49 protein-coding genes and 1 tRNA gene (2 of these 50 only partly in view) are annotated in these 57,671 nt (G+C 41.2%); 24 read left to right on the forward strand and 26 right to left on the reverse strand.

All coding sequences use genetic code 11. From position 1 onward, the window contains the following. The 4 genes from L6494_RS06065 to L6494_RS06080 form a co-directional block, all read left to right on the forward strand. Positions 1-908, forward strand: the 3' portion of a protein-coding gene (locus L6494_RS06065; protein ID WP_237992417.1) for a CPBP family intramembrane glutamic endopeptidase. It extends 685 nt beyond the left edge of the window; the window shows 908 of its 1,593 coding nt (coding positions 686-1,593); its start codon lies beyond the left edge, outside the window; it ends in the stop codon at positions 906-908. Between the two features lie 893 nt (positions 909-1,801). After that, the gene (locus L6494_RS06070; protein WP_237992419.1) at positions 1,802-2,077 is read left to right on the forward strand and encodes a TM2 domain-containing protein; all 276 of its coding nucleotides are present in this window, start codon (positions 1,802-1,804) and stop codon (positions 2,075-2,077) included. Positions 2,078-2,755: 678 nt separating this feature from the next. Continuing rightward, positions 2,756-5,281, forward strand: coding sequence for a heavy metal translocating P-type ATPase (locus tag L6494_RS06075; protein WP_237992422.1), 2,526 nt, complete (start codon positions 2,756-2,758; stop codon positions 5,279-5,281). Positions 5,282-5,672: 391 nt separating this feature from the next. Next, complete coding sequence (locus L6494_RS06080; protein ID WP_237992424.1) at positions 5,673-6,176, forward strand: FHA domain-containing protein; 504 nt, start codon at positions 5,673-5,675, stop codon at positions 6,174-6,176. A gap of 240 nt (positions 6,177-6,416) precedes the next feature. Here the strand turns inward: L6494_RS06080 and L6494_RS06085 are convergent, their stop codons facing one another. Then, positions 6,417-6,770 carry a hypothetical protein gene (locus L6494_RS06085; RefSeq protein WP_237992426.1) on the reverse strand — a complete coding sequence of 118 codons (354 nt, stop codon included), beginning with the start codon at positions 6,768-6,770 and terminating at the stop codon, positions 6,417-6,419. A 301-nt stretch (positions 6,771-7,071) separates the two neighbouring features. Here L6494_RS06085 and psb35 point away from each other — a divergent pair, with 301 nt between their 5' ends. Beyond that, the gene (psb35, locus tag L6494_RS06090) at positions 7,072-7,299 is read left to right on the forward strand and encodes a photosystem II assembly protein Psb35 (RefSeq protein ID WP_237992428.1); all 228 of its coding nucleotides are present in this window, start codon (positions 7,072-7,074) and stop codon (positions 7,297-7,299) included. A 67-nt stretch (positions 7,300-7,366) separates the two neighbouring features. On the opposite strand, the gene L6494_RS06095 is transcribed toward psb35, so the two are convergent. The 5 genes from L6494_RS06095 to L6494_RS06115 all read right to left on the reverse strand — a co-directional run bounded on the left by L6494_RS06095 (position 7,367) and on the right by L6494_RS06115 (position 12,181). Next, entirely contained in the window at positions 7,367-7,789 is a 423-nt protein-coding gene (locus tag L6494_RS06095; RefSeq protein WP_237992430.1) for a tellurite resistance TerB family protein, read from the reverse strand. Between the two features lie 57 nt (positions 7,790-7,846). Further along, entirely contained in the window at positions 7,847-9,196 is a 1,350-nt protein-coding gene (locus tag L6494_RS06100; protein WP_237992432.1) for a 16S rRNA (cytosine(967)-C(5))-methyltransferase, read from the reverse strand. A gap of 260 nt (positions 9,197-9,456) precedes the next feature. Next, entirely contained in the window at positions 9,457-10,902 is a 1,446-nt protein-coding gene (locus L6494_RS06105) for a glycoside hydrolase 100 family protein (protein WP_237992435.1), read from the reverse strand. A gap of 819 nt (positions 10,903-11,721) precedes the next feature. Next, entirely contained in the window at positions 11,722-11,946 is a 225-nt protein-coding gene (locus L6494_RS06110) for a hypothetical protein (protein WP_237992437.1), read from the reverse strand. 25 nt (positions 11,947-11,971) lie between these two features. Next, on the reverse strand, positions 11,972-12,181 hold the full coding sequence (locus L6494_RS06115; protein WP_237992439.1) for a hypothetical protein: 210 nt from the start codon (positions 12,179-12,181) through the stop codon (positions 11,972-11,974). Between the two features lie 237 nt (positions 12,182-12,418). Here L6494_RS06115 and L6494_RS06120 point away from each other — a divergent pair, with 237 nt between their 5' ends. Together L6494_RS06120 and L6494_RS06125 are read left to right on the forward strand one after the other, a co-directional pair. Next, a complete protein-coding gene (locus L6494_RS06120; protein WP_237992448.1) occupies positions 12,419-13,618 on the forward strand; it encodes a Coenzyme F420 hydrogenase/dehydrogenase, beta subunit C-terminal domain in 1,200 nt (399 codons plus the stop codon). 32 nt (positions 13,619-13,650) lie between these two features. After that, on the forward strand, positions 13,651-14,028 hold the full coding sequence (locus tag L6494_RS06125; RefSeq protein ID WP_237995855.1) for a GxxExxY protein: 378 nt from the start codon (positions 13,651-13,653) through the stop codon (positions 14,026-14,028). Between the two features lie 63 nt (positions 14,029-14,091). Here L6494_RS06125 and L6494_RS06130 read toward each other — a convergent pair whose 3' ends face one another. After that, complete coding sequence (locus L6494_RS06130; RefSeq protein ID WP_237992451.1) at positions 14,092-15,321, reverse strand: methionine gamma-lyase family protein; 1,230 nt, start codon at positions 15,319-15,321, stop codon at positions 14,092-14,094. A gap of 86 nt (positions 15,322-15,407) precedes the next feature. Here L6494_RS06130 and L6494_RS06135 point away from each other — a divergent pair, with 86 nt between their 5' ends. From L6494_RS06135 to L6494_RS06165, 7 genes are all read left to right on the forward strand, one after another. Next, the gene (locus L6494_RS06135) at positions 15,408-16,226 is read left to right on the forward strand and encodes an acyl-CoA desaturase (protein ID WP_237992453.1); all 819 of its coding nucleotides are present in this window, start codon (positions 15,408-15,410) and stop codon (positions 16,224-16,226) included. 221 nt (positions 16,227-16,447) lie between these two features. Then, positions 16,448-17,500 (forward strand): fatty acid desaturase, encoded by a 1,053-nt coding sequence (locus L6494_RS06140; protein WP_237992461.1) that lies wholly within the window; start codon positions 16,448-16,450, stop codon positions 17,498-17,500. Between the two features lie 204 nt (positions 17,501-17,704). Further along, positions 17,705-18,772, forward strand: a complete 1,068-nt coding sequence (locus L6494_RS06145; protein ID WP_237992471.1) for a fatty acid desaturase — start codon at positions 17,705-17,707, stop codon at positions 18,770-18,772. A gap of 177 nt (positions 18,773-18,949) precedes the next feature. After that, positions 18,950-19,504: a Uma2 family endonuclease gene (locus L6494_RS06150; protein WP_237992473.1), complete on the forward strand. Its 555-nt coding sequence runs from the start codon at positions 18,950-18,952 to the stop codon at positions 19,502-19,504. Between the two features lie 53 nt (positions 19,505-19,557). Next, a complete protein-coding gene (locus tag L6494_RS06155) occupies positions 19,558-20,172 on the forward strand; it encodes a Uma2 family endonuclease (protein ID WP_237995857.1) in 615 nt (204 codons plus the stop codon). Positions 20,173-20,319: 147 nt separating this feature from the next. Beyond that, entirely contained in the window at positions 20,320-22,860 is a 2,541-nt protein-coding gene (locus L6494_RS06160) for a GTPase (protein WP_237992482.1), read from the forward strand. Positions 22,861-23,156: 296 nt separating this feature from the next. Beyond that, positions 23,157-24,914, forward strand: coding sequence for a GTPase (locus tag L6494_RS06165; RefSeq protein ID WP_237992493.1), 1,758 nt, complete (start codon positions 23,157-23,159; stop codon positions 24,912-24,914). Between the two features lie 12 nt (positions 24,915-24,926). Here L6494_RS06165 and L6494_RS06170 read toward each other — a convergent pair whose 3' ends face one another. The 5 genes from L6494_RS06170 to psbZ form a co-directional block, all read right to left on the reverse strand. Continuing rightward, positions 24,927-26,192: a glutamate-5-semialdehyde dehydrogenase gene (locus tag L6494_RS06170; RefSeq protein ID WP_237992502.1), complete on the reverse strand. Its 1,266-nt coding sequence runs from the start codon at positions 26,190-26,192 to the stop codon at positions 24,927-24,929. A gap of 4 nt (positions 26,193-26,196) precedes the next feature. After that, positions 26,197-26,604: a hypothetical protein gene (locus L6494_RS06175; protein ID WP_237992504.1), complete on the reverse strand. Its 408-nt coding sequence runs from the start codon at positions 26,602-26,604 to the stop codon at positions 26,197-26,199. Between the two features lie 980 nt (positions 26,605-27,584). After that, a tRNA-Gly gene (locus L6494_RS06180) sits at positions 27,585-27,656 on the reverse strand. Positions 27,657-27,844: 188 nt separating this feature from the next. Further along, positions 27,845-28,423 (reverse strand): 6,7-dimethyl-8-ribityllumazine synthase, encoded by a 579-nt coding sequence (gene ribH / locus L6494_RS06185; protein ID WP_237992514.1) that lies wholly within the window; start codon positions 28,421-28,423, stop codon positions 27,845-27,847. Between the two features lie 179 nt (positions 28,424-28,602). After that, on the reverse strand, positions 28,603-28,791 hold the full coding sequence (psbZ, locus tag L6494_RS06190) for a photosystem II reaction center protein PsbZ (RefSeq protein ID WP_190710358.1): 189 nt from the start codon (positions 28,789-28,791) through the stop codon (positions 28,603-28,605). Between the two features lie 180 nt (positions 28,792-28,971). Between psbZ and L6494_RS06195 the strand changes: the two genes are divergently transcribed. Continuing rightward, positions 28,972-31,677 carry a CBS domain-containing protein gene (locus tag L6494_RS06195; RefSeq protein WP_237992523.1) on the forward strand — a complete coding sequence of 902 codons (2,706 nt, stop codon included), beginning with the start codon at positions 28,972-28,974 and terminating at the stop codon, positions 31,675-31,677. Positions 31,678-31,700: 23 nt separating this feature from the next. Continuing rightward, positions 31,701-32,285 (forward strand): Uma2 family endonuclease, encoded by a 585-nt coding sequence (locus L6494_RS06200; protein WP_237992525.1) that lies wholly within the window; start codon positions 31,701-31,703, stop codon positions 32,283-32,285. An 81-nt stretch (positions 32,286-32,366) separates the two neighbouring features. On the opposite strand, the gene L6494_RS06205 is transcribed toward L6494_RS06200, so the two are convergent. Next, positions 32,367-33,068 (reverse strand): Uma2 family endonuclease, encoded by a 702-nt coding sequence (locus tag L6494_RS06205; protein WP_237992527.1) that lies wholly within the window; start codon positions 33,066-33,068, stop codon positions 32,367-32,369. Between the two features lie 266 nt (positions 33,069-33,334). Between L6494_RS06205 and L6494_RS06210 the strand changes: the two genes are divergently transcribed. From L6494_RS06210 to L6494_RS06225, 4 genes are all read left to right on the forward strand, one after another. Next, complete coding sequence (locus tag L6494_RS06210; RefSeq protein WP_237992529.1) at positions 33,335-33,661, forward strand: DUF6825 family protein; 327 nt, start codon at positions 33,335-33,337, stop codon at positions 33,659-33,661. A gap of 122 nt (positions 33,662-33,783) precedes the next feature. Further along, positions 33,784-35,469 carry an ABC1 kinase family protein gene (locus L6494_RS06215; protein WP_237992531.1) on the forward strand — a complete coding sequence of 562 codons (1,686 nt, stop codon included), beginning with the start codon at positions 33,784-33,786 and terminating at the stop codon, positions 35,467-35,469. A gap of 18 nt (positions 35,470-35,487) precedes the next feature. Beyond that, positions 35,488-36,207: a Stp1/IreP family PP2C-type Ser/Thr phosphatase gene (locus tag L6494_RS06220; protein ID WP_237992540.1), complete on the forward strand. Its 720-nt coding sequence runs from the start codon at positions 35,488-35,490 to the stop codon at positions 36,205-36,207. A 772-nt stretch (positions 36,208-36,979) separates the two neighbouring features. Beyond that, positions 36,980-37,177, forward strand: a complete 198-nt coding sequence (locus L6494_RS06225) for an NblA/ycf18 family protein (protein WP_237992542.1) — start codon at positions 36,980-36,982, stop codon at positions 37,175-37,177. Between the two features lie 458 nt (positions 37,178-37,635). On the opposite strand, the gene L6494_RS06230 is transcribed toward L6494_RS06225, so the two are convergent. From L6494_RS06230 to mnmG, 4 genes are all read right to left on the reverse strand, one after another. Next, positions 37,636-39,195, reverse strand: coding sequence for a serine/threonine-protein kinase (locus tag L6494_RS06230; RefSeq protein ID WP_237992545.1), 1,560 nt, complete (start codon positions 39,193-39,195; stop codon positions 37,636-37,638). Positions 39,196-39,615: 420 nt separating this feature from the next. Next, positions 39,616-40,068 carry a hypothetical protein gene (locus L6494_RS06235; protein WP_237992547.1) on the reverse strand — a complete coding sequence of 151 codons (453 nt, stop codon included), beginning with the start codon at positions 40,066-40,068 and terminating at the stop codon, positions 39,616-39,618. 156 nt (positions 40,069-40,224) lie between these two features. Beyond that, a complete protein-coding gene (locus tag L6494_RS06240) occupies positions 40,225-41,544 on the reverse strand; it encodes a hypothetical protein (RefSeq protein ID WP_237992549.1) in 1,320 nt (439 codons plus the stop codon). Positions 41,545-41,771: 227 nt separating this feature from the next. Then, complete coding sequence (gene mnmG, locus L6494_RS06245; RefSeq protein ID WP_237992559.1) at positions 41,772-43,706, reverse strand: tRNA uridine-5-carboxymethylaminomethyl(34) synthesis enzyme MnmG; 1,935 nt, start codon at positions 43,704-43,706, stop codon at positions 41,772-41,774. A gap of 304 nt (positions 43,707-44,010) precedes the next feature. On the opposite strand from mnmG, the gene L6494_RS06250 reads away from it, so the two are divergent. Next, positions 44,011-44,853: a D-alanyl-D-alanine carboxypeptidase family protein gene (locus tag L6494_RS06250; RefSeq protein WP_237992561.1), complete on the forward strand. Its 843-nt coding sequence runs from the start codon at positions 44,011-44,013 to the stop codon at positions 44,851-44,853. Between the two features lie 98 nt (positions 44,854-44,951). Here L6494_RS06250 and L6494_RS06255 read toward each other — a convergent pair whose 3' ends face one another. The 3 genes from L6494_RS06255 to L6494_RS06265 are packed head-to-tail and all read right to left on the reverse strand — an operon-like array spanning position 44,952 to position 47,170. After that, complete coding sequence (locus tag L6494_RS06255; RefSeq protein WP_237992563.1) at positions 44,952-45,824, reverse strand: S1 family peptidase; 873 nt, start codon at positions 45,822-45,824, stop codon at positions 44,952-44,954. A gap of 2 nt (positions 45,825-45,826) precedes the next feature. Continuing rightward, positions 45,827-46,597: a S1 family peptidase gene (locus tag L6494_RS06260; RefSeq protein ID WP_237992565.1), complete on the reverse strand. Its 771-nt coding sequence runs from the start codon at positions 46,595-46,597 to the stop codon at positions 45,827-45,829. Then, a complete protein-coding gene (locus tag L6494_RS06265; RefSeq protein ID WP_237992567.1) occupies positions 46,598-47,170 on the reverse strand; it encodes a COP23 domain-containing protein in 573 nt (190 codons plus the stop codon). 260 nt (positions 47,171-47,430) lie between these two features. Here L6494_RS06265 and L6494_RS06270 point away from each other — a divergent pair, with 260 nt between their 5' ends. Beyond that, on the forward strand, positions 47,431-48,006 hold the full coding sequence (locus L6494_RS06270; RefSeq protein ID WP_237992570.1) for a TIGR04376 family protein: 576 nt from the start codon (positions 47,431-47,433) through the stop codon (positions 48,004-48,006). A 385-nt stretch (positions 48,007-48,391) separates the two neighbouring features. Next, complete coding sequence (locus tag L6494_RS06275) at positions 48,392-48,964, forward strand: nitrate transporter (RefSeq protein ID WP_237992572.1); 573 nt, start codon at positions 48,392-48,394, stop codon at positions 48,962-48,964. A gap of 77 nt (positions 48,965-49,041) precedes the next feature. On the opposite strand, the gene L6494_RS06280 is transcribed toward L6494_RS06275, so the two are convergent. The 5 genes from L6494_RS06280 to L6494_RS06300 form a co-directional block, all read right to left on the reverse strand. Next, a complete protein-coding gene (locus L6494_RS06280) occupies positions 49,042-50,133 on the reverse strand; it encodes a saccharopine dehydrogenase family protein (protein WP_237992583.1) in 1,092 nt (363 codons plus the stop codon). Positions 50,134-50,262: 129 nt separating this feature from the next. Then, entirely contained in the window at positions 50,263-50,997 is a 735-nt protein-coding gene (locus L6494_RS06285; RefSeq protein WP_237992585.1) for a dienelactone hydrolase family protein, read from the reverse strand. Positions 50,998-51,219: 222 nt separating this feature from the next. Then, on the reverse strand, positions 51,220-52,602 hold the full coding sequence (locus L6494_RS06290; RefSeq protein ID WP_237992595.1) for an aromatic ring-hydroxylating dioxygenase subunit alpha: 1,383 nt from the start codon (positions 52,600-52,602) through the stop codon (positions 51,220-51,222). Between the two features lie 11 nt (positions 52,603-52,613). After that, positions 52,614-53,516, reverse strand: a complete 903-nt coding sequence (locus L6494_RS06295; RefSeq protein ID WP_237992597.1) for a DUF1338 domain-containing protein — start codon at positions 53,514-53,516, stop codon at positions 52,614-52,616. A gap of 51 nt (positions 53,517-53,567) precedes the next feature. Next, positions 53,568-54,875: an acetyl ornithine aminotransferase family protein gene (locus L6494_RS06300; RefSeq protein ID WP_237992599.1), complete on the reverse strand. Its 1,308-nt coding sequence runs from the start codon at positions 54,873-54,875 to the stop codon at positions 53,568-53,570. Positions 54,876-55,429: 554 nt separating this feature from the next. Here L6494_RS06300 and L6494_RS06305 point away from each other — a divergent pair. Further along, positions 55,430-55,621 carry a hypothetical protein gene (locus tag L6494_RS06305; protein ID WP_237992601.1) on the forward strand — a complete coding sequence of 64 codons (192 nt, stop codon included), beginning with the start codon at positions 55,430-55,432 and terminating at the stop codon, positions 55,619-55,621. A gap of 44 nt (positions 55,622-55,665) precedes the next feature. Here the strand turns inward: L6494_RS06305 and L6494_RS06310 are convergent, their stop codons facing one another. Beyond that, a protein-coding gene (locus L6494_RS06310; protein WP_442947006.1) for a tetratricopeptide repeat protein crosses the window boundary here: on the reverse strand, positions 55,666-57,671 show its 3' portion. It continues 304 nt past the right edge of the window; the window shows 2,006 of its 2,310 coding nt (coding positions 305-2,310); its start codon lies off the right edge, out of view; it ends in the stop codon at positions 55,666-55,668.

Below are 57,671 nucleotides of genomic sequence, written 5' to 3' on the forward strand. Positions count from 1 at the left end.
AACTCCAACAACGCCAAGCAGCTTTATCAGAAGTGCAAGCAGCACAACAAGATGCGGCGAATCAGGCTGTGTTCAAGTTAGCATTTATTGGTACTGTCCCCGCTCTAACCGCCTTGGTGGGAGTGATTTTATTAATTTCCTTAACTGCTCAACGCTTAATTAAGGGGAAAGAGTCATTATTAGCGCGAAATGGTGATCTACTTTGGACAACACCTTGGGATGGGGAAACCATACTACAAGTTTTTGTCGTCGGCTTTTTCTTCATGGGACAGGTTTTTGTTCCTGCTTTACTCTTAACACTCCCAATTCCGCGTCCCGTTGGGGATGTGCGCCTGCAAGCCGTTTATGTGTTAATTAGTTACATATTAGTGGCTGTGGGTGCGCTATTGGTAATGTATTTCTCCATCAAGCGGTTTTTCCCTCTACCAAGACTCTGGTTTAAATTACAACTACGAGATAATTGGTTTTTGTGGGGATTGGGGGGATATTGCGCCGCTTTACCTATAGTTGTCGTTGTTTCCTTGATTAATCAGCAACTATGGCAAGGACAGGGTGGTAGTAACCCTCTATTGCAACTAGCACTAGAAAGCCAAGATTTTGTAGCACTGGGGATATTTTACGTTACAGCTGCGATCGCAGCTCCTCTGTTTGAAGAAGTCCTATTTCGAGGCTTTTTATTACCGTCTTTAACTAAGTATCTACCCGTATGGGGATCAATTCTCGCCAGTGGTTTGTTATTCGCGATCGCGCACCTGAGTTTATCAGAAGTGCTACCATTGACAGCTTTGGGTATCGTCTTAGGAGTAGTTTACACGCGATCGCGCAACCTACTTGCACCCATGCTACTGCACAGCCTCTGGAATAGCGGCACACTCATCAGTCTGTTTCTCTTGGGTAGCGGTAATTAATCAAACTCGAACTACACGGTTGCTAATCATAAAAATATTTGGTTTTATCTGCCCATAACTAAATTTTTTGGCTATGATGATTAGCTGATATCAAATAATATATCAATTTGATGACAGACATAGAATTTATGAATATATAACCAGTAATACTGTTAAATAGATTACAAAATTTCCAGGTAGATTTTTATTATCATCTGGATAACTCAGTTCGTTCTTACAGTGTTGATTACTATCCTCAAGCACTCCAACCCGGAATTATGTATGGACTAGTTCCGGTGTGATTAATGATCATAGATACAGGTGAATGAAAATAATTTAAACTGCAACCATTCTCTTATACGGAAGGTAGTTAGAGGATTTTTAGCCGGAGTAAACCCTCCCTGAGTATCTGACACAGGTAATTTCCATTAAAGTTATGTTGAAGATTGTGACCGTCTCCGATAAAAATCCGGAGATAACACGGGTATAAGAGTAGAAGGTGCTATGGTAAAGCTACTTTCACCTATTAATTTAAAATTAATTCTTGTGAAAGAGGACTATTTACTCAAAATCTGTAATAATACTGACCTAGTTTATTTCATCAAGATGGTTAATATAGCTTTACTAAATCATTTTTGAGAGCCGAGAACCCTGTAAAGTCTGGCAATTCTTAAAAATGAAGCAGGATTGCTATAGCCATAAATAAACAAGATAATTCCAGTCATAATTCAGATGAACTACTCGGATTTAAATCTTAGTAGCTTATCTATCTACGACTATTAGAACCTAGTTTTACTCACATTTTTATAAGTGTGGGGAAACTTTCTAATACTAACTCAGTCAAAATATGTTTAGTTGATTTAATCACACTAAAAACCTTAGTTTTACACATAATTTCAAGGAGCATAAACCATATGGCAAATCTCAACCCAACTCAAACTCACAAACAACTATTAGCTAGCTATTGTGGGATTATTTTCGGTGGTTTCGGAGTGCATAAATTCATTTTAGGATATGCCCCAGAAGGCTTTATTATGTTAGTTATATCTGTAGTTGGAGGTACTTTTTCCTACGGCATGACTTTGTTAATTATGCAGCTTGTAGGTTTAATTGAAGGCATGATCTACTTAAACAAAACTCCTGAACAATTTGTTGATACTTATATAGTAAATAAACAGCGTTGGTTTTAGAATAGGTCATGGGGAATGAGGCATCAAGAAAATGTTATTTAATAGTGAACAGTAAACAGTAAACAGTTATCAGTCACTGTTCACTGATTTAATACCTAATGTCTAATCTCTAGCTTCTAACTCCTAATGCCTTTCTCATGTTTGTAATTAATGTAACCTGATATGTTTAGCAGCAAGCGTAAGTATCTAACCTGGGTAATATTTGTATTCGTGGGAATTGGCTACGTTAGTGCTATGTCTAACATCGAAGTCCACTATTTCTTGAAGAGTCTGATTATCTTCCTTCCAATTCAGCTTGTAACTTTGATCTACGTGACTTCCCAACGTTGGAGTCGGAGTTAGAAGGGATTAGGGAGTTAAATCAGTGACTGATGACTGATGATGCCTCTTTTCTTCATTAGGGGTGTAAGGGTGTAAGGGTGTAGGGGTTGAAGGTGTTGGAGGGGGATTGAAAAAGAACCCAACACCATTGCCCCAAGGAGCAGGGCTTTTAACCCCAGGGTTAGGTTGGCTGCTCTTTCTTCCCCCTACACCCCTATACCCCTACACCCGCCCCAACGAGGCTTGGTAAATTTAATCTATTTACAATTGAGTCTTAGTTCCAGATTTCGCTACCCTCAAATTAGAGGTGCTTTTATGCAAACGCCAGAATTCTCATAGCGAATCTAAAAACCTGCCATGCAACTTGTCCCGAAAACTCAGCTTGACCTAGAACCGACCCCGACTAGAGAAAAAATTCTGTTAGATGTTGGGGGTATGATGTGTGCTGGTTGTGTGAGTGCAGTAGAACGACAGCTCACCCAATATCCAGGAGTTCAGAGTGCTTGTGTGAATCTGGCTACAGAGGTAGCCGTTGTAGAGTCAGAAACTGGTGCAGTAGACCCAGAACTATTAGCCCAGAAATTGACAGCAGCCGGATTCCCCACTCAACCCCGGAAAACTAGCGACAAAGTAGCAGGCAAATCAACATCAGCAGACCCCACAGAACGACAACGCCGACAAATGCGTACTGCGTGGCAACAGTTGGCGATCGCGGCGGTGCTATTGTTGTTTTCAGGTATAGGACATTTGGGCAATCTCGGCAGCCAAATCTTACCTGTCTTGGATAACATCTGGTTTCATTATGGTTTAGCAACCTTAGCACTATTAATTCCTGGTCGCCCGATTTTAATAGATGGGTGGCTAGGTTGGCGGCGTAATGCACCCAACATGAATACCTTAGTTGGCTTGGGAACTCTCACCGCGTATACAGCCAGCGTTGTAGCATTATTTTTTCCTCAACTCGGTTGGGAGTGTTTCTTTGACGAACCAGTGATGATGCTGGGCTTTATCCTGTTAGGTAGGACATTAGAACAACAAGCCAGGGGTAAAGCCGCCGCCGCATTTAGGAAACTGCTAGCACTTCAACCACAAATAGCGCGATTGATTCCTAACCCAGACACAGAAAAGATAGGACTGGGAAGCAATACCATCGAAATTCCCGCCGAACAAGTAAAAGTTGGGGAATGGGTGCAAGTTTTGCCAGGGGATAAAATTCCTGTGGATGGGGAAGTCCGTTTTGGCCAGACAACAATCAATGAGTCCATGCTGACTGGGGAAGCAGTGCCGGTGATTAAACAACCGGGAGATACAGTCGCCGCAGGCACTATCAACCAATCAGGCGCGATCGCTATCCAAGCCACCCGTACAGGTGCTGACACTACCTTAGCCCACATTGTCGCCTTAGTAGAAGCAGCCCAAACCCGCAAAGCCCCCGTCCAGAAATTAGCCGACACCGTAGCGGGTTACTTTACCTATGGGGTATTAACAGCCTCAGCCTTGACATTTGTCTTTTGGTATGTTTTCGGCACTCATATTTGGCCTGATGTCACTACTACCGGTGGCATAGAAATCATGAGTCACGCCGCACACACAACTCAGCACCAAGCAATCAGCACTCAACACGCTCCACTTCTAATTAGTTTAAAACTAGCGATCGCTGTCATGGTCGTCGCCTGTCCCTGCGCTTTAGGACTCGCCACACCCACAGCCATCTTAGTTGGTACAGGTATCGGTGCAGAACAGGGTCTATTAATCAAAGGTGGCGACGTTTTAGAAAAAGTCCACAAACTCAACACCGTGGTCTTTGATAAAACAGGCACACTCACCACAGGTCATCCGCAAGTTACTGATTGTTTGGTGGTTGGGGACTGGGGACAGATCAATTCAAAATTCAAAATCATGCCCTCGAACGAAGTGAAGGGTCAAAATTCAAAATTAGAAAGCTGCCAGGGATTGGAAACAAGGGAGATTGAGGAAAATAATACCCAATGTCCTATGTCCCATGACTTAATACAACTTGCAGCCGCCGTGGAAAGTGGCACTTATCATCCTTTGGCTAAAGCCATTCAGCAGGAAGCCAAGCGTCTACAGTTAGCGATTCCAGATGCTGTAGACTTCCACACTGAAGCAGGATTGGGTGTATCGGCGGTGGTGAATGGTGAAACGGTACTGTTAGGAAACTGGGAATGGTTGAGTTGGCATGGTGTTGTGATTGATGAGACAGCACAACAGTCAGCTAAAGAGCTAGCAACAGAGGGTAAAACCGTTGTCGGTGTTGCCGTTGCGGGGATTTTGGCGGGTGTGATTGGTGTGCAAGATACCCTCAGAGAAGATGCTCACACCACAGTAGAACAATTGCGCCAGATGGGTTTGCGGGTGATGCTTTTAAGTGGCGATCGCCCAGAAGCTGCTAGTGCGATCGCCCAAAAGTTGGGTATAGATCACACCGATGTCCTAGCTGGCATTCCTCCCAGCAAAAAAGCCGCCGTCATTCAAGAACTACAAACCCAATCTGCACATCACGTTGCCATGATTGGCGATGGAATCAATGATGCACCCGCATTATCCCAAGCCGATGTCGGCATTGCCTTACACTCTGGCACAGATGTCGCAATGGAAACAGCCCAAATAGTCTTGATGCGCGATCGCTTGAGTGATGTTGTCCAAGCAATTTGCCTCAGTCGTGCCACCTTCAACAAAATTCGCCAGAATTTATTCTGGGCTTTTGCCTACAATACCATTGGTATTCCTCTCGCAGCAGGTGTTCTATTACCAAATTGGGGTTTTGTCCTCAGCCCTTCCGGTGCGGCGGCACTCATGGCCTTTAGCTCAGTCAGTGTAGTGACTAACTCCGTATTATTACGTCGGTTAGCTCATCATTAGGTAACATTACAGCATCAATGTAGTTTCTCCCATCTCAGGTTAAACTAAATTGATAGGTACAAGTTCAGCATCTCATGAAATATACTGTCACTCCTTGAGGCGTGACGGTAGTTTACAAAGTAGAACAAATCGGTTCTACTTTGTGTCTGTAAATATAGCGGTTGTCATTGGCAGAAAATACACTACTCTAGTACAACACGGCGGAAATAAAGATACCATTCTCAATAGTTCAAAGCTTTAAAATACAGGTCTTTTGACTTTTGATGTTTGACTTTTGACTTCCGCGCAGCGTTACTAGCCTCTAGCAGAGTGTATTGCACACAAGCGAGAAACGCTATTCTGTAATGCTGCACAACATCAAACATCAGACATCAGACTGTAGTGGGCGAGAATGGCAGGCAATAATACTCAAAAATTTAGAATTAATCAAAATTGCAACGATTTTGGTAACGATTTATCAACAGCAGTAGAAACAAGTGAAAGTCATCTACTAATTCTGGAAGATGATCAGGGTCGGAAAGAATTTATTTTAGAAAATCCTGTCTACTCTCTTGGTAGAGACCGCGAGTCTAATATCCGTTTAGTATCTCAATTCGTCTCTCGTCGCCATGCTACATTGGTGAGAATGCCAAGACAGAATAACACTCAAAGCTATTATTACCGCATCGTAGATGGTGATGGTCAAGGCAAACCTAGTGCTAATGGTTTCATGATTAACGGGCGCAAAATGACAGCCTACGATTTAAAAAATGAAGATGAAATTGTCTTTGGCCCTAAAATACGTGCCATTTATTATCTGTTGAAAAATACTCCGCGTTGTGGACAAACCGATGCTAGTGAGTATGACATTACACTCATTAATCCCGGTATGACTGATGACATAGAGGAAATTTGAAAATAGGGAGTAGGGGATAGGGGGGAGACAAGAAAGTAAAAAGGTCACGTCGCTTTGCTCCGAATTCAAAATTCAAAATTCAAAATTCAAAATTAAATACCCCACAGATAAATCCGGGGGCTTGAATTAATCTTGTTTGAATTTTTTATTCTCCATAAATAAATTTAGGGGATTGTATGCTTTTTTTCTTTGGTCAAAGAAACGAATTTTTTGACTTTTTTCTGTCCCATGCCCTTAAATTCAGTATGAACCCACCAGACTTTCTATTAAATGCCAATAACGATTTCCCTCAATTTCTTGCCTAATAAAATCAAACATTTGTCGGCAGCGATTATTAATGCGGAGTGGTAATTCCTCATTTTTAATGACAATACTCATTCGGCTTTCTGTCTCTGTAGCCGTTGATTTATCAATCAGCACTTCCACTTTGACTAATTGGGAAACTGAAACATTCCCAGGAATCTCACGTGCCATAACGTAATCGGGTGTGTAGTATTGAATTTCCAAATCACAGTTCTGTAATAGGTCTACAACTAATGGCTGAAGATCGTCAATATGAACAGCAATAATAAATGAACATGTATAGCGAGCCATAATAGCCCCACACCTGGTAACACTCCGTCCATCCTATAATACTGAAGTGACTAAACGGCAAGTGCTTATAGATTCCTTAAACAAAAATCCCTGAAAATACTATTTTATCAGCTTTTTGACCTGTGACCTGTGGCAAATATTCTGGAAACAAGTATTAGATACGACGGCGATCGCGTCATACTTGGGGATGATCCTCATATCTCCCATGTGATATCAGATATTTCCCACTGATAGTAGATGTAAATGATACTCTGTTTCTATACTGTAATTAAGAAGTGTTGCGTAAACTAGGAACGTATATATGCCATTATTCATGCAAACAGCAAATTCAGTCGCCACAGGTGGCTCTCATTTTCCTCTAGCTTTTACATTAGTCTATGTAGTGGGCTTTATTGCTGCTGTCTCCATTGGTTCTATTGCTTGGTACAACTCTAAGCGTCCTGCTGGTTGGGAAAGCAAGGATCGTCCTGATTTTGTGCCTAAAATTGAAAAAGAAGAAACTCCGGGTCTGGGTGAACCGAAGTCATAATTAGTCAATAATCATTAGTCATTAGTCATGAGTCAATCAAGTCTAAGCTAAAGACTTTTGACTAAAGTTAGTTCTGAACTTCAACCCAACGACGGTAAAGCTTTTGGATTTTTTTGAGCAGTGCAGTATGCGCTGAATGATTAGATTCATTCATGTGGGTTAACTCTTGCAATTTTGTCAAGAGTCTTGCTTCCTCGATCGCTACCTCACCATCACTGTAAATTAAACCACTGATGGCTTCAATCAGATTTTCGCAGTCTTCACTGCTGGGGCGATCGCCTAAGTATTCTTTCACCCATGTGTAACATTCATTGGGTTGTACAGGAACTAATTCATACAACCACGGTTTAATCTCTGGATCTGTAGCCAAACCCTTGGCCTGAGCTATTTCACGTAGATATTGCCTTTCTTCTGGTTGAATTCTGCCGTCGATCCATGCAGCTCCAATCAGAATTTTAACTAAATTTTTGACATTGGCATCAGTTATCATTGCTGCCTCCTCTGGGAGATTCAGGCTTTCATCAAATCGTACAATCCTTGATCGTATTCACCCCGAATCGTTGGTTTTTCTTAAGCGCACCATGAAAAACCCATCCATGTCTTGACGATGAGGCCAGAGTTTTAACCAACCTTGGGGTGTGCCATAGGTAGAATAAGGTGAATCAAGGCTTAAAGGTTCAATTTGCCAATCGGAATGCTCTCTTAAAAATTCTGTAATCACACCTTCATTTTCGGCTGGGTGTAAGGTACAAGTAGCGTAAACTAGCACCCCACAGGGTTTAACTAATTTTGATGTCTGGGATAATAGTTCCTTTTGCAGTGTCGAGAGTTCAGTTACAGACGCGGGGGTTTGTCGCCAACGCGCATCAGCATGACGGTGCATAGTGCCTAAACCAGAGCAAGGCGCATCTAATAAAACTCGGTCGGCGGTATGATCAAACTGTGGTAAATTCCGGCTGTCGCCAGTGTAAATTTCAATTGAGTGTAAACCCAGGCGTTGGGCATTGTCTTTAAGTTTACGCAACCGGGAGGCAGTGCGATCGCTAGCCAAGATTTTTCCTTCATCCTGCATTAACTCAGCCATGTGGGTTGTTTTCCCCCCAGGTGCAGCACAAGCATCAATGATCATTTCCCCAGGTTGGGGGTCAATTATATGACTTACCAACTGCGCGCTAGCATCCTGGACAACCCACCAACCTTCATTAAATCCAGGGAGATTTTGAATCGCCCCACTATTCCCAATTAATCTTAAAGCTTGGGGTAAATAAGGTATTCGTCTAGCTAAAATCCCCGCCGATGTTAACGCTGTCTCTACTTCCTCAATCGAAGTCCGCAGAGGATTAATTCTTAAATCAATGGTAGGTGTTTGGTTCATCCACTCACAGAGTCTTTCCGTCTCCTCTACACCCAATTGTTCTAACCAGACTTGGATTATCCAATCAGGAAAACTGTGTAGAATCCCTAACCGTTCTACTGGGTTGTCTGGTAACTCTAAAGGGTCTGGTAATTTTTCCGCTAAACGAACGTATTGACGTAACAAACCATTAACAAAACCTGTAAGTCCAGCCAAACCATTATCTTTAGCCAGTTGGACTGTAGTATTGACAGCCGCAGACACAGGGATACGTTCTTGATAACGCAGTTGATAAAAGCCTAAATGTAAAATACTGCGGAGGTCGCTTGGCTGTTGATGAGATTTCTTTTTGGCGAGTTGGTCAATCAGAGAGTCAAGAGTACGTTGTCTTCTAACGCTGCCATATACTAATTCTGTCACCAAACGGCGGTCAATATCAGACAGGTTAACTTTTCGTAGCACCCTATCTAATGCAACATCAGCATAAGCCCCTTTATGAACATCTCGTAGAGTTAAAAAAGCTACTTGACGGGAATCAGTCACGTCCCTACACTCCGAATTCAAAATTCAAAATTAACAACCCCGATGAAATAAATTACCATTACACAAAAATTAGGTTTTCGTTTACATATTGGGTAAATACTGAATTATTCTTTTTTGTATTGATATTACCTAATTCTAATTTTTAATGCGTGCAAGATGCTATTTTATCTACAAATAAGAATAAAAAACCCCGATTTCTTAAAAAAACCGGGGTTATTGCCTTTCAGGAATGATTTAGACTAATAGAGCAAAAAACAATATTATCGATATGGTTCTACACTGCTGATTTCTAATTCACAGGCGCGCGAAACTAATTCTGACGGCAATTTATCAAAACTCACTAACGATAAATAAGATGGGTCTTTAATTAGTTCCTTTGCCAATAAGAACCCAGCAATCGTCCAGGTTTGATATTTTCTAGATTGCTTCCCAATCAATCGTCCTTTCTTGCCATCATAATATTCTGGCCATTCATCTTCAAACAATCGTGTTTGGGCAATTTCAATCGCCTTAGTTGCTAAATAAGGTTTATTCGTTTTTATAGAGGCTGCTGTTAACATCCACATCAAAACAGGCCAGCTACCTGCATTATGATATGACCAAGGTATATTCTTAGGGTCGCATCCTGTAACAGTTCTGTACTCTTCATTTTCTAAAGCTGGGTAGCAGATTTTCATGGGCATATCTCCCACTAAATCTTCCCATCTTTCTTCTACAAGATTCATAATTGATTGAGCTTGTTCTTCTGTCGCCAAGTCAGAAATAATCGCCATCAAGTTACCCAGTGCAAAGAAGCGAGTATCTAACTGTGATGGACCAACATTACCTGCTAAATAACCACCTTTTTTTGGTAGCCATTTATCTAATTCATAATAAGGAATAGAGTCTACATAGATGTTAAAAAGATTGACTGCTGTTTTACCATATTCTTCACTTTTAAAGCGATAAATAGCATTGAGGCGATTCAAATCAATCCAATAATGTTGGCGAATATGGGCGCACAAAAGCGGTAAACGATTATCAATTGCTTCTACAACGTCTTGATTACCTTGACAAATTAGCATCTCCCGCGCCGCACGCAACGCCGCATAAAATAGGACTTGCAGTTCCAGAGGGTGTCCATAGATACCCATGCGGCGGTCAATCATGCAAGCACCATCGGGAACTAACAGCGTAGGATACATATCAAAGCGATTAGCCAGACAGATTTCCATGATTAACCTAATACCTGTTTGGAATTCAGGTTTATAGGCTAAAGAAAAATCTTTTGTTGCTACTACATAAGAATGCAACAAAATGATCCACCATAAACAAGAATCTACTGGTGTGACTCTAGCGATCGCGTGTTCACCAAAATCTGCTTCTAAATACTCTTCACCATGCTCTGATACTACTTTAAAACTCGCTGGTATCAAACCCCTACCTGGCTTATAAGCATCTAATTGTCTTTCTTTAGGTTGTAACTTTAAAGTTTCTTCTAAAAAGTTGCGGACAATCTCTGTTCTACCTTTGATCAAAAAAATCAAAGCTGAAGAAACAAAATCCCGAACAAAACATTGGTCGTAATTTAGAGCCTCTACAGAAACATCATAGGCTGCTACAGTCCCGACAGGGCGACCTTTATAATATAAAATTGATTTTTCTAGTGCTTCCCAAGCTGATGCTTCTATATTTTCATCTGTTAGTAATTCATTGATTTTCTGCATCGCCAGACTAACTCCATTGTGGGTGTAAATTTTTGGTAGATGCGCTTTATTTCTGGGTTTTTTTACTCTTGATCAGCATAAGAGAGAGAATGTTTTACCATAGCAAAAATTCTCCCACATCAACAGCCCAAGCTGATTATCTCAAGCTGTTACTATTTTGTATAATGCGTAATGAACAATTAATTCACTTTATTATCAGTTATTCTTGTGGTAATCTACAGCTAGCTGTGATTCCATACCCAAGTAATAAAAAGATTAATAAAGACAGTCAGACAAGATATATTTTTAGCTTATCCATAGCTCTTTTGTGTGAGCAGAGCTTGCCTTTACCAAACAAAAACATATCTCTCAAACTGTTTAAGGTTTAGATGAAGTAAAGTTTCTATGACTGCTAGTTATCTTTACTTAATGAGGATCTAGTGATTAAGATTATTTTTCCCCTACAAATTAATAATTTATAACTTTTTTTAAAAATTTGCAATATGAATAATTACAAATTTAAAGATTGTCAATACCTTTAAAGGATTATATTTTACACTACTGGAATATAAACTAGTGTGATTACTGGACTGATATCACAAATAAATCATCAACCGTCAAGCAAGCATGGGGTTATAGAACTGGAGAGACTTGTTTGCGATCATGTTTATGAGTTTTCTCCATAGCTTTCAAAGACATAGCATAGCAAGGAAGTGCAATCACCTTTAGCTTAATTAGTTTAAAATACGGAATTTGCTGAAATAGTGAAAACCCTTCCGCAGTATTACGGAAGGGTTTTCGCATCTAATTTTTTTTGTTTGGCTTCTTAGTCTTGAAAACTTAGTCAAAAAATACCTTTTTTACTCCATAAGCGGCTAGTCCAGCAGTAGCTACAATTCCTACTGCTGGTAGAGCAACAACCGTTGTCGTTGTAAACCCTAAGACACCCAGTATTCCAGGTGCAGTAGAAGTTACTGTAGCTACTGTGATTGAACCTAAACTAGCTGCTGCTGATGAGGCAGCTACAATAGCACCCATTGTTGTTGAATCTTCAGAATTTAGCATTTATTCGTTTCCTCACTTGTATCTATTAATCAAATAATCTCTTTACACCATAAGCGGCTAATCCAACTACAGCACCTGCTGCTATTACTGGGGCAGCACCAATTGCAATACCCCCAAATGCTCCTGCCAGCCCCATATTCCCAAGCATTGCAGTAACGCCTGCACCTGCTGCCGCTCCACCTACTGCAAATCCTGAAGCTTCCTTTAGATCATCTTCTTTACTATTTTTAGTCATTACTTTTTTGCTTTAAGTGAATGAATCTAAAACAAAAATAACAAAATACTTTTTATGGACACATTTGTGATTTTACTTAATCTTTAATTAACTTTCTATGAGGCAAAAGTCAAAATACTAATAAATTACCTTAGCCAGAAAAAATCCTTCCTATTACTTTTTCAATCTCTATCGCCAAGTTTATAACGTCTGAAGGTATGGTAATAAAAGCGATGCCTTGATAAAACAAACATTTATATGACTTCTGTTGAATCTAACCAGCATAGAAAAGCCAAAGCCCTAAAACCTACCAGCCGTCGCCCTGCGAAAGAACTATGCAGCGAGTGCGGACTGTGCGACACATACTATATCCACTATGTCAAGGAAGCCTGTGCGTTTATCACCCAACAGATAGACACCCTAGAAGCACAAACACACACCCGTTCTCGGAATCTCGATAACCCCGATGAACTCTACTTTGGTGTGCATCAAGACATGATAGCGGCGCGGAAACAGCAGCCCATCGAAGGCGCACAATGGACAGGTATTGTTAGCAGCATAGCTATCGAAATGCTGAATCGCGGCCTAGTGGAAGGCGTTGTCTGTGTGCAGAACACCAAAGAAGACCGCTTTCAACCCATGCCCGTAATTGCCCGCACACCAGAAGAAATCCTAGCAGCGCGGGTAAATAAACCTACACTTTCCCCCAACCTTTCCATATTGGAACAGGTAGAACAATCAGGGATGAAACGACTGTTAGTAATTGGCGTTGGTTGCCAAATTCAAGCCTTACGTGCTGTAGAAAAAAAATTAGGACTAGAAAAGCTATATGTCCTAGGTACACCTTGCGTAGACAACGTTACCCGCGCCGGACTGCAAAAATTCTTAGAAACCACCAGCCGATCGCCTGAGACAGTAGTACATTACGAATTCATGCAAGACTTCCGCATTCACTTTAAGCATGAAGACGGCTCAATTGAAAAAGTCCCCTTCTTTGGCTTAAAAACTAACCAACTCAAAGATATCTTTGCCCCATCTTGCATGAGTTGCTTTGATTACGTCAACTCCCTAGCGGATTTAGTTGTGGGTTATATGGGCGCGCCCTTCGGCTGGCAGTGGATTTTAGTGAGAAATGATACAGGGAAAGAAATGCTGGACTTAGTGCAAGACCAGTTAGACACTCAGCCTGTGATGTCTGAAGGGAATCGGAAAGAGGCAGTACAGCAGGGGATTCCTGCCTATGACAAGGGTGTGACGTTACCGATGTGGGTAGCAAAACTGATGGGTGTGGTGATTGATAAAATTGGCCCTAAAGGTTTGGAGTATGCCCGGTTCTCGATGGATTCGCACTTTACACGGAATTATTTGTTTGTGAAGCGGAATTATCCAGAGAAGTTGGAGGATCATGTGCCGGAGTTTGCCAAGCGGATCGTTGGGCAGTATAAGTTACCGGATTGATGTTTCGTGCAAAGGCGCAAAGACGCAAAAACATGACAGAGAATGAGATTGCAAAGCAGGTTGTTGATGCTGCGTATAAGGTTCATACAAGGTTAGGACCAGGTTTGTTTGAATCTGTTTATGAGTCCGTTCTAGCTTATGAGTTAGAGAAGCGTGGATTGTGGGTGGTTAGGCAACAGACTATTCCTGTTATTTACGAAACTGTACGCTTGGAAGAAGGCTTTCGGGCAGACCTGATTGTTGAAGATAAAGTAATCATTGAAATCAAGTCTTTAGAAGCAATACATCCAGTACACAAAAAGCAACTGTTGACATACCTTCGCCTAACAGACAAACGCCTTGGCTTGCTAATTAACTTCGGTGAAGAACTGATTAAAGACGGCATCACCCGACTTGTAAATAACTTGTAAAATCAATCTTCGCGCAAGACGCAAAAATCTCTTTGTGCCTTTGCGCCTTTGCGCGAAACAATCCTAAACCATCCCCACCGCGTCGATCGCCGCCTCAAGAGCGATCGCCACATGAGTCCAGTGAGTCCCCCCTTGGCAATACACCACATAAGGCTCACGCAAAGGCCCATCCGCCGAAAATTCCAACGTACTCCCCTCAATAAATGTCCCCCCAGCCATCACTACCTGGCTCTCATACCCCGGCATAGCATCAGGAATAGGGTCTAGATAAGAACCCACGGGAGAATTTTGTTGTATCGCCTTACAGAAGGCAATCAGCTTTTTCGCCGAACCCAATTTAATCGCCTGAATCACATCCCCACGGGGCGCAAGGGGTGCGGGATGAACTGGATAACCCAGCTTGTCAAATACATAACCAGTGAGATAAGTCCCTTTCATCGCCTCCCCTACCATCTGCGGCGATAAAAATAACCCTTGGAACAACAGCCGATTTTGGTCAAAGGTCGCCCCCCCATAACTACCAATCCCAGGGGCAGTCAGGCGACAGGCGGCGGCTTCTACTAAATCAGCCCGCCCAGCTACATAACCCCCAGCCGTGACGATAGTACCACCGGGATTTTTAATTAATGACCCCGCCATTAAATCAGCCCCGACGTGGGTAGGTTCTTGAATGTCGATAAATTCCCCATAACAGTTATCGACAAAACAAACGGTGTTAGGATTTTGTTGTTTAACTAGATGTACTATTTTTTCTATATCGCTAATTAATAAACTTGGTCGCCAAGAATAACCACAAGAACGCTGAATTAACACTAAACGAGTGTTATCAGTAACGCTAGTGCTTAAAGCTTCCCAGTCTATATTTCCTTGGGAAGTTAACTCCAATTGGCGATATTTTATGCCAAACTCAATAAGAGAGCCTTGGCCTTGACCCCGCAAACCAATGACTTCTTCAAGCGTATCGTAGGGAGAACCCACCACTGCTAACATTTCATCCCCAGGACGGAGTACACCAAATAGGGCGCAAGCGATCGCGTGAGTCCCCGAAACAAACTGCACTCGCACAGCCGCAGCCTCAGCACCCATTACTTCTGCAAAAACTTTGTCTAAAGTTTCTCGTCCCAAATCATCGTGGCCATAGCCACTTACACCTGCAAAATGGTGCGCTCCTACACGGTGATTACGAAAGGCATCCAGCACTCTTTTTAGATTATGCTTGACCTGAGCGTCAATTCCAGAAAAAATCTCTAACAGTGCCTGTTCTGCTTGCCGCAGCTGTTCCAAGCTGTTCATTACTTCCTCGTTAACAAAAAAACTATAGATATGCGGATTTTGGGTTCGCGCAGATTAGGCTGAACAATTTCAATACAGGTTACTGCATGACAATTGCTACTTCAACTAAACCTCAAATCAATTGGGTTAACACCCTATTTTTTCTTGGTCTACACATCGGCGCGTTGTTTGCCTTTGTTCCTGGTAACTTTAGCTGGGCAGCAGTCGGTGTGGCTTTCTTCCTTTACTGGGTAACAGGTGGCTTGGGCATTACCCTAGGCTTTCACCGCCTTGTCACCCACCGCAGCTTCCAGACTCCCAAGTGGCTGGAGTATTTCTTGGTATTTTGCGGAACTCTCGCTTGTCAAGGAGGGCCAATAGAATGGGTGGGTACACACCGCATTCATCATTTACATTCCGATACCGAACCAGATCCACATGATTCCAATAAAGGTTTTTGGTGGAGTCATATGGGTTGGCTGATTTATCACTCTCCTTCTCACGCTGATGTTCCTCGGTTTACCAAAGATATTTCCGAAGACCCAGTTTATCAGTTTTTACAGAAATATTTTATTTTTGTGCAGATTGCTTTGGGTTTATTGCTACTATACTTGGGCGGCTGGTCTTTCGTAGTCTGGGGCGTTTTCGCTCGCATTGTTTGGGTTTATCACTGCACCTGGTTGGTAAACAGTGCTACCCATAAATTTGGCTATCGCAGCCATGACTCTGGTGATAACTCCACCAATTGCTGGTGGGTAGCTGTCCTAGTGTTTGGCGAAGGTTGGCACAATAACCACCACGCTTTCCAATATTCGGCTCGTCACGGTTTGGAATGGTGGGAAATTGACTTAACTTGGATGACAGTTCAATTGTTGCAAGTGCTTGGTCTAGCTACTAACGTAAAAGTTGCAGACAAAAAACAATAAGTAATTTATGATTAGTCATTAGTTTTTCACCCACAACTAATGACTAAATAATTTTTTTGGCAAATATTCTAGTCGATTCGGAAATAGTATGCAAAATCTAATTACAGCTGTGTTTGTGTAACTTAGATTGCTATAATCCAGAACGACCAATGTAAAGAAACTTTGCGGCAAGTTACTTTTTAGTAATTTGGTGGACGATTCTGTTCGTTTTTCAGGTTTTCATGACTACATCAATCATCAAGAATCAAGAAAATAGTAATGACCTTGGTAATTCCGAACTAAGGCTTAAAGATATTATCAAAACTTTGCCAAAGGAATGTTTTCAGTTAAGTCGTCGCAAAGCTTGGACACAAGCAATCATCAATGTTTTGATGGTGGGTTTGGGCTACTATAGCTTGACAATTTCGCCCTGGTTTCTTTTACCAATTGCGTGGATTTTTACAGGAACTGCTTTAACAGGCTTTTTTGTTGTTGGTCATGATTGTGGACATCGTTCATTTGCCAAACGTCGTTGGGTAAATGATTTGGTGGGACATCTATTCATGATGCCGTTAATATATCCCTTTCATAGCTGGCGGATTAAACATAATCATCATCACAAACATACCAACAAGTTAGATGAGGATAATGCTTGGCATCCCATCAGACCAGAAGTTTTTAGCAATTGGGATAAAACTCGCCAATCTGCTTTTAAATTGTTTATGCGTAAAAAACTCTGGTGGGTTGGTTCAGTTGGACATTGGGCTGTTGTACATTTTGATTGGCGGAAATTCAAAGCTCAAGACCATGCCAGTGTTAAACTTTCGGTTGCTGTAGTTGTCATATTTGCCGCAATTGTTTTCCCTGTTCTCATCGCAACCACTGGTATTTGGGGATTTATCAAATTCTGGTTTATACCTTGGATGGTTTACCATTTCTGGATGAGTACCTTCACCATTGTTCACCATACTTACGCAGATGTTCCTTTCAAGGCAGCGCATAAGTGGAACGAGGCAATGGCACAGTTATTTGGTACTATTCATTGTGATTATCCTCGGTGGGTAGAATTCCTCTGTCACGATATTAACGTCCACGTCCCGCATCATATTTCTACTGCCATTCCCTCTTATAATTTGCGTCTAGCTTACAGCAGCATCAAAGAAAACTGGGGTTCTTATTTACATGATGAATTGAAGTTTTCTTGGCCGTTAATGAAGCAAATTACTGACCAATGTCAACTGTATGTAACCGATGTTGGTTATGAAACTTTTGATGAATATTACACAGAAAAATAAACATTCTGGTAATTAGCAATTCTAGTATATAGAGTGCTGATTATCCTGAAAATTAGTAAATATTCTGGCAATTTTCTATCTTAGTTATTGCTAAATAAATTGCCAGAATTGTTTTTTGTTTGCATTTACATTGCAAACATCACCGAGGCGAATTTGAATCTAGCCTCAAACATAATCCGCTTTACATAAAAAACCAAGAATCCAGTGCAATCAACGAGCATTAACTTCGATAATTCACCTCTTAGTGAACCCTCTCAGGATACAACTTCACTTCCTTTTACTCTTCAGGATTTGAAAGCTGCTATTCCCGCAGAATGCTTTCAACCCAATGTCAGTAAATCACTGTTTTATTTCTTCCGTGACATTCTGATTATTGGTGGACTTTATGCAGTAGCTAATTACCTTGATTCTTGGTTTTTCTGGCCTATATTTTGGCTCATGCAAGGAACAATGTTTTGGGCTTTGTTTGTAGTAGGACATGACTGCGGACACCAATCTTTTTCTAAGCATAGATGGCTAAATGATTTGATTGGGCATTTGTCTCATACACCAATCTTAGTTCCTTATCACGGTTGGCGTATTAGTCACAGAACCCATCATAAAAATACTGGCAATATCGATAATGATGAAAGCTGGTATCCTGTAACAGAAACGCAGTATAAGGAAATGCCTTTATTGCAAAAGATAGGTCGATATTATGTATTTTTATTGGCTTATCCAGTGTATATATTTAAGCGTTCTCCTAATAAAGAAGGCTCTCACTTTTTACCTAGTAGCTCACTTTTCAAGCCCTCAGAAAAATGGGATGTTATTACTAGCACCGTACTGTGGATTGGGATGGTAGGTTTACTGGGCTTCCTCACCTATCAATGGGGTTGGATGTGGTTGCTGAAATACTACGCTGCACCCTATATTGTGTTTGTAATTTGGTTAGACTTGGTGACATTTCTGCATCACACCGAGGCTGATATTCCTTGGTATCGTGGCGATGATTGGACGTTCCTTAAAGGTGCGATTTCCAGCATTGACCGCAATTATGGTTTATTCAACCACATTCACCACGATATCGGTACTCATGTGGCACACCACATCTTTTTGAATATGCCACACTACAACTTATTGAAAGCGACGGAAGCGATTAAACCGATTATGGGTGAGTATTATCGCAAGTCTGAAGAACCCATTTGGAAGTCTTTGTGGCGTTCTTCCGTTAGCTGTCATTTTGTACCCGATACAGGCGGGAAGGTTTACTATACATCCAACACTAAATAAATTTTTCTTCAGATTAGAAATCTGAAACTATACAAAAGTTCGCACAGCTTTGCTTCTGGAAGTCCGGCTACGCGAACTTTTTTTTGACTCACAATACAATTTGCAGCTTGTCAGCTTATTTCTTGTCGAGAACTTAGGTTAACATAACTATAAAGTTAAATTTATCTAAAAAGTTGTATGACTCTCACTATTGAAGATGTAGAAAGACTACAACAAAAGCTACAAGAAGAACAGCAGGACTATCAAATAGAACTGCAAGAGGGAAATATTTTACTTATGGGGCCATCAGATATCGAGTCTAGTGAAATCGGCGCACAGTTGATTTATTTATTAAAACTTTGGATTAATCCTCGTAAACTTGGGCGAATATTTGACTCAAGTGGTGGGTTTATTATGCCAAATACTGATTTACGCGCTCCTGATGTTTCTTTTGTAGCGGCTGAAAGATTAAAACGAACTGTCAGAGATTTTGCTCAGTTAGTACCTGATTTAGTTGTAGAAATTAAATCAAAAACAGATAGAATTTCTAAGTTAGAACAGAAAGTTACATTATTTTTAGATTTAGGCGCAAGGGTAGGAATATTAATAAACCCAGATGAATTAACTGTGAGTGTATATCGTCCTAATGGTGATGTGAAAGTTTTAACTAATGAGGATAAGTTAACTATTAATGAGTTATTTCCTGGTTGGGAGATTGCAATTTCCGAACTATGGCCACCTGTATTTGAATAACTCGAAGTTTCTAGAATATTGAATCCATCTGCTGAGAATATGGATCTAAGATGATGACCCCAGCTTTGCCTAAATTAATAACCTGCGATGAATTTATTGCATGGTATCCTAATGACAGTAAACGCTATGAATTGCATCAGGAAGTTATATTTGAAATGCCCCCACCATCTGGCGATCATGAAGATATTGTTGGTTTTTTAATGCGAAAATTAGGAGTTGAAATTGAGCGATTCAACCTCCCTTTAAATATTCCGAAAACTGGCTTTGTCAGAACTCCAAGTGCAGACTCTAACTATCTCCCTGATGTCTTGGTAATCAACCGGGAAAATTTGCCTAATGAACTACTTTGGAAAAAAGCTTCCATGATTACTCAGCCTGAGTCAATAAGGCTAATAATTGAAGTTGTTTCTACTAACTGGCGAGACGACTACCACAAAAAATATGCTGATTATGAAGAAATGGGGATTCCTGAATATTGGATTGTTGATTATGCTGCATTAGGTGCGCGTAAGTTTCTCGGCAACCCGAAACAGCCTACTATTTTTGTATGCAATTTAGTAGATGGTGAATATCAAATGACCCCGTTTCACGGTAACAACCTCATCGTATCCCCTGCTTTTCCTGAGTTAAATTTAACAGCACAACAGATTTTCAACTCCGTTTGTTGAATATTGAATCATAGAGCGATCGCCTATTTTCGGTAAAAATTCCACAAATAGATCATTTCAGTATATTCTTAATTTAAGTATATTTTCTGACGTTGATAATAATAATGATTGCTTACCCTAAGTATAGGATTTGAACTTAGGGTAAAGATGTCACTACCAACTACTGACCAAATAAACTATCAGTTTTTACTCCTCACCCATATGGTGTGTGCTGACGGACAAATTCACAGCGAAGAATCAAAAGCACTGCAAGATTTGGGACAGCAAGCCAAAATGGGAACACGCACCCTTCAGGAGATGGAGAAAATACTCAATCAAGATGAAGATTATATATCTATTGAAGAGGTAGCGCGTCACATCCCCACCAAGGAGAAAAGTGAGGCGATACGACAAATACTAGCAATTGCTTATGTTGATGGTTACTGTTCACCTTCAGAACAGGAAATGGTTAACCATGTTGCAAAAATTTGGAATTGGTCAGATATAGAAATTAAAAACTTGCTAGAAGGAGCAAAAAAATTTAGCACAGTTCAAAATATTTATAACGATATCGAAAAATACGAACTATCTGTAGGTGCGCGTCTTTTAAAGGGGGTAGATTCACTTTTATCACGCGCTCTTGTGGATAATTTAACACAAATTGCACCTAAGAATCTCGGAGATAAAGTAAAGAAACTGCGGAAAGAAATACTACTATCTGGGGCTGAATATGAAAAAGCTACTCAAAAATGTAAATCAATAGCAACTGAAGACTACAAATATACAGAAAACTCACTTCACAGTGCTTATACTGCTCTTGAAAATCTAGTAGAGAATATTCAACAAACTACTGAATCAATACATAAAAAAACAAGTAATAAAGGACAAGCTAATAGAGCTAAGGAAGTAGCACAACAGCTTGAAGTTACAAAAAATGCTCTCTCGGCTGAAGTTATCAAAAAACTGGAAGTAGTACGCGAATCACTCCGATCAAAACAACGTGCTTTAAATTATTTTAGTATCGCTTTTATGGGTAAAACTAAAGCTGGTAAAAGCACTCTCCATGCAATTATTACGGGTGATGGTTGGGACGCAATTGGTGTTGGTAAACAGCGTACTACTCGTTTTAACCGCGTTTATGAATGGAAAAATATTCGGATTATTGACACTCCTGGTATTGGTGCGCCTGGTGGAGCAAGTGATGAAGAGATTGCTGAAAGAATTATCGAAGAATCTGATGTTATCTGCTATGTAGTTACAAATGACAGTGTTCAAGAAACTGAATTTAAATTTTTAGAACTTCTAAAAGAAAAAGCAAAACCACTGATTATATTATTAAATATTAAGAATAATCTGCGTGACCAGCGCAGATTAGATTATTTCTTGCAAGATCCAGACAAGCTATTTGTTATGGATAGTAGTAGTGGTTTAGGCGGACATATTGAACGCATTCGTCGCTACGCAAAAAATCATTATGCTAACGATTACTTTGATATTATTCCTGTGATGCTCTTAGCTGCACAAATGTCACAAGAACCAGAGCATCAAGACAATCAAGAAAAGCTGTTTCAAGGAAGCCATATACAAGAGCTTCTTGATGCTATTCGAGTGTCGTTAGCCGAGCATGGAGTGATTCGGCGTTCTCAAACTTTACTTGGCTCTACTGTCAGCGCAATTGAAGAACCAAAAAAGTGGGTTACTAAACAGATAGAAATTTATCAAGATAGGGTTACGCAATTGAAAGATATACATCAAAGGTTTCAGCATGAAGTACAAAAAGCATCTAGGGATAATTGGGAATCTTTACAACAGCGCATTAAGCTTGTATTTAAAGATGTGTTTGATATAATACAACCTTTTGCAGAAGAAAATTGGAATGTTGAACAAAGTCAGTTAAACTCCAAATTGAAAGATAAGCCCGAAATATTAAATATTGAAGGAAAATTAAATATTGCTTTTAAAGAATGTGAAGAAAAATTTAATAAAGACGTGCAAGAAATACTAAGAGAAATAGGTAATGAATTGCAAAATGTAGCTAGATTAAAGTTCGGTAATGTTAACTTAAACGAGCAAGACAGTATCTCCTATAAAGATATGCTACGTTTTAGTGGTAACTTATTAGGAGTATTAGGAGCGTCGGCACTTTTATTTGCTGCACCTGTTGGAATTTTTATAGGAATTACTGGTACTTGTTTACATTTAATTTCTAATTTTCTCAAATCTGAGGAGCAAAAACGCCGTGAAGCTGTAGAAAATATTCGTAACTCTCTAAACAAGCAATTCAAAAGTGAGCTAGAAAAAGCTCTGAAAAATGCCGAAGATTTTTTCAATAAATATTCTAAGGATGTAGAAAGTAATATTAGCGATTACTTCAATGAACTAATTGCGAATTTAGAACAAATGATCAAGCATCTAGAAAATACTCAAAATAAATTAGATAACTGTGCTGACAATCTTAATCGTGCTTATGCCAAACGTATTGTAGATTGGTGTGCAGATAAATATGAACCGTTAACTGATGAAGATATTTTCACAACTATTGCTCAGGTAGATAGAGATTTTGGACGAAACATCAAAATTCAAACTAAATCTGAGTTTAAGTCTAAAAGATTCCAGAAAATAATTAACCAGGTTTTACAAGAAGACATCTCTATTATCTCAGTCAAGTCTTCTGAACAAACATTTGGCAACCTACAGCATAAAACCTAAATATTAGTTAATGACACTATAGGAATCAGATTTGAATTGTGAACGCATATTAAGACGTAAGGAACTTCCAGATAAGAAATATCCAAATTGTAGGGTGCGTCAGTGCGATAGAACCTAACAATAATCAGAAATTATTCATACTGACGCACCCTACCCAACCATTAATTTCGGATAATTTATTTTTTGGTGTTTCCTAAAAGCCTTTTTGACAAAGATAATACGTCAAAATTTGTTCACTGATCAAATATTTTTTCTATATTTAGGTTTCGATACACAGTTATAAAAAGGAGTGAAAAATGGTTCAAAATAATACAGTCTTTAATGCTGCTGAGATTGCTAATAAATTTAGTGAAGCAAGCCTTCGGTTTGATAACATCTTAGTTGAAGCAAAGCATCCTGAACTGACGGCTATTCGTCATAAACTTCATGACGAAACCAATAAATATCGTGAAAATGGTATTATGACTGTAGCTTTTATCGGTCAATATAATGCTGGTAAATCAACAACTATCTCTGCACTAACAGGAAAGCGTGATATTAAGATTGATTCAGATATTGCAACTGATAAAACTACTAGCTATGACTGGAATGGCATCAAGTTAATAGACACACCAGGATTATTTACAGACCGCAAAGACCATGATGATATTACTTATGATGCAATCAATAAAGCTGACTTATTAGTTTTCAGCCTCACTTATATGCTTTTCGATTCAATCACAGTAGAAAATTTCAAAAAGCTGGCTTATGAAAAAGGCTATCGATGGAAAATGATGCTGCTCATCAATAAAATGTCTGATGAAGCTGGAGAGGAAGCACAAAAAATTGCTAATTATCGCCAAAGTTTAGCTGATGCACTCAAGCCTCATAGCCTTGATGAATTTCTTGTGTGCTTTATTGATGCTAAGGATTATTGTGAAGGTATAGATCAAAAAGATGATTTCTTGATCGACATCAGCCGCTTTCCAACATTTATTGATGCTTTAAATAATTTTGTTAAAAGCCGTGCTACACTTGCCCGTTATGATACACCAGTCAGAATTGTTTTAGCGGCTTTAGACGAAGCTCAATTAAGCTTTACACGCAATTCTAATCAAGATACGGCATTTCTAGAAGTAATGGCACGTTTGTCGCGTACAGTACGTAAAGAGAGAGAACGTCTACGAATCAAATTTAATAGTATAGCCTTAGAAATGTCTTCTAAAATTGCTGAAGATGGAATTAAGTTGGCATATGCTGTGGGAACAAAGACTCAGGAAGATTTTGAAAAACTGAATCACCAAACTGAGCTAAACGTAGAAAAACACTATAAAGATGCTACAGAAAAACTAGAAAAATTAGTCGGATCAGCAATTCAAGACATTAGTCAAGAAGTAGAACAAGTGTTACAGAGTAATCTTGTAAAAACTTTTATAACTTGCTTGGAAAATACTCAAACACTATCTGTTAAGAATGTTAATAATAATATAAGTATTGAACATCTACAAAATCAGGTAAAATCTCTGCAACAAATGGGTAAACTATTAGGCAGTCACTGGGAAAAATTTACTGCTGGGAGGGTAGCGGCTAGTAGTCAAGGTTTTTTAACTGCCTCAAATGTAGCTGGTAGTCATGCCCATAATGTAGTTTATAGTGTGGGAAAACTTATTGGTGTAGATTTCAAGCCTTGGCAAGCTGTTGGTATTGTTAAAGAACTTGCTAATTTTACTGTGTTTCTTGCACCTGTAATAGCAGTAGCTGGTGTGGTTGCAGATTTTCATGCTATGCAACAAGAAACTGAAAGACAAGATAAAATGGCTGAAGCTCGTCGAGAGATTACTAGCCATTTTATGAGTGTTGCCAAGAGTCTTGAAAATCAAATAGATAGTATATTTAGGGATGTAGATTTACAAATCTACGGAGAAATTGATAAGCAAATTGCTGCTGCACGCCAACATGAAGAAAATGCGATCGCAGTTTCTAATACTTGGGTAAAACAACTTACAGAAATTCGTCAAGATTTTGAGTCTATTCTTCGCCACATTAACCAAGTGATGGAAAATCAGCAAGCCTGACATCATCAACTTTTAAAACCGTCCATTCCCTTGAATAATATGTTTGGCAGTAGTCAGAGTCTCTAAACTAATAAATCCCCGACGGTGGCCTTTTTGGTTAGACATACCTAAAAATACTGAGTCTCCCCGTGAAGGATTACGAGAGAAACGCGGTGAAGTGTTAATGTATGTGGCGGCACTGTTAACCCCTAGGGCAAACTGGCGACTTTCTTGATAGGATTCAGTGGCAATCGAATCAGCATGACCGCTACTGTATTGATTAATCCAGGCGATCGCTCCTTCTAGACTATCCACCAACTTAAATGCTACTGTCTTGGTTAAATAGGCGCATCCCCATTCATTGTCTTTCGCTAGCTGCAACTGTGGGAAGGCTTCTACTAGTTCTGCGTCGCCTTTGAGTTCAAAGCCTTTTTCTTTCAAACTATTCCACAGTACCGCCAAGGATGAGGGCATGGCTTGGCGATGAATTAGCACCTTTTCAATGGCATTAACGGGGTCTGGTTCGCTTTCGTGGCTATCCAGAATCATCCACCGCACCATCTCTAGACTGCCATTCAGCGACCAGTAAAGGTAACAGTTACCCATTGCTGATTTTAACACTGGACAGGTGGCTTGCCGCATGACTTGCTGTACCAAGCTAGAACGTCCGTAAGGAATGGCTAAGTTTACATATTGGTCTTGGGTGACTAAATCACGAATTGAAGCCCCGTGTTCTGTTGTAATCAGTTCTATACAACCTGCTGGTAAACCAACTTCTGCAAGTGCGTGTTGTAATACTTCCGAAATAGCCGCGTTAGAGTGACTAGCTTCTGTACTGCCTTTGAGGATGATACTATTACCAGTTTTAATACACAAAGCTGCCGCGATCGCGCCTAAATCAGGAAAGGCTTCATAAATAAATCCTATGACTCCCAAGGGCATTAACTGGGAGTAACTTTGAGAGTCTTCTGGTTGATAGTCGGCGTTTCTCACCCGTCGTAACGGGTCTGATAGTTCTCCCAACCTTTGCAGAATTTCTACTGTTGTCTCTAACCTGGTGGGAGTGAGCTTCAGCCAATCTAAAATCAATTCTGGCACTGCCATTTCCCGACTAGCTTCTAAATCCAACGTGTTGGCTTCTAAAATGTCGTCGAATGAGTTTTCTATCGCCTGTGCCATTGCCAATACAGCGCGACTGCGGTCTGTTCCCTTGGTAGTGCTTAACTTTAGGGAAGCTTGATAAGCGCGTTTCGCGCTGTTGATGGGTTCGGGAAATTCGTCCACAGCTACAACGGTCATTGAATTATCGTCTGTAAGTAAGCCAGACCATGAGTGCTGGCAAAATTGCCAACAATACTGCCACCATAGCCCATGCAATCATGCTAGAACGATTGGCCAATTGCAGTGCTAATGGTAGCCATATAATCACTAGCACGAAAATAATCCCCAATGCTATAGGTAAATAACTTTCTCCTAATTTGGGGTGAACAACTCGCCAACTACTCCCTGTCCAACGCCAAGCACGCTTGTAGGGGTAGGTGGTGGATAGTTGTTCTAGTACATGGCCATTATCTTCTACAACAAAGATTTGTTGACAGCGATCGCAACCAAATGCTTCTGTAAGAGTAATCGGAATTAACCGTCCCTTGCGGCGACAGGGACAGGGGTATTCGGTGTTAAAATCGATTTTTTGTGGTTTTTGTGATTGCACAAGCTTTCTAAGCAATTCAAAATTCAAAATTCAAAATTCAAAATGGAAACCCCAGTATCTATCAGCATCCTAGCTGTACAGGGTTAGAACTTACGCACTCGTAACCGATAATAAAGGCTTGGCGATTGCTTCCCGTAGGTAACGCAACCACGAAAATACGGGGTAACGCCGTGTGCAACTTTCTCTTAAACCTAAGCCACAATCCATCCCCTACAAGGGAAGGGAAGTAAGAATCAAAGCATCTCTCCTTGTAGGGAAGAGGTAACCTGCGGGTACTCCTGCGGAGAAATCGAAGAGTAGCCGCTTCGCGTCTAATGGAGAGGGGTTTCAAGAATAAGTTGCACATCGCGTTACCTAAGTCTTGACTGTATGCAAATTAAAAAAATAAATGTGTAACAGCTTAATAACTTGAGCATATTTGTACAAATTTTGAAAACCTTGGCGTTCTCTCTTCATTAAAGTTTTATATAAATAGCAAGGTTCGCTGTATCATTTCACTTTGACTAACTCAGGCTATTTTTGTGCTTGGGTAGTCATCTTGTGGAAGAATTGTTGTATCTGTATTGTTAAACATCGATAGTGGTGGCGTGTTTGGTACTTTTTTTAGCTTACGTGGCGAACACTCTGAAGACAACCCATTTATTTACTAAAACTGCACCCAAGAATAAACTATAACTATTTATTCAGCATTTAGCTGTATCCTCAGCATATCCGGCTGAGTTTCAACTAAATTTGTGTTGATTTCTACTGGAATTAGAAATAGTGCCTTTTATCAAGTGGGAAGTTTTGAAACGCTCTTCAGCTTCCTTGACTGTTGCCTCAAAGCTTTTTGGTCAAATTCACTGAATGAAAATAGATAGAGTCCCATTTTCCACCTGTGAGGGTGGCTCTTCGATCAGCTTTATTTAAGTCTAGTACATACCTTTGTTTGATGTGTTGTGACGCAACCAATAAAGCTATGATTATTTTTTTGCCTTAAAAGCGGGTAACGCGATTCGAACGCGCGACATTCACCTTGGCAAGGTGACGCTCTACCACTGAGCTATACCCGCAAAACTTACTTTACTAATATGACAGATTTATTTTGACTTGTCAACTATTTTCAAGTCTAATTTTTGATTGGGGACTGAGGACTAGGGACTGGGGACTGGGGATTGGGGATTGGGGATTGGGGATTGGGGATTGGAAAGTTCTTCTTCCCCTGCCTCCCCTGCTCCCCTGCTCCCCTGCCTCTCTTTGGTCAGCCTACTTCTTCTGACTCGGTGGTAAAGTTGCCGATGCTGTTACCAGAAATAGACGCTGGTAAGGATTGGGGATTGTGAGCGTAGGCATCTTTCAAATTAGAACGTAACTGCCGCATGAGGCTAGCCATTTCGAGAGCGTTCATAGCATAATCCCAGCCATGATTAGCCTTAATACCCGCCCTTTCTAGGGCTTGCTGCATGGTATCTACTGTCAAGATGCCAAAAATTACTGGTACTCCAGTCTGAAAGCTAGCAGATGCAATCCCTTTGGCTACTTCTGAAGATACATAATCAAAATGGGGTGTTTGCCCACGAATTACTGCACCCAAACAAATTATCGCGTCATAACGGTGAGAAAGGGCTAATTGACGAGCCACAAGCGGTACTTCAAAACTGCCTGGGACCCACACATAATCTACCTGATCGCCTTCAGGATTAGGATCGACACCGTGGCGTTTTAAGCAATCTTGACATCCTGCTACCAGTTTTGTGGTTACAAGGTCATTGAATCGACCAATCACCACTGCTAAACGCAAAGGTTCTGTTTGGGTGAAAGTTCCCTCAAAAACTGCCATGACTGCCTCTTACATTAACTATACTTTTGTCAATATACATTTCTTCTTTAAATGTAGAAGAGCAGGAAAGCACAATTAGGTGCAAAGAACAAATAAACTCTGTTCTCTTACCTTGTTTGGTAGCTCTCCTGCCCCTTTGGTCTTGTGGCTATTTATCTGTACTGTAGTGCGGTGCTGGCTTATACCACAAAAAAGTTTAATAGCCCAACTAAAAGCACTAAAGCGATCCAAACTCCAGAACCAAGCCAGAGTAACTTTTTAGATTCAACCCAACTTTGGGGGGTAGCATAGGCTACAGGTACGCCTACAACTAGCACAAAAGACATCAGAACAAGAGCTACTAAAGCAAATTGGAATATTATGGTCATTTTTACTTCTCCCAAGACAGCAAAATACTTAAGGAAATACTAAAAATAGAATATCCTAAAGGGCGACACTGACATTTCTCCTTATTTGTAAGCTAGCAGAAATTGCGTCACTATAGTCATTAGTTATTAGTTGCATTAGTTCTTTGTCTAAATACCAGTCAAGACTAATGACCCTTAAATATGGACTTAATTCTTTGCCACACTACAGCCGATTTTGATGCCTTGGGCGCAGCAGTAGGGCTAACTTGCCTCCTACCGGGTAGTAAAATTGTGTTGACTGGGGGCGCACATCCGCCTGTACGAGATTTTTTGGCACTGCGTCGAGATGAGTACGCGCTAATTGAAAGGCGTTCGGTAAATCCAGAGAAAATTCGGTCTTTAACTGTAGTCGATACCCAACAACGCGATCGCTTGGGTAAGGCTGCTGAGTGGTTAGATTTACCGCAACTTGACAATATTACTGTCTATGATCACCACCTCGGTCAAGTATCAGATATTCCTGCTACTCAATCTCATATTGCCCCAGTGGGTGCTACCACAACTTTAATTGTTGAGCAATTACAACAACAGCAAATCTCTTTAACTCCAGCCCAAGCTACAGCGATGGCTTTAGGTATTCATGTAGATACTGGTTCTCTAACCTATGACCAGTCTACACCACGGGATGCCCTGGCGTTGGCTTGGTTGATGCAGCAAGGAGCTAGTCTAGCAGTAATTTCTAATTACCGCGAGCCAGGTTTATCTCCCCAATTACAACGCTTACTCAAGGAAGCTTTAGAACAATTAGAATATCTTTGTTTCCGGGGATATACTATTGCTTGGGTAACTTTAAAGACAGAGGTCTTTGTGCCAGGGTTATCTAGTTTAGCGTCACAACTGATGGAGTTGACAGAAATTGACGCTTTGCTATTGGCTGGTGAGTACCCTTTGAGTAAAGATGAATCCCGGTTGACAATCATTGGGCGATCGCAAATTCCCAGTGTTCATCTTGACCAATTATTTCACACCTTCGGCGGCGGCGGTCATTCTCAAGCATCATCTCTGAATTTACGCGGTGTCAATACCCAAAATATCCTGCAACAACTCCTAGACGGGATAAAAACCTCGATTCCCCATCCTCCCACCGCCAGAGATTTAATGTCCTCCCCAGTCCGCACCATTCGCCCAGAAACGACAATTGGCGAAGCACAGCGCATTTTATTACGCTACGGACACTCTGGTTTATCTGTGGTTGATAGCCAAGGGCAATTAGTAGGAATTATTTCCCGACGGGATTTAGATATTGCCTTTCATCACGGCTTTAGTCATGCGCCAGTCAAGGGGTACATGACCATTAATTTAAAGACTATTACCCCAGATACGACACTGCCACAAATTGAATCGTTGATGGTGACGTATGATATTGGTCGATTACCTGTATTAGAAAATGGGCAATTAGTTGGAATTGTTACCCGTACCGATGTTCTCAGGGAATTGCATCAAGCGGAGGGGAAAAGTAGAGGGGAAGGACAGCCTAGATTAGAACATAGTGTTCAGCTTCCTAGTTTAGAACAATTACGCGATCGCCTGACTCCCCAACTTTGGCAATTACTCACCACCGCCTCCCAAGCCGCAGAACAACGGGGTTGGCATCTTTATTTAGTAGGTGGTGCAGTGCGGGACTTACTATTGGCTGAAGCCGCATCTGGGACTCTCTTTATTACAGATATTGACCTAGTGGTTGATGGTTTTCATCAAGCCGCAGATGTGGGTGCAGGGGTGGAACTAGCCAAAGCACTCCAAGAAATTTATCCCGCCGCCCGGTTAGAAATTCACGGGGCTTTTCAAACTGCGGCTTTGTTATGGCACAAAGACCCCAAATTAGATTCTTTATGGGTGGATATTGCTACCGCTAGAACAGAATTTTATCCTTACCCAGCCGCGAATCCAGAGGTAGAAGCAAGTTCCATCCGTCAAGATTTATACCGCCGTGACTTTACTATCAACGCCCTGGCTTTAAGATTGACTTCCCCTCGTGCTGGGGAATTACTTGATTTCTTCGGTGGATTACTAGATTTACAAGCCAAACAAATTCGAGTATTACACGCCAATAGCTTTATTGAAGACCCCACCCGCATTTATCGCGGTGTCCGGTTTGCGGTGCGTTTTGGATTTGATATTGAATCACGCACTGAAGAATATATTCGCTACGCCATTAATAGTGGCGTATATGACCGCACTGCCCAAACTAACACCAAAACCCCAGCCCTACAAACTCGACTCAAAGCCGAATTGAAACATATCCTCGAAGCCGCTTACTGGGAATTGGCTTTAAAGCTACTTGACGACTTAGGCGCATTACAGTGCATCCATCCCACCCTGAAATTAGATCCTGAACTTTTACGACAATTACGTTTATTAGAACGCTGTTGGCGGCGATTTGATGCTCAAAAAAAATTAATTCTTTGGCAGATGCGCCTAGAAGTCTTAATTGCTCACCTAGCACCACAATATCGCCACAAAGTAGCGAAAAATCTGCAACTACCAGAAGATAGTATAGAGCGATCGCATAAATTAGCTGCTGCTAAATCTGAAGTTAGAGACTTTTTAGTGATATCTAAACAACCTAGTCAAATAGTGCAAGTGTTACGCAAATATGATGTAGAAATGTTAATTTTGATTGCCATATCTAGTTCAAGAATAATTAGGCGGCAGATATGGCATTACTTAACAGTTTTATCTCATATCCAACCAATGTTAAATGGTAATGACTTAAAGAAATTAGGATACAAACCTAGTCCACGGTTTCGCCAAATGCTCGATGATATACTGGCAGCAACTTTGGATGGAGTGGTTCACAATCAAGAAGAAGCAGAAGATTTTTTAGCTAAACATTATCCTGTGTAATTGATATTCAACAAGGTGTGATTATGCAAACTCAAGCAGTAAGTAAATACTACACAACCGAAGAATATTTACAACTAGAGGAAACATCGGAATGCAGAAATGAATATCGAGATGGAGAAATTGTGCCAATGGCTGGTGGAACAACTAATCACAATGAAATAGCAGGTAATTTTTATGCCAATTTTAAATTGCAGATGCGAGGTAAAGATTACAAAATATACATGGGGGATGTTAAATTATGGATACCTCGTTATCGTATATACACTTATCCTGATGTCATGGTGATTCAGGGAAAACCGATATATGAAGGAAAAGGAACTACTACAGTTACCAATCCCGTAATGATTGTAGAAGTATTATCACAATCGACAGAAAATTACGATAGAACTAATAAATTTAGATATTACCGTTCTCTTCCGACACTGCAAGAATACGTGATGATTGACCAATATGAACACCTTGCAGAGCAGTTTTATAGAAATACTAATGGTCAATGGGTATTCACAGAATATGAATCAGGAGAATCTATATTATCACTCCAATCAATAGAATTTCAAATTGCTTTGAGCGATATTTATGCAGGTGTAGATTTGGCGATAGAAGAATAATAATGATTGTGGAGAGTGGAGGCGATCGCCTGTTTTTACCTTCATGATAAATCAACAGTCAAAACAGGCACACACATTCTTCTAAATTGTATCTGGATCTATATTTAACTCCCGCAGTTTCGCTGCCAAACGTGCTACTTGTTGTTGTGCTTGTTCAACTTGTTGTTGTGCTTGTTCAGCCGTTTCTTCAGGCGTGGGAACTAGTTGTCCATCTCGTGTAAAAAACCGCAATAGACCATCATAAACTCCTAAATACAACCCTAGCTGATGACTCCACAAATATCCTTGTGCATTTGCTTGTAGAGGGTGATATTCTCCATCTACTAAATGAAATCCTGCAAATTCTAATGTATGGGGATCGAACCAAAAGTAATCAGGTGTACGGAAGGTATCTTGATATATTTCTTTTTTTAACCCTTTGTCTGTTTTTGCTGTTGAGTCCGAGAGAATTTCTAAGATGACATTGGGATATTTACCTTCTTCTTCCCAAACCACCCAACTCTTTCGGGTTTTGCGTTCAGTTCCCAACACCACAAAAAAATCTGGGCCTCGGAAATATTCTGATTTTTTTTGGCGGGGACTGTAGTAAATTGTCAGGTTTCCCACCGCATAAAAATCATTTCTATCCCGCCATAACCATTCGAGACATTGTAAAAGTAGGATTATTTGTCTTAGATGTAGTTCTGTTTCCAAGGGAGGCTCATCACTATATAAGTCACCAGGGGGAAATAAAACATCTTGCGATATGTCTGCTTGCGATTCTAATTCTTGGGCAATGGTCATAGAATCAATACTGCATCAATTATTTCTGTGTCTATTTTAGCAGTGTTGTAGTTGGCGATCGGGTAGCGTACCGTAGGCAATAATCAATATTTTTAACCATAGTTATTTAACTGTTTTTCAAGAAAAATGGAGATGGAAAAATAGAAAAAGCGATCGCTAGAGATGAAGTTGCACATTGCGTCATGGAAATCTTTCGCTCCGTAGCAGAAGCCGTAAAGCATACGGGCAAGTTATAATTCTCTTGCGGACGAACGTAACAAAAATTTATGAGTAACCCCCTTTTACAAGCCTTTTTCGTGGGCAGAGCCTTGGCTGAAGTAGCGAATGAACGTTTAGAGGTCGTTTTGACCGATGCTTTGAGCGAAATAGGTAAATTTGATGCTGAGGCTAGAGAGCAACTACGCCAATTTACAGAAGAAGTCATAGAACGGGCAAACCGCGCAGCGAATGCAGCCCAAGCAGGTCAAACTACTACAGGTAGTAGCCAAACTGGTGCTGATGGGGTTGATTTGCAAGCCACAATTGATGAACTACGTGCAGAAATTGCCCTCTTGCGAAATGAATTACAACGTTATCGCAGTAGTTCTGTATAAATGTGTTCATTAGTCATTCGTCAAGAATTATTGACAAATGGCGTTTTGTGAAAAATAGTTTAAGGATCAGAGTGTCTTTTCTTCCAGGTTATTCAGTGAAAACCCAACGGTAAATTGTAGATATGGAAACTAGTTATTCAGATAAAGCATACCGTTGGAATCGGGAAAACTACTCCAGTAAGCGACGCTTCGTGGACATTTGGTCTTTTGTCTTGACCTTAATGTTCAAACTTTGGCGGTATAACAAATCTTGGAGTTATCCTGGCGGTGTCACTGAGGCGAAACAGGCGGCAAGGCGAAAAGCTCAAGCTGTCTGGATTCGCAATACCCTGCTAGACTTGGGGCCAACCTTTATTAAAGTCGGGCAGTTATTTTCTACCCGTGCGGATATATTCCCTAGTGAATATGTAGAAGAGTTGGCAAAGCTTCAAGACAAAGTACCTGCTTTTAGCTATGAGCAAGTAGAAAAGATTGTTGAGAAGGAATTAGGTAAAAAAATTCCCGAACTCTTTCAAAGTTTTGAACCGATTCCTTTGGCTGCTGCTAGCTTGGGTCAAGTACACAAAGCTGTACTGCATAGCGGGGAATCAGTTGTAGTCAAGGCGCAGCGTCCCGGATTAAAAAAGTTATTTGAAATAGACTTACAAATTCTTAAGGGCATTGCTCGCTATTTTCAAAACCATCCTAAATGGGGAAAGGGGCGAGATTGGACAGGTATTTACGACGAGTGCTGCCGCATTCTGTGGGAAGAAATTGATTATCTCAATGAAGGTAAAAATGCTGACACTTTTCGCCGTAACTTTCGCGGTTACGATTGGGTACAAGTCCCGAAAGTGTATTGGCGTTACGCCTCGCCACAAGTGCTGACTTTGGAATATTTACCGGGGATTAAAATTAGCCAATACGAGGCTTTGGAAGCCGCAGGTATAGACCGCAAAGCCGTTGCTCGTCAAGGAGCGCAAGCATACTTAATTCAATTGCTCAATGATGGCTTTTTCCATGCTGATCCCCATCCAGGTAATATAGCGGTTAGTGCTGATGGCTCACTGATTTTCTACGACTTTGGCATGATGGGGCGGATTAAATCGAATGTCCGGGAAGGACTAATGCAGACACTGTTTGGCGTTGCCCAAAAAGATGGCACTCGTGTAATCCAGTCTCTCATAGATTTAGGTGCGATCGCTCCCGTAGATGACATGGGGCCAGTGCGGCGTTCTGTCCAGTATATGCTGGACAATTTCATGGATAAGCCCTTTGAAGCCCAATCTGTGGCCGCGATCAGTGATGATTTATACGAAATAGCTTATAATCAGCCATTTAGATTTCCAGCAACTTTTACTTTTGTGATGCGGGCTTTTTCCACCCTCGAAGGCGTAGGCAAAGGCTTAGATCCAGAGTTTAACTTTATGGAAGTTGCCCAACCATACGCAATGCAGCTTATGACCAATATGAATGGTGCAGATAGCAATAGCTTCCTTAATGAATTAAGTCGCCAAGCCGTACAAGTCAGTACCACCGCTTTCGGATTACCACGTAGATTAGAAGATACATTAGAAAAGCTAGAGCGGGGAGATATGCGCGTGCGAGTGCGTTCTATAGAAACAGAGCGGCTTTTACGGCGACAGAGCAATATTCAGATAGGCATGAGCTATGCTGTGATAATCAGTGGATTTACCCTTTCAGCCACAATTTTATTAGTTAATCATTATGTATGGTTAGCACTGCTGGCTGGTTTAATTGCCGCAGCAGTCTCAGTAATACTGATTAGACTGCTTCTCCGTCTCGAACGTTATGACCGTATGTATTAATTGTTGCAGTGAAAAGCTATGAAACTTAACTTCACGGGTCTGAGCGATCCGGGACTTGTTCGTTCTAATAATCAGGATCATTACTACATCGACCCGGAAGGACGATTTTTCATTGTTGCTGATGGGATGGGTGGTCATGCGGGAGGAGAAGAAGCAAGTCGCATCGCCACGACAGTCATTCAAGAATATTTATTAGCTCATTGGGATAAACCTGATTCATCCGCAAAATTGTTAGAGCAGGCTTTATGGCAAGCCAATCAAGCCATTTTGGAGGATCAGCAAAGTCATCCTGAACGTGCTGATATGGGTACAACTGTTGTAGTCGTGATTTTTCGTGACTCGACCTGGTGCGCTCATGTCGGTGACTCTCGGCTGTACCGCTTGCGGGAGTCACAACTAGAGCAAGTGACGGAAGACCATACCTGGGTAGCTAGAGCCATCAAAATTGGCGATATCACCCCAGACGAAGCACGGACTCATCCATTTCGTCATGTACTATCCCGATGTTTGGGTCGAGAAGACTTACACCAGGTTGAAGTGCAGCCATTGGATGTTACAGATGGCGATCGCTTACTATTATGCAGTGATGGTCTAACTGAAGAACTGGTCGATCAAAAGATAGCTGATTCTCTCCATCACATCCCCATATTGGATCAGGCTGCTGTATCTCTAGTAGAAGCCGCTAAAGAACAAGGTGGACACGATAACATCACTATCGTCATTGTGGCGATCGCATAACAGCATTCCAAGTTGGCTGTTAGTAGTTAGTAAGGTGCGTCAGTAGGAAGAATCTCTTGGTATTTACAGGTTTTATCTGACTGACGCACCTTAAAATATAACATATGGGATATTTTGACGTTCTTATCGCACTTTTAGGGCGGTGATTCTAAAAATCACTTGTAAATTTGTAAGCCCCTCATAACTCATAACTCACTACTCAGCACCGGCTAAACGCCGCGCTACCGCTAACAGCACTCAGCACTCACCACTTTTCCTGTTTTTTGATAGCTTCAGGATTTTTGTAGTAAATATACTCAGCATTTTGTTCAACCTGAGCATTTTTCCTATTTACAACTTGATACAAATACTTTTAGCCACCAAAATTCCCTATTGGCGGCTGAAATTACACAATTTAGTTGATTGACATGTTGCACATCATAATGTAAGCAGCATATAATGCGATCTTAATACCCTTCACGACCACTCTTCTATGGAAATCTCCCTCTAGGGAAAATTTCCAGATGAAGGTAGGAACTGAAGGTAAAGAAGGATATTCAACCTACCTAAAATCTACCCCAAATCTGCCCAAGCGGACTTGGGTTATATGTCAGTAGGTTCTGGTGCAGAAAATACCCAAAAAAATCTCCCCTCTGAGGATATGGGCAATCTGCCAAAATAGTTGTTATCTTTCTTAATACAGAGAATTGGTAGCAAACCCCAAACAAGCCCTATTTTTATAGGACTTCTGTTACCAAAATCAACTTTACGCGTTGTCTTTTAGGAGTCTGTTATGGATCAACCAACGAAACTTTCCTTGGAACAGCAGTTTAGTATCCGCTCATTTGCCACTCAAGTACAGAATATGAGTCATGACCAAGCCAAAGACTTTTTAGTCAAGCTCTATGAGCAGATGGTCGTGCGTGAGGCAACTTACCAAGAGTTGCTTAAGCATCAGTGGGGCTTAGATTCTGGTTCCACTTTGGCATAGAGCAAGTTATGTGTCGCAGTGGGCGACCTCCTTCTCTTGCTCACTTCCAGGAAGGAAAGGAGCTGGTGATGTTGGGGCGTCAACTTCAAGATAAAGCTAAATCACTTCTAGGATGCCATTCATCAAAATCGAATAATACAGTTATTTGACTGTTAGCCCCGTACCTAAATAGTACCTAAATAACTTAGTTTTGGTTGATTTGTCAAACCATTAGCCAGCAATTCTGTAAATATACTTGCTAGTGCATAAATAATTTGACTATGCTTACTAACACTTATATTTCTAGTGTAACAAGCACAATGAAAACTTTACTTGTATTTGACTAAGCACTTGCTTGATTAGCTAGCACTGTTGACTATTATATTTATTCCCAATACTACTTACAACTAGATATATATATTATTTATAAAAATTTACAATTTTTGATATATGTTACATATAACCTAGAAAAATATTTACTAACCAGATATATCAAACCCAGAATCCATTTCCATTGCATCTAACTTGGCCAAAATTTGCGGTTTAATTTTCTCATACTCCCTTTTGAGCAAAGTTTTACTAATTTGGGGATCAGACACAGAGACAAAGGTTTTAGCAGCCACTATCCACTGTTGTAGTCGTTGACATTGAGCAGAGGCAATACTAGCAACTAGGACATGAGAACAGGTATTTGGTGATTCCCGTGCAAACAATAGCAGACGATAGTAACCTGTTTTTAAGATTAATTTCACCATCTCTTGACCGAGACTTGTTTTGAGGTCAAGGTAGTAAGGTAAGCATTTAGCCCCATACTTGCGATTGTAGAGAACAGTAATCCACAGCATCATCGGGTGGGGAGCAGTGATAAACAAAAATTGATTGTAACGGCTACAGACCAGACGTTGAATAATTTCTCGTTGTGGTAGCATCACCCATAAGGCTGGTATAACCTCACCATTGATTTGGATAGGTTGAGGAAAAACAATGTCAGCTATTGGTTTATTTTTTGGCCAAGAAGTTGTGAAAGTAATTTCATTTTTGGCTGGAGCTAACTGTAATGGCCTATTACCATTTGTCTTCTGTTCAAATTTAGCTTTAACGGTGACAGTATTAGTAGATTGGTGATATTCATCTTGAATTGGGGGTTTTTCATGTTGCTGTTCGATAGATTCTAAAGCTTGGAGTATTTCACTAATACTTTGGGGGCGATCCTTGACTTTTTTGGCTAAACAACTCATTACTAAATTTTCCACGTCTTTAGGAATCAGCAAACTAGGAGCGACTTCTGTAAAAGTACGTGGTGCTTGATGGTGATGTGCTTTATACCATGCTCCAAAAGAATGGGTTGAGGCCATGAGTGGCATTTTTCCTGTCAACATTTCAAACATCATCACACCCAAACTATAGATATCAGCGCGATTATCTAGTTCTTTGCCTTCCATTTGTTCGGGAGAGGAGTAGGCTAATGTCCCCAAATAGTATTTTGTGTGATCACCATTAGCCTGTAATAATTTAGCAATACCAAAATCTAAAATCTTGAGCAATTCCCCAAAACTGGGGTCTTGAATCACTAGCATATTGCTAGGTTTAATATCGCGATGAATAATTGGGCAGACTGAGCCATCAACTGGAATACCGTCATGAGCGCATTTTAAACCCAGGCAGATTTGACGTGCCATACTCACAAATCGGGGTAAAGATAGATTTTGCTGGCGAATTATCTGGTTGAGGCTTTGTCCTTGTAGATATTCCATGACGTAGTAAGGAGTTTTATTTTCATCTACGCCATAGTCCATGACGCGAACAATATGAATACTTTTTTGTCCTAGTAACGCGCAAGTTTTCGCTTCTCGCTCAAACCTATCTTGCAGTCGCATCTTTTCATTGTGTATTGACAATGCGAGAAACTTGACAGCAACAGGTACACCTCCCAATAAAACATCTTTAGCACGATATACTCTACCCATTGCACCAGTACCAATTAATTCTTGCAATTGGTAGCGTTTACTAAGAAAACGGCCAATGTTGGGGTCTGACATAGAAACCTCGACTCCAATGTTTAAGATTTAACAAATGTGAATTACACCTATCTTAGAGATAGGTGTTAAGTGTTGGGGTGGAAAAGTGCAATGAAATAACAGGGTAGATATATGCTGATGCTTCGCACTTGGGTTTTGATGTAGTGTTAGTTTGCCCAGTTTTGATAACCTAGATAACTTAAGCCATTAAAACAATTCGCAATTCGCAATTCGCAATTCGCAATGGACTAACTTCCCGCTTCGCTCTAAGCGCAGCTATGCCGCAGGCTTTACGCAATTACGTTTTGTGACGGGGACTTAACCCCGAAAGTTGGTTAAAACCCACACATAAAGATGTTAGTGCTGAGTCAGTATACTGAGTTTAAAATAGTGTTATTTATACAAGATTTTATAAAACAACTAATAAATTTAAGTTAGCCTCTAATTATTTGTCGGCTGAAGCTTTAATTTGGCTTCCATTGTACTGATTAAAGAATGACCAGCCATGATACCACTAGTGTGATAGTATGTATCGTCTGCAATTCGGTGCATCGTTTCAAAGCCACTACGACGCTGCTGATCGCTCATTACCCAATAACGTTGTATGATCGCTTCTAAACCAATCCAACCTTCACCTTCAACCTGACCTAACAGACTGTGCTGGAGTAGAAAAGTATATTGACGTTCCCCTTCATGCAATCGCCCCTTGTATTGTAAAGAGATATCAGGGCGATCGCTATCAGGAAAGATGAGCTTTGTTGCCATAGTAAACCAGTTATCTCGATTCCAAGCCACCAAGGTCATACCCTTGACGCTGATTGGCATTCCATTACGTTCTAGCCAATGGCCTTGAATTAGCCAGCGTCCTGGCTCTAATAAAAAAGTCTGCGCCACCTTGTATATTCCTTGCCTTAATCGAGTAATTAGTCCTCAGATTACAAAGATATAGTTGGAATTACAAAAATGTCAGGTGGGAAATAAGCAGAAAAGAATTCAAAATCAAGAAATGGGGAATTTCGCGGAATTGCTTCAAAACCGCGATGAATCTCATTACAACTTCTGTCCTGCAAAAATAGACCGCACTTCACCATTCCGCCGGACTATAGCTTCACCATTATTGACATCTACTAATGTCCAACCGCTAGAGCCAATACTTTCACCAACGTTAACGCGACGGCTAACACCGTTAGTTTGAAATAGTGCCACAGATTTATTGCCCAACTCTAGTAGTCCTTCTAGGGTATGGGTAGGAGCAGGGGGGGTAACGGTGAGGGATGCAACCTGTACTGCTTCCTGGTTGGTGGATGGTCTGGGTAAGCTAGCACCGAAGGGAACAACAGGCAAATTAGGCAGAGAATTGGGTGACTGTTGAACTTTGATAGGTGCATTTCGCACAGCCACAGGTTTCATGTCTGAGCGCACAGCCGCAGTTAACATATTGACTGTGCTTGGTTTTGCTGCTGGCTGCACTTTATTTAAGGTGTCATTAACTACATTCGGTTGATTTGCAACTGGTGCAGGTGGTAAAGGTGAAGGAATACCGGGAATTACTGGGAGTGCGGAGCGCATTGGTGAGGGTGGTTGGAAAACTGGAATATAGATGCGCTCGACAACATTGGTGGCTCGGCTAGATGGTGGTGTATTGTTAGCCGTTAGGGGTGATGGTAGATTACCGATAGGCTGATTGTCAGATGAAGCGACAGATGTTGGGTTAGAAATCACCCGATTGGCTAGTTGGGAACGGACTGCACGTTGGGTTGTGCTATCTTTTTTATCGATGATGGCTAATGCTCCCATCATGTAATTGACTAACTCAGCCTGCACATCTGGTTTTGTAGGCAATTGCGCCTGTGGTACATAAATAGTGGGTTGGGTGAGTTTAGAGGTCAGGAGAACTAAGACCCCAGATTGCACTATATATAGTACGCCTGCGATCGCCACACCGATAGTTGTACCTCCAATCAGTAGTTTACCCAGGGTTAGTTTCGCTGTTTGAGTAATTTTACTGATTGATTTGCTCTGAGGTTGATCAACTACAACAGTGCTGACTTGTTTGTTCCTAATAGCTGTAACAGTCTGTACGGAATGCTTAACTGTATTTGGTAAGACAATCTGTGGTATTTCAACAGTTTGCAGATGGTCATACTCTAAAGTTGTTTGCTTAGATGTATACGACCAGTCACCGACAGATGCAGTAGCTTGGCGTAGTGGTTGCCTATTGTGGAAATTGACATCCAGTATGTCATCGATACTGGCAAACAGTTCATCCATCAAGCCATCAGCATAGAGTTCTATTGACCAAGGCTCGTTAACAATCAAGTCTTCTGATGGTTCTGGGACAATGAGATGGGTGCTAACTTCTCGTAACATAAGCAAGTTTTGGGTGGTAGTTGCCAGGATGGGGCAACACCGCCCCTTTTACCTGGGTATCAGGATTTTCAAAATATTCAATCTCCCGTCCAAACTAGACGAGTTGATTGTTGAGTGTATGAAATTCAACTCCAAGATGGGGATCGTAGATGATGCCAGGGCTGAACTCTTGTCATCTATCTTACCCATCCCCCCCTCTACTATACTCACCCTTTATAAAGACGAAGTTAAGATAAAGCCGCAAACCCTGATTGGTTCTTAGATTGACGCAATTCTAAAAAAATTAGTAAGGCGTTAACATCAGCAGGATTGACACCCCCAATTCGCGCTGCTTGACCAATTGTGAGGGGTTGTACCTGATTGAGTTTTTCCCGTGCTTCTTTAGAAAGAGTCTCAATTTTTGTGTAGTCTAAATCCGCAGGTAATTGGCGGTTGGATTGACGGGCAATTTGTTCGATTTGGCTTTGTTGTCTAGCAAGATAGCCAGAGTATTTAATGTCAATTTCTGCCCCTTCTCTTTCCGCTTGGCTGAGACTGGGGTTGCCGAGTCCATATTTATCAAGGTCTACATAATGAAATCCAGGACGGCGTAGCAAGTCAGCTAGGGTAATCGAACCTCTGATGGTTTGTTGGGTATCAGAGGCGATCGCTTTACCAATTTCATCATGTTCTTTAACTCTGGTAGCATACAGGCGTTCTTTCTCAGCCGTAATCTGCGCCTGTTTGTTGGTGAATAGTTCCCAACGGCGATCGTCAATTAAACCAATTTCTCGCCCTAAAGGTGTCAACCGTTGGTCAGCATTATCAGAACGCAGCAGTAAACGATACTCTGACCGACTAGTTAACATCCGGTATGGTTCACGTAAATCCTTGGTACACAGGTCATCTAGCAAAGTACCGAGGTAACTTTGCTCACGGGGGAAAATAATCATTTCTTGACCGCGCACAAACCGCGCCGCGTTAATTCCCGCCACAATTCCTTGGGCTGCGGCTTCTTCATAGCCTGTTGTGCCGTTAATTTGTCCTGCACAGAATAACCCCGCAATCTTTTTCGTCATCATTGTGGGGTAACACTGGGTAGCAGGCAGATAATCATATTCTACTGCGTAGGCTGGACGTAGCATTACGCAGTTTTCTAATCCGGGTAGACTCCGTAACATTTGCAGTTGCAAATTTTCCGGCAACCCTGTGGAAAACCCTTGGATGTATAGTTCGGGAATATCTCGTCCTTCTGGTTCAATAAAGATTTGATGGCTTTCCTTATCGGCAAAGCGGACAATCTTATCTTCAATACTGGGACAGTAACGCGGCCCTTTGGCTTCTACCCAACCGCCGTACACTGGAGACAGGTGCAAGTTTTCCCGAATTAAACGATGGGTTTCGGCGGTGGTACGGGTCATGTAGCAAGGCATTTGTTCCCGTTCTACCCATACTTCGGGGTCAAAACTAAACCACCGGACTTCTGCATCCCCTGGCTGGTGTTCCATTTTGCTATAGTCTACCGATCGCCTGTCTACCCGTGCAGGTGTACCAGTCTTGAGTCTGCCGGTTTCAAATCCCAAGCGATTTAGGGTTTGGGTTAAGCCTTCCGCCGCAAATTCCCCAGCGCGTCCAGCCGCCATTGACTTATTTCCGACCCAAATCTTGCCACCGAGAAATGTACCCGTGGTTAAAATTACAGCTTTGCACTCAAAAGTCACGCCAAAGTAAGTTTCTACCCCAATAACTTCATCGTTAGCACCCAAAACCAAGTCTGTAACCATCCCTTCCCGGATGCTCAAATTCTCTTCGTTTTCGACAATATTTTTCATGACAGCCGCATATTCCCGCTTGTCAGTTTGGGCGCGTAATGCCCATACTGCCGGACCTCGTGAAGAGTTGAGGATGCGTTTTTGTAGATAGGTGCGGTCTGCCATTTTGCCAATTTCCCCACCTAAAGCATCTATTTCATGGGTCAATTGCGATTTAGCAGGGCCACCCACAGCCGGGTTGCAGGGTTGCCAAGCAATTTTATCTAAATTTAATGTCAATAGCAGGGTACGACAACCGAGGCGGGCAGTAGCAAGGGCTGCTTCGCAACCGGAGTGACCTGCACCGACAACGATGACATCAAAGGCATCTTGCCCGAAAGCATTTTTGGTAAAAGAATTGTGCATGGTCATAAGCAATTCAAAATTCAAAACTTAAAATTAAAAATGAAGGATAACAGCTATGGTGAGAAATCCGGGGTAAGTAGGAAGCACTACATTTCTCTGATTGCCAAAGTTTTTTATTGATACCTGCTTACTTAGCCCAGTCAGGTTTATTTACAATTTTAGCTGATTCTGTGATGTTATGGATGTTACTTATATTTTATAAACTTTTTGGGGTAATTTTGATTAATTAAAATATTAGGAAAATAAATTTATCTTTATAATAGGAATTGGTAGAATTTCAATTAATTAGTTGTATGTTTAACAATCCTCTATGAGAAGATTCTTAAAAAGAATAAAGTTGACTGCTGTTACTATATTAATTGCTTTTACTTTAGTTGCCAGCAATGTAGTAAATCATCGCCAAGTAGATGCAAATGCTCAATTGATAAATGAATGTTTAATGGTAGGACAAAAAGACTGTAATGCTCTTGCTACAGCACCTAGAATACCAACAGCTATACCTGAGATTGAGCAGTCAGACAAAGAACGCTTTTTGGCTGCGATCACCAATAATTTATCCACCATTCCCCAGCCGGGTAGTTATGAATATATTTTACTCAAAGCATACGGTGCAGCTTTTGTAAATCAAAATGCAGCAGTTAAATTACCATCAACAGTTCTGCTAAATAACGAGGAAGAAACCCAAACATTTCAAAATACTTTAACAATGCTTAAAGTCAATGGTACAAATGACTGTTACTTACAAGCATCAGCCGCCGCAGCTTTAAATCAAGCCCGTTCTCAAGAAAATATTCCCTTAAAATCTGGCTATGGTTCTGGTGATTGTACTCGCAGTTTTGCTACTAATTTAAGGTTTTGGAATAAGTATGCTAACCGAAATACGTTAAATCAAGTGAGAGAAGGAAGAGAAACAGCAATCCTTGGTGTTGTTGCACCACCAGGAACATCACAACATCTTTGGGGATTAGCAATTGATTTGCGGGTATCTCATCCCAAACAAAGACAAATTCTCAATCAAAATGGTTGGTTTCAAACTGTCGCCAAGGATGTTCCACACTGGACTTATTTAGGTTTAAGTGAGCAAGATTTACTCAATTTTGGTTTAAAAAATCAAGTAGAAAGAGGAATTAGCTATTGGGTGACACCACTTTAGTTATGTCTATAAATTTTAAATATTATTTCTGAAAGCTTCAAAAAAAGTTGGTAGTAAAAATTTTATTACTACCAACTTTTTTTATATTTTTAGAGGTATTAAAACGGCAATATTCTTCTAATTGTCCGCTCGATAATTTCTTTAGCCAGATTATTAACCCAGTTATTTACATCTCCTTCTGAAACTTTTTCTGCATCTACATTCGCTGGTGGTTTATTATCTAATTTTATCTCTGATTTATTGATACCAGCTTCCGATATTAATCCCAAAAAACTGTTAGAAGGAATTGCTGAATTGAACCCTGTTTTAATTTCTTCAGTTTTACCTCCAGACTCATTTTGTACTGGTCCTACAGTATCACCTTGACCGTGAATTCCTACGACGCGTCCAGAAACATCAAATACAGGCCCACCACTCATACCCCTGCGTGTTACAGCATCATAGCGCATGGTGTAACCCTCGTTGTTGCTGGAACGAATAGTTGTAACTTGTCCGTTAGTGAAGGCGTATTCTCGTTCTGTTCCCCCTTTAATTGGTAGGGGATAACCAGAAATATAAATACCAGAACCAATGCTGGCTTCGTCAGAATTTGTTAATGGTGCAATAGTCAATCCGTCCTTACTTTCAAATTTGACTATGGCTAAATCAAGACTTCCTGTACTCCCCGATAAACTTTGTACTTCTTTGACAGAATATTCTTTACCCTTGAAAGTCCTAATCATGTATTCAGAATTAGGATTTTTAACTACATGATTGGCGGTTAAAGCTGTGTAAGTGTTACCATTTTTGGCAATAATTACTCCAGACCCACTATCGCCAGGACTCAGAGTATTATTAATTTGGACAGTGGTAGGAATTGCAGTTTGTGCAACTTCTTTAGCAGATTTAGCAAATGCAGGCTGAGTGATTACAATACTGGCAACAACTGCTGTTCCTGCTAGTAAACTTGGTAGTGGATATAAACGATTCATAATTATTTTCTCGAAATGAATTGCAGGTATGTAGTAATTGGGATTCCCCAACTGGAATGAACCATTTGGTTTAATAGTTCTGGCTTGGGGGATGTACCATCATCAAATGTATAAACTCCAAAATCTGGGTCACGGTTTTTTACCCGTCCGTTAATTCCCACCAATAGACCTTGTTGGTTAAAAATCGGGCCGCCACTCATCCCTAAACTGATATTATTGGTGTAACCTAAGCGATATCCTTGGTAGAGTGACTTAAGTAAAAGTAAAGACACTACTCCTTGGGTAAAGCGAAACCCCCGGATACCCTGATCAAAAGTTGTGGTGATCTGGTCTTGGCTATACATAGGAAATCCAGCTGTATGCACAAGTTCACCTGGTGTTACAGGTTGCGGATGAATGGCGGCGATGCGGTAAGGCTTTGCACTACGAAACTGAACAACAGCCATATCTACTTTCCCCACTTGCACAGAATTTTGTGTCAGGGGAAGATGTTTTGTACCATCAAATGTCATTATTGTCAATTGATTAGTAAACCCAACTACGTGCCAACTTGTCAATAATGTATAAATTTGTCCTTGTCGCCGCACGATTACACCCGAACCTGATGCGGAATCTGTGAAAATACGAACTGTGGTTTGACGAGCAATTTGTTTGATTTCTGACTGCACTACATCAGTGAATATAGCGGGACGAACCTCTGCTATACAGATCATCGGATGAGTGCTTAATAATCCAACGCCAACACTAATCCATCCCAGTCGTATTAATAACATTTATAACTCCCTAAGATTACCAGGAGAAGGTTGTTGGGGTGCGGGTTGAGAGTTATTGGTAGATGGTGCTGGAGTGTTATCTTCACCTAAGTAGCTGCTGACATCAATGTAAGGAATCTCACCACTTTCGTAAAGTGAAGGCGTTCCGGCTCGACCTTCGCGCCATGCTAAAAGATTGTTCAGTGTTGTTACTGCATCTTGCTTTGGTTTGAGGGTATAAATAAGCCCTTCGCAGCGACCATTAAATTGACTGGCGGTACAAACCACTCGTTGGCGATTCATGATCCCGACAGTAATAAATCTCAACCTCTTTTGTTGGCGGTAAGTTTCCAAACGACCACTCACTTCTCGACAACGGGTGAGTGAGTCGTAACCACCTAAATTAGAAGTCCACCGAATCCAAGGCTCTATACCACCAATATCGTTACGGTACATAGTAATTGGTTTTCCTGTGGAGGTATCGCAGTAAAAACCTCTAGTATTTTGTGTCCAGCCTGGTTGCTGTGTGTTAATAACTGTACCGATAGCGATCGCACTGGCTGTAAAGATTGTGATTAATGATGAAATTTTCATTGAGTAGGGTAATTTTACGTAACTTAGATAACAATAACGTATTTATTATTCTATTTGCAAGCGCAGATAAGCGATTTATCTCTTGATGAAGAGCAAAGGGAGCAGGGGTAGGCTAAATCTGATACGCGTAAGAGATGCAGAGATTGAGCAATTCAATTTTTGGCTGTCAATAACACAACTCAGCCCAAAAGTATAATGTTTAGCAACTTTGATAATTACTACAATAAAATAGTCACACACCCAACTCTGGAGTTCTCACAGTGGGCTTATTTGATGATTTTAGTCGGTTTCTGGAAAACCGTTTAGAGGAATTCTTGCGTAATAATCCGCATCTGGAATTAGAGGCGTTGTTAGAACAGCTGCGACAGCAAGAGGAAGATACATTAAAATTGATTGCAGATTTACAATTGCAAGAGAAGCGATCGCAAGAAGATATTCTCTCCACTGCACAAGAGATTCAGCGTTGGCATATTCGTGTGCAGAAAGCTAAGGATTCAGGGAGACAAGATTTAGCTGCGGCGGCGCAAGAGAGAGAAGCAACCCTATTGCGTGAAGGAAATCAGCTTTGGGGACATATGCAAGGCTTGAAAGAACGCATCGCCCAATCTCAAGAATTGTTACACAAAATCCAAGTGCGGCGGCAGGAGGTACAAACCAAAGCAGCAGAAGCACAAACAACACGCGCTAAAGCCCAGACGCAACAGCGTATAGAAACTAACGGTTGGTGGAATACCGCTAACACCTCTAGCAGTGGATTTGATGACTTAGAAGAAAAGTTTCGGCGTTGGGAAACCGAGGATGAATTAGAACAGATGAAGCGCAATTTGGGAAAATAATCTGTACATTCCCAAACTTAAGAATGAAGGACATCCCCAAAAATTTTATCCTTCATTCTTCATATGTCATTAAATCTAGAAAAATCTGCTTTATTCTTAATTGAATTTTTACTAATTATCAATTATCTAAATTTTAAAATGTTTGTAGTAAGGACTTTAGTCCTTATTTTAGGACTCAATACTATTTTTTTACATTACCTAACATGGTTTGGTTTTTCCAGTCGTTCTACTTTCAATAAATAGTGAAATCTTTGTTTATTTTTTATATCAAGATTCAATTCTCTGCTAAAGTTGAATTAACCAGAGTGACAGGCTTGCTTTTTATTAATTTGTGATTTTTGTGATTGCCGCAGTATTTTTTGTCGTTCCAGATTACAACTGAGGCATGGATAGAAGTATATTTTTAGATGTGTTATATAGCCTACAAAGACTATTTGTAGGTTACATCCCTGCTGCTGTTGTAGGTAGTTTCTTCGGATATTTAATTGGAGTCAATGGTGCAATTTATGAAATATTTAGACGAATAGTTCAGATACCTCATAGTATCCCCCCTGTAGCTTGGCTACCCCTAATGCTGGTTATATTGCCAGAGAAAGAATCAGCAATTGTGATAGTAATTTTTGTTGCTACCTTCTGGACAATTCTGATCAACACAGCCATAGGTATGCGACATTTTCGCAGACAAGACAATAACTTTCGAGTAGCTATATTTCATATATTTCATGCTCTGAAAGTTGGGGTTTGGGTAGCATGGTTTACAGTAATTGCCGTAGAAATGCTAATAGATCAAAAAGGACTTGGTTCTCTGGCTTGGAATGGATATAAATCTGTCAACATCAATTACATATTTGAGGCAATAATTTATATAGGTGTTATTGGTTTTTTGCTGGATCAGTTACTCGACTTAGCAGGATATATGCTGGCTCAGATTGTGAGTAATGGTAAAAAATCTGACTGAAATAGTCCTAAATTTTTAAGGTGCGTTAGCCTACGACATAACACACCCTACTGAGATAGTCCTGAATTTGGCAATTTTTAACTGATTAGTTGATGCTCAATTTTAATCTTACGACTTGCCATATTCTGCATAAACAAATCTGTTGTTAGTGCTGCTTCCACTGGCCAAACTCCTGGTTTTTTGAGTTTACCTGCTAATAATAATTGAGCAATACTCCCCGTACCACATCCAGCTGCAATGGCGGTATTTTCATGTACTAAATTTGAGCAATAAACAGCATCCTTACCATTTATTTGCCCTGCAACTTCTGAACGCACTGCTACCCCAATACCACTAAAAACATTGGTGACATCTGTCATTAAATGACCGACATGAGACAAAAATTCAATTGTACTGTGACGCTGCATCCACCACTTAGGAAAAATGTGGGCAGTAATCCAAGTCAGATGATTATAAAAATCTGGGACTGAACCAAACTTAGTAATCACAGTGTTGACATTGGGAAAAGCATGGGGAATTGTGAATGTTTCTGGCATATCAAACCAGTAAACTCCACTGCGTTGATAAGGAGACGGAAAATTGACAATTTCTCTGTCACTATATGGCTTAACTAATTGCCATTGTCCATCTATCCAAGCATCAAAAGGATGTTGCAATCCTAAAAAAGTGGTTCGCATGACGGTAATACCAGCACCACCAGAACCAGCAACTAAATAACTTAAATGTACCTTTTCTGGCTCATGGAATTGCTCGATACCTTGGCGTACCATACTATTAGAAATGCCGGGAAAAATACCAGTATTAACAATAGCAGTCACCCCAGCCGCTACGGCTTGTTCATGATAATTTAAAGCTTTGCTGGTAAAAGAACGGTGGTCACTAACATCTAAATAATTGACCCCATGTTCAATGCAGAGTTTAAGAACATTAGCATCACGGTAATGAAACGGCCCCGCACAATGGATAACTATATCAGAGTTGGCGATCGCTTCCCTCAACTTGTCAACATCTGCCAAGTCCAACACCAGCAAAGGAAAATCAACCCCCTTACCCATCTCTGGGGAACGCCCCGTGATAGTAATTTTTGCTTGGGTGTGGGTAGCTATATCCTGGGCAACACTGCTACCAATGCGCCCCCTTCCTCCCAGAATTAAAACGCGGTCTGTCATTACTCCCTGTAGGCAACGATACCTCTATTTGACCAGTTTTTTGTCCTGTTGGCATCAGTTACAAGTATGAATTCGTAATTCGTAATTCGTAATTCGTAATTTGTCCCCTACACCCCTACACCCCTCCCTCTAAAACACCCTTCTCAAGAAAGCGATAATTTCCGCCCAAGCTGAGGTAGAGGCGGCTGCATCGTAGCGATAACCATCGTCGCGCATGAATGTATGTTCTGCTTCATACAGATGCACTTGGTGAGGAATTTTAGCTTGTTCTAAAGCTGCAATTATAGTGTGGCGGTCATTTTCTGGGATGTGGGGGTCGAGAGTACCCAGTATTAATAACATTTCATTGGTGATTTCATTTACTCGGTTGATGGTATCAGCGACTCCTTTACCTAGTTTGCCGCTAGGAATACCTGTAGGGTAGCAGCAGACGGAGGCTTTAATTTCACTAGCAAAGGCGGCTCTAAAGGCTAAATGACCACCGATACAAAAGCCGAGAGTGCCGATTTTGTTTGGATTGACTGCACTTTCACCTTTAAGAAAATCAATCATAGCACGACAATCAGCATCATATTCTGCGATCGCAGTTCGCCGCGCATCATTATTACCTCGCATTCTCCCCAAATCATCCGGCTGAATCACCATCCCAATTGGTTCAAGACGATGAAAAATCTCTGGTGCTGCTACCACATAGCCAAATCCCGCTAAGTAGTTAACTAAACGCAGCATGGCATCACCCAACTGATAGATATCACTGTAGAATAAAATCCCAGGGTAAACGCCTGATGGTTTAGGAGAAGCAACATAAACCCGCATCAAGCTATCATCTACCCGTAACTCCACATTACGCTTAGTAATTTGCACTTTTTTCGCTCCATCTCATGCTTTCAATAGCTTCTACATGAGTGAGTGGGGAAATCGGGATTTAGTCATTAGACCTCTTCCATAAATATTTTTTTGTTTCGCGCATTCGCCCTTGGCGTTCCCGCAGGGTAGGCGCAAAGGCGCAAAGAAGGACGCTATAACTTTTGCAAATGGTCTATTAGTCATTAGTTTTTCTACCCTTGTCCCCCTTCCCTTGTCCCGTTATCCCTTCAAATTACGTGGCGGTACAGTTTGCCCCTCATAGAACTGCTTACGGAGTTTGGTTAAGCCTAACCATGCTGCACCGAAGATAATAGGCGTTACTGTCTCCAAAACTATCACCGGAACTGATGTGATATCTAAAAATAACGACAATATCGGGCTACTTGCTAAAGAAACAGCAGCTATTACGCCACTCCAGAACCTTAATTGCTCAATCCTCGCCAACGCAGTTCTACAACTGGCACACTTTTCTGTATGGGAATAATACCTTTCTAGTAAATATTCTTGAGGAATTGGTGGCGGGAAAGCTTCTCCTGGGAACGGTTCAGCGTTGTAATTATTCACCCACTGACGCAATTCAAATACAAAACTATCTGCTTTTGTCGGTAGATAGAAGGCTTTAGAAAAATTCGGACTACCGCCTTTTGCTTCTAGATAGCGTTCTTGATAGTGGAGAAAAATTTGGTCATCTTCTAAAACACCATTCTGCCCCAGGTGATAGTACCAGCGAGGCCTCAACTTAATAAATATACCCGGCAGTTTGGAAGGAAACTTAAAGGGAAAACGGGCGAATAAACGACATTCACCTTTGCGGATGGGTGTAGCGTAGACAACGGTAAGAATCCTACCGCGTTCCGCGTTGATATCGTGCCACATTAAAGCAGGTGCAACAAAGGTTGTAGATAATTCTCCTGTTTGTCCAGGTTTTAGTCCTTGCTTCCAAATGCCTTTAAAACCGTGTTTGTCAGATTTCGCCACCTCCAGTTCTAAAGGTGCGGCGTTTTTTCTATTTCCTACTGTGCTGTGATGGGTGAAAGCAACATGGCTGGGGTCAAGTATATTCTCCAGCAGCGTGAGTGCATCGTAAGGTACATCTCTAAAGGTATTGATGATAACCCACCCATCAGGCGATGTTTCTAATGGTTCAATAACAGGAATTTTAATTTTGTTAGCGTTCTCTGGGTTGCCAGCATACACAAATAACATACCCTGCCGTTCAGTGGTAGGCAATGATGACGCACAAGCGCGTTGAGAAGTCTCCGCTTGTCCGCCTTCCGGCTGCTGGGGAATGCGCTGACAATTGCCATCACCAGAAAAAGACCAACCGTGATAAGGACACTCTAACAGTCCTTCTTCATTAATTCGGCCTTCAGAAAGTTGTGCGAGACGATGGGGACACTGGTCTGCAAATACTTGCCAGGACTGAGATTGCTTGTCCCACCAAATGACGATATCTCGACCCAACAGAGTAAAAGCAGTTGGTTTTGATTTATCTAAATCTTCTAGGTAATGGACAGGATACCAAGCTTCATTCCAGTCAAAAGACTGCGGGTCACTGCCACCAGGTAACATTTCCTCTACGGTAGATTTTATCTCTAGCATCTTTTCGTTTATTAACGTCGCGTCATTTCAAACAATTGTTGGGCGTTTTTCCCTAAGAAAGCCTGAAAAAGTTCTTGCTTACCTGGTGCTACTTCTACTAAATAACGTTGGGCAATTTCATAATAGGCATAAGTCCAAGGAATTTGTATTTCTTCACCGCTAATATCATCAATGACTGTCACCATTTCCTTCACTGCTGCGGTGGCGGTTTGACGTAAACCACAGGTAACATCACCCTCAATTTCTGCTTTCATCGGTACACCCAAACTAGCCAAACCACGAGCAGTAGTATCTATATCTGGGTATGCTGGCGTATTTTGGCGGTTAACGTAGCCAGTAAAATGATTGACAGCGTAACCATGTAACAGCACCCAAGCACCATATTGAGTAACTTGATTTACTGCTTCTATTGTAGAACGTAGAGGAATTTTCCAAGGACGAGTAAAAGCTGTTTGGAGTTGTTGAGTAATACTTTCATTATCACCCTCTTTTTGTAGGAAGGGAAAAGTCACTTGATGCTGAATTGTAGAGCCGGTTTGATAAATTAGTTTGGCAATATTATCAGGTAATTCATCTACAATTAACTCACTAATAAACAGCTTGGGTAAATCAAATTCTACTTGTTGTGGATGGTGATAGTAACGAGCATAAAGGTGAGTTTGAGGAAAAGTATATTCCCCAACTGGTTCGTAACCCAAGGCTTCGGCGATTTGTCCTAAATAGTTGATTCCTAAGTTAACGTGACCTTGAGGACTATCAACTACCATCCGCAAAGACCGAAAGGCGATATGGTCATTGGCGACTGTTCCACCCGCCGCAGTAATCATTTGTTCATAAGTTTGGGCATAATTAACTCTGGCTTTGTATTCTTGCCAAAGTGATTCCCAGAGATGACAAGCAATTTCAGGCTTCATTTTAATTTTGAATTTTGAATTTTGAATTTTGAATTTTGAATTGATTTGTCCCTATTCCCTTTCCAAATGCAAAATCTCAGCGAGAATATCCAAGGCGGTTTGAATTTGGTCGCTTTCAATAACTAGGGGTGGACAGAAACGAATTGCGGCTTTACCACAACCCAGCAATAGCAGACCGTGTAAGAAGGCGGATTGAATGATGCGATCGCGCAATCTGATATCATAATTTCCATCTGCATCAAATAAATCGACTGCTACCATCAAGCCTATGCCTCTCGGTGGGGACATTCTGGGAAATGTTTCATGCAGTTTTGTCAGTCCAGCTTTTAGCAGTTCTCCCATTTCCGTAGCGTTACTCATCAAGCCACTATCTAATAGTCGCAACGTCGTAATAGCTGCTACACAAGCTACAGGGTTTCCGCCAAAGGTGGTGGCGTGAGAACCAGGTGGCCAGGTCATTAATTCAGGACGGGCGAGAATTGCACCTAATGGTAAACCACTGGCTAGACCTTTGGCTGTGGTAATAATATCAGGCATTACACCCCAATGCTCAATGGCAAATAAGCGTCCGGTGCGTCCCATACCTGATTGCACTTCATCGACTACCATTAAGATGCCGTGACGATTGCAGATATCCCGGATTCTGGCTAAAAATCCATCTTCAGGGACTATGTAACCACCTTCGCCTTGAATGGGTTCTACTATAATGGCGGCTATTTCCTGGGGCGGTAGGATGGTGTTAAATAACTGTTGTTCTAGCTGGTCAAGACTGGCGTGAGTCCCGTAGGGAATATGAGTTATCCCTGGAACTAATGGCCCGAAATGGGCGCGTTGGACTGTTTTAGAACCAGTTAGAGACATTGCGCCGTAGGTGCGTCCATGAAATGCACCTAAAAAGGCCACGATGAGCGATCGCTTGGTGTAATATCGAGCTAGTTTCATCGCTCCTTCGTTAGACTCTGCGCCGGAGTTGGTGAAAAATACCCTCCCACCGTGGGGAAAGGGGGCGCGAATGGCTAAATGTTCGGCGAGTTCTACCATCGGTTCATAGTAAAAATCCGTCCCCGACATATGCAACAGCCGCGCCGCCTGTGACTGAATTTCCTTGACTACTTCCGGGTGGGCGTGACCGGTGGCGGTGACAGCAATACCTGCGGTCATATCTAGAAATACGTTGCCGTCTACGTCTTCTAGCATACAACCCTCGCCACGAGCCACCACTAGGGGATAGTCGCGGGTGTAAGAAGGGGAAGTTACGGTGCGATCGCGTTCTACAATAGCTAAAGCTTTCTTTCCTGGTAAGGATGTCACCAAATGCGGCGCACGAGGTAAAGATTGATTAATGGGGATACTTAACATTTTGTTTTAATTTTTTGCTAAATACGGATAATTAAACTGTAATGTGCAAATAGTAACAGTAGCATTTGATTCTATTCTGTATATAACTTACGCATTGACAGACTCGCAATAATATGTACTAGTGATTGTGGAAAAATACAGATAATTTTTCATGAATCCCCAGAAGGATTTTTTGATTTGCAGTTCCAATAAAAAAATCTCGCAGCCATAGATACCCCTAACTTTTCACGGTATCTGGAAAACCCCTCTCCATAGAGCGAAGCTCTTCTCGTAGAGTACCTCTCCCCCGCAAGGCTACGGTGTACACACATCTTTTTGCTGGGTGCAAAATGTGGTTTGATCCCCCTAAATCCCCCTTAAAAAGGGGGACTTTGATTCTTGTTCCCCCCTTTTTTAAGGGGGGTTAGGGGGGATCAAAACGATGTGGGATAAGGTTATCAGACTTGTGTGTACACCGTAGCCTGCAAGGAGAGAGGTTAGAGTGTATTGCATACAAACGAGAACTTCTATATTCATAACACCATCATTCAACCTCAGAACTAGAAGATTCTCCTTTGCAGCAAGAACATTCTCACTGGAAACAGGGAGGTTCTCGTTTGAAACAGAAACATTCTCGTTTAGAACAAGAACCTTCTCACTGGAAACAAGAATACTTTAGTTGGAAACAGGAACATTCTCGTTCGCAACACGAAAGTTCGGGTTCTGAACATGAAACTTTGTGTTCAAAACAGAAAACTTGGAGATAAAAGCTAGAGTGATGAGGTTGGGAAGGTATATTTTCGTGTTCTCATTAGAGACAATCGCGTAAAATTGCTAAATTCTCACGCACAGTCACAGTATTAGGATGATTCGCTCCTAAACTTCGCTCTAAAATATTCAAAGCTTGGGAATACAGAAATTCGGCTCGCTGGTAGAGTCCTTGGGAATAGTAGAGTAATGCCAAGTTGTTGAGGCTGTTGGCGACATCGGGATGATTGTCTCCCAGCAGGCGTTGTCTGAGTTCTAAAGCTTGGAGATACAGGGGTTCGGCTTGGTCGTACTTTCCTTGGGAATTGTAGAGTCCAGCCAAGTTGTTGAGGCTAGAGGCGACATCGGGATGATTGTCTCCCAGCAGGCGTTGTCTAAGTTCTAAAGCTTCGAGATACAGGGGTTCGGCTTGGTCGTACTTTCCTTGGGATTCGTAGAGTCCAGCCAAGTTGTTGAGGCTAGTGGCGACATGGGGATGATTGTCTCCCAGCAGGCGTTTATAAAGTTCTAAAGCTTGGAGATACAGGGGTTCGGCTTGGTCGTACTTTCCTTGGGAATAGTAGAGTAATGCCAAGTTGTTGAGGCTAGAGGCGACATCGGGATGATTGTCTCCCAGCAGGCGTTGTCTAAGTTCTAAAGCTTCGAGATACAGGGGTTCGGCTTGGTCGTACTTTCCTTGGGATTCGTAGAGTAATGCCAAGTTGTTGAGGCTAGTGGCGACATGGGGATGATTGTCTCCCAGCAGGCGTTTATAAAGTTCTAAGGCTTGGAGATACAGGGGTTCGGCTTGGTCGTACTTTCCTTGGGATTCGTAGAGTAATGCCAAGTTGTTGAGGCTAGTGGCGACATGGGGATGATTGTCTCCCAGCAGGCGTTTATAGAGTTCTAAAGCTTGGAGATACAGGGGTTCGGCTTGGTCGTACTTTCCTTGGGAATAGTAGAGTAATGCCAAGTTGTTGAGGCTAGAGGCGACATCGGGATGATTGTCTCCCAGCAGGCGTTGTCTAAGTTCTAAAGCTTCGAGATACAGGGATTCGGCTTGGTCGTACTTTCCTTGGGATTCGTAGAGTGCTGCCAAGTTGTTGAGGCTGGTGGCGACATCGGGATGATTGTCTCCCAAGCGGTTTTGTACTGTTGATAAACACTGCTGATACCAAGGTTCGGCTTGGGTATATAACCCTTGTCCTTCATAGAAATAACCCAAGCCGAAGAAAGGCGAAATTAAATCTTCATCACTGACATATTGAATGAGATTGTTTGCTACTTCAGTTATGTGTGGTATGGCAAGGGAAACAGCGTTAATTTCTTCAAGGGTAGGAGTCTCAGGAATTTGTTTAGCAACTGCTACCATTACCTGACAAAACGATCGCTTAAATTCCTCTGCTTGCTCTAAACCTGTAAACTTAGATTGGAAAAATTCCCGCAGTAGGGGATGTATTTGATAGATTCCTTCACCTTTGCGCTGGAGTAAATGCAGATTCAATAATTTATCATCACGAATTTCTTCTAACTCATCCTCATCTTTCTCTGGTAAGCACTGTTCTACTAAGTTCCAGGGTATGGGTGCGGTTGCAAATAAACTGAGTACACAGCCTAATAGCCTATCATCCTCTGCTAATTCCTGCCAACTCAACTCAAAGGCGGCTTTTATTCCCCGTTGTGCTGTCATATCTGCTTCTGGGTTGACAGTTGCCGGTTGTTCTAATCGCTTTTGCTTTAATCGCCCCATCATTTTCAATAGGGACAAATCTTGTTTTTTCGCTAAATATCGCCCCACCAACTCTAAACCCAAAGGCAAATATCCCAGCCATTCACACAACTGTTTTGCTACATCTAATTCTCTCTCAATTCGCCCTGGTGTTTCTGCCAGCAAAGACCGTAACAACTCCAATGCTGCATCTGGTTGTAATACATCTAAAGATAATTGCTTGATGGCTGCACCTAACTTTTGGCGCGTAGTCATCAACACTTTAAATCTGGAAGATGCGCCCTGTAGGTAAGGTTTGATTTGCTGGTAATCTGTAACATCATCCACCACCAGCAGCACAT

Source organism: Nostoc sp. UHCC 0870, from assembly GCF_022063185.1.
Taxonomy (GTDB): Bacteria; Cyanobacteriota; Cyanobacteriia; order Cyanobacteriales; family Nostocaceae; genus Trichormus.

Bases quoted from the DNA above. Each gene is read 5' to 3' on its own strand.
- L6494_RS06095 (WP_237992430.1), bottom strand. From the start codon at position 7,789: ATGATAACTGATGCCAATGTCAAAAATTTAGTTAAAATTCTGATTGGA.
- L6494_RS06295 (WP_237992597.1), bottom strand. From the start codon at position 53,516: ATGAAGCCTGAAATTGCTTGTCATCTCTGGGAATCACTTTGGCAAGAA.
- L6494_RS06130 (WP_237992451.1), bottom strand. From the start codon at position 15,321: ATGAACAGCTTGGAACAGCTGCGGCAAGCAGAACAGGCACTGTTAGAG.
- L6494_RS06215 (WP_237992531.1), top strand. From the start codon at position 33,784: ATGGAAACTAGTTATTCAGATAAAGCATACCGTTGGAATCGGGAAAAC.
- L6494_RS06150 (WP_237992473.1), top strand. From the start codon at position 18,950: ATGACTCTCACTATTGAAGATGTAGAAAGACTACAACAAAAGCTACAA.
- L6494_RS06200 (WP_237992525.1), top strand. From the start codon at position 31,701: ATGCAAACTCAAGCAGTAAGTAAATACTACACAACCGAAGAATATTTA.
- L6494_RS06135 (WP_237992453.1), top strand. From the start codon at position 15,408: ATGACAATTGCTACTTCAACTAAACCTCAAATCAATTGGGTTAACACC.
- mnmG (WP_237992559.1), bottom strand. From the start codon at position 43,706: ATGACCATGCACAATTCTTTTACCAAAAATGCTTTCGGGCAAGATGCC.
- L6494_RS06280 (WP_237992583.1), bottom strand. From the start codon at position 50,133: ATGACAGACCGCGTTTTAATTCTGGGAGGAAGGGGGCGCATTGGTAGC.
- L6494_RS06275 (WP_237992572.1), top strand. From the start codon at position 48,392: ATGGATAGAAGTATATTTTTAGATGTGTTATATAGCCTACAAAGACTA.
- L6494_RS06240 (WP_237992549.1), bottom strand. From the start codon at position 41,544: ATGTTACGAGAAGTTAGCACCCATCTCATTGTCCCAGAACCATCAGAA.
- L6494_RS06105 (WP_237992435.1), bottom strand. From the start codon at position 10,902: ATGCAGAAAATCAATGAATTACTAACAGATGAAAATATAGAAGCATCA.
- L6494_RS06300 (WP_237992599.1), bottom strand. From the start codon at position 54,875: ATGTTAAGTATCCCCATTAATCAATCTTTACCTCGTGCGCCGCATTTG.
- psbZ (WP_190710358.1), bottom strand. From the start codon at position 28,791: ATGACCATAATATTCCAATTTGCTTTAGTAGCTCTTGTTCTGATGTCT.
- L6494_RS06260 (WP_237992565.1), bottom strand. From the start codon at position 46,597: ATGTTATTAATACGACTGGGATGGATTAGTGTTGGCGTTGGATTATTA.
- L6494_RS06125 (WP_237995855.1), top strand. From the start codon at position 13,651: ATGACAGAGAATGAGATTGCAAAGCAGGTTGTTGATGCTGCGTATAAG.
- L6494_RS06110 (WP_237992437.1), bottom strand. From the start codon at position 11,946: ATGCTAAATTCTGAAGATTCAACAACAATGGGTGCTATTGTAGCTGCC.
- L6494_RS06155 (WP_237995857.1), top strand. From the start codon at position 19,558: ATGACCCCAGCTTTGCCTAAATTAATAACCTGCGATGAATTTATTGCA.
- L6494_RS06115 (WP_237992439.1), bottom strand. From the start codon at position 12,181: ATGACTAAAAATAGTAAAGAAGATGATCTAAAGGAAGCTTCAGGATTT.
- ribH (WP_237992514.1), bottom strand. From the start codon at position 28,423: ATGGCAGTTTTTGAGGGAACTTTCACCCAAACAGAACCTTTGCGTTTA.
- L6494_RS06165 (WP_237992493.1), top strand. From the start codon at position 23,157: ATGGTTCAAAATAATACAGTCTTTAATGCTGCTGAGATTGCTAATAAA.
- L6494_RS06120 (WP_237992448.1), top strand. From the start codon at position 12,419: ATGACTTCTGTTGAATCTAACCAGCATAGAAAAGCCAAAGCCCTAAAA.
- L6494_RS06210 (WP_237992529.1), top strand. From the start codon at position 33,335: ATGAGTAACCCCCTTTTACAAGCCTTTTTCGTGGGCAGAGCCTTGGCT.
- L6494_RS06230 (WP_237992545.1), bottom strand. From the start codon at position 39,195: ATGTCAGACCCCAACATTGGCCGTTTTCTTAGTAAACGCTACCAATTG.
- L6494_RS06160 (WP_237992482.1), top strand. From the start codon at position 20,320: ATGTCACTACCAACTACTGACCAAATAAACTATCAGTTTTTACTCCTC.
- L6494_RS06265 (WP_237992567.1), bottom strand. From the start codon at position 47,170: ATGAAAATTTCATCATTAATCACAATCTTTACAGCCAGTGCGATCGCT.
- L6494_RS06205 (WP_237992527.1), bottom strand. From the start codon at position 33,068: ATGACCATTGCCCAAGAATTAGAATCGCAAGCAGACATATCGCAAGAT.
- L6494_RS06075 (WP_237992422.1), top strand. From the start codon at position 2,756: ATGCAACTTGTCCCGAAAACTCAGCTTGACCTAGAACCGACCCCGACT.
- L6494_RS06250 (WP_237992561.1), top strand. From the start codon at position 44,011: ATGAGAAGATTCTTAAAAAGAATAAAGTTGACTGCTGTTACTATATTA.
- L6494_RS06070 (WP_237992419.1), top strand. From the start codon at position 1,802: ATGGCAAATCTCAACCCAACTCAAACTCACAAACAACTATTAGCTAGC.
- L6494_RS06140 (WP_237992461.1), top strand. From the start codon at position 16,448: ATGACTACATCAATCATCAAGAATCAAGAAAATAGTAATGACCTTGGT.
- L6494_RS06085 (WP_237992426.1), bottom strand. From the start codon at position 6,770: ATGGCTCGCTATACATGTTCATTTATTATTGCTGTTCATATTGACGAT.
- L6494_RS06195 (WP_237992523.1), top strand. From the start codon at position 28,972: ATGGACTTAATTCTTTGCCACACTACAGCCGATTTTGATGCCTTGGGC.
- L6494_RS06220 (WP_237992540.1), top strand. From the start codon at position 35,488: ATGAAACTTAACTTCACGGGTCTGAGCGATCCGGGACTTGTTCGTTCT.
- psb35 (WP_237992428.1), top strand. From the start codon at position 7,072: ATGCCATTATTCATGCAAACAGCAAATTCAGTCGCCACAGGTGGCTCT.
- L6494_RS06080 (WP_237992424.1), top strand. From the start codon at position 5,673: ATGGCAGGCAATAATACTCAAAAATTTAGAATTAATCAAAATTGCAAC.
- L6494_RS06170 (WP_237992502.1), bottom strand. From the start codon at position 26,192: ATGACCGTTGTAGCTGTGGACGAATTTCCCGAACCCATCAACAGCGCG.
- L6494_RS06255 (WP_237992563.1), bottom strand. From the start codon at position 45,824: ATGAATCGTTTATATCCACTACCAAGTTTACTAGCAGGAACAGCAGTT.
- L6494_RS06225 (WP_237992542.1), top strand. From the start codon at position 36,980: ATGGATCAACCAACGAAACTTTCCTTGGAACAGCAGTTTAGTATCCGC.
- L6494_RS06290 (WP_237992595.1), bottom strand. From the start codon at position 52,602: ATGCTAGAGATAAAATCTACCGTAGAGGAAATGTTACCTGGTGGCAGT.